This window comes from Mesorhizobium sp. M0152, from assembly GCF_040322415.1.
GTDB lineage: Bacteria > Pseudomonadota > Alphaproteobacteria > Rhizobiales > Rhizobiaceae > Mesorhizobium.
This window is the reverse complement of record NZ_JAMYTH010000029.1, coordinates 1-57,081: the sequence shown is the minus strand read 5'-3', so window position 1 is coordinate 57,081 and position 57,081 is coordinate 1. Positions and strand designations below refer to the sequence as shown.

49 protein-coding genes and 3 pseudogenes (1 of these 52 only partly in view) are annotated in these 57,081 nt (G+C 62.6%); 29 read left to right on the top strand and 23 right to left on the bottom strand.

Going from position 1 to position 57,081, the window contains the following annotated elements; all coding sequences use genetic code 11:
- Positions 1-563, top strand: partial view of a GntR family transcriptional regulator gene (locus NKJ26_RS24530; protein WP_352606256.1) — the 3' portion only. The gene continues 136 nt to the left of window position 1, outside the view; the window shows 563 of its 699 coding nt (coding positions 137-699); the start codon falls outside the window, past its left edge; the stop codon is at positions 561-563.
- Positions 564-731: 168 nt separating this feature from the next.
- Complete coding sequence (locus NKJ26_RS24525; RefSeq protein WP_352697712.1) at positions 732-1,325, top strand: DJ-1/PfpI family protein; 594 nt, start codon at positions 732-734, stop codon at positions 1,323-1,325.
- Positions 1,326-1,439: 114 nt separating this feature from the next.
- Here the strand turns inward: NKJ26_RS24525 and NKJ26_RS24520 are convergent, their stop codons facing one another.
- The 6 genes from NKJ26_RS24520 to NKJ26_RS24495 form a co-directional block, all read right to left on the bottom strand.
- Positions 1,440-2,180: a ribonuclease activity regulator RraA gene (locus NKJ26_RS24520; protein WP_352697710.1), complete on the bottom strand. Its 741-nt coding sequence runs from the start codon at positions 2,178-2,180 to the stop codon at positions 1,440-1,442.
- 23 nt (positions 2,181-2,203) lie between these two features.
- Complete coding sequence (locus tag NKJ26_RS24515; protein ID WP_352697708.1) at positions 2,204-3,367, bottom strand: mandelate racemase/muconate lactonizing enzyme family protein; 1,164 nt, start codon at positions 3,365-3,367, stop codon at positions 2,204-2,206.
- A gap of 32 nt (positions 3,368-3,399) precedes the next feature.
- A complete protein-coding gene (locus NKJ26_RS24510) occupies positions 3,400-4,497 on the bottom strand; it encodes an ABC transporter ATP-binding protein (protein ID WP_352697706.1) in 1,098 nt (365 codons plus the stop codon).
- A gap of 10 nt (positions 4,498-4,507) precedes the next feature.
- Complete coding sequence (locus NKJ26_RS24505; protein WP_352697704.1) at positions 4,508-5,398, bottom strand: carbohydrate ABC transporter permease; 891 nt, start codon at positions 5,396-5,398, stop codon at positions 4,508-4,510.
- The gene (locus NKJ26_RS24500) at positions 5,395-6,354 is read right to left on the bottom strand and encodes a carbohydrate ABC transporter permease (RefSeq protein WP_352697702.1); all 960 of its coding nucleotides are present in this window, start codon (positions 6,352-6,354) and stop codon (positions 5,395-5,397) included. The genes NKJ26_RS24505 and NKJ26_RS24500 overlap by 4 nt, the downstream gene beginning before the upstream one ends.
- Positions 6,355-6,431: 77 nt before the next feature.
- Positions 6,432-7,910 carry an ABC transporter substrate-binding protein gene (locus NKJ26_RS24495; protein ID WP_352697700.1) on the bottom strand — a complete coding sequence of 493 codons (1,479 nt, stop codon included), beginning with the start codon at positions 7,908-7,910 and terminating at the stop codon, positions 6,432-6,434.
- A gap of 184 nt (positions 7,911-8,094) precedes the next feature.
- Between NKJ26_RS24495 and NKJ26_RS24490 the strand changes: the two genes are divergently transcribed.
- From NKJ26_RS24490 to NKJ26_RS24475, 4 genes and pseudogenes are all read left to right on the top strand, one after another.
- Positions 8,095-8,805: a GntR family transcriptional regulator gene (locus NKJ26_RS24490; protein WP_352606272.1), complete on the top strand. Its 711-nt coding sequence runs from the start codon at positions 8,095-8,097 to the stop codon at positions 8,803-8,805.
- Between the two features lie 57 nt (positions 8,806-8,862).
- Positions 8,863-10,029: a mandelate racemase/muconate lactonizing enzyme family protein gene (locus tag NKJ26_RS24485; protein WP_352697698.1), complete on the top strand. Its 1,167-nt coding sequence runs from the start codon at positions 8,863-8,865 to the stop codon at positions 10,027-10,029.
- A gap of 56 nt (positions 10,030-10,085) precedes the next feature.
- Positions 10,086-11,443: pseudogene (locus NKJ26_RS24480) on the top strand (mandelate racemase/muconate lactonizing enzyme family protein).
- 16 nt (positions 11,444-11,459) lie between these two features.
- Positions 11,460-12,659 carry a mandelate racemase/muconate lactonizing enzyme family protein gene (locus NKJ26_RS24475; protein ID WP_352697696.1) on the top strand — a complete coding sequence of 400 codons (1,200 nt, stop codon included), beginning with the start codon at positions 11,460-11,462 and terminating at the stop codon, positions 12,657-12,659.
- A 1,022-nt stretch (positions 12,660-13,681) separates the two neighbouring features.
- Here the strand turns inward: NKJ26_RS24475 and NKJ26_RS24470 are convergent.
- On the bottom strand, positions 13,682-15,784 hold the full coding sequence (locus tag NKJ26_RS24470; protein WP_352697694.1) for a coiled-coil domain-containing protein: 2,103 nt from the start codon (positions 15,782-15,784) through the stop codon (positions 13,682-13,684).
- A 496-nt stretch (positions 15,785-16,280) separates the two neighbouring features.
- Between NKJ26_RS24470 and NKJ26_RS24465 the strand changes: the two genes are divergently transcribed.
- The 3 genes from NKJ26_RS24465 (at position 16,281) to NKJ26_RS24455 (ending at position 18,589) form a co-directional block, all read left to right on the top strand.
- Positions 16,281-16,490 (top strand): hypothetical protein, encoded by a 210-nt coding sequence (locus tag NKJ26_RS24465; RefSeq protein ID WP_352606282.1) that lies wholly within the window; start codon positions 16,281-16,283, stop codon positions 16,488-16,490.
- A gap of 128 nt (positions 16,491-16,618) precedes the next feature.
- Complete coding sequence (locus NKJ26_RS24460) at positions 16,619-18,115, top strand: aldehyde dehydrogenase family protein (RefSeq protein WP_352697692.1); 1,497 nt, start codon at positions 16,619-16,621, stop codon at positions 18,113-18,115.
- Positions 18,116-18,313: 198 nt separating this feature from the next.
- Positions 18,314-18,589 carry a hypothetical protein gene (locus NKJ26_RS24455; RefSeq protein WP_352697690.1) on the top strand — a complete coding sequence of 92 codons (276 nt, stop codon included), beginning with the start codon at positions 18,314-18,316 and terminating at the stop codon, positions 18,587-18,589.
- 99 nt (positions 18,590-18,688) lie between these two features.
- On the opposite strand, the gene NKJ26_RS24450 is transcribed toward NKJ26_RS24455, so the two are convergent.
- Positions 18,689-19,789: a CaiB/BaiF CoA transferase family protein gene (locus NKJ26_RS24450; protein ID WP_352697688.1), complete on the bottom strand. Its 1,101-nt coding sequence runs from the start codon at positions 19,787-19,789 to the stop codon at positions 18,689-18,691.
- 103 nt (positions 19,790-19,892) lie between these two features.
- On the opposite strand from NKJ26_RS24450, the gene NKJ26_RS24445 reads away from it, so the two are divergent.
- Positions 19,893-20,915, top strand: a complete 1,023-nt coding sequence (locus NKJ26_RS24445) for an LLM class flavin-dependent oxidoreductase (protein ID WP_352697686.1) — start codon at positions 19,893-19,895, stop codon at positions 20,913-20,915.
- A gap of 47 nt (positions 20,916-20,962) precedes the next feature.
- Positions 20,963-21,610: a ThuA domain-containing protein gene (locus tag NKJ26_RS24440; RefSeq protein ID WP_352606292.1), complete on the top strand. Its 648-nt coding sequence runs from the start codon at positions 20,963-20,965 to the stop codon at positions 21,608-21,610.
- A gap of 39 nt (positions 21,611-21,649) precedes the next feature.
- Here NKJ26_RS24440 and NKJ26_RS24435 read toward each other — a convergent pair whose 3' ends face one another.
- Positions 21,650-22,069 (bottom strand): VOC family protein, encoded by a 420-nt coding sequence (locus NKJ26_RS24435; RefSeq protein ID WP_352606296.1) that lies wholly within the window; start codon positions 22,067-22,069, stop codon positions 21,650-21,652.
- 52 nt (positions 22,070-22,121) lie between these two features.
- Positions 22,122-24,152, bottom strand: coding sequence for an amidase (locus NKJ26_RS24430; RefSeq protein ID WP_352697683.1), 2,031 nt, complete (start codon positions 24,150-24,152; stop codon positions 22,122-22,124).
- Between the two features lie 441 nt (positions 24,153-24,593).
- On the opposite strand from NKJ26_RS24430, the gene NKJ26_RS24425 reads away from it, so the two are divergent.
- The gene (locus NKJ26_RS24425; protein WP_352606300.1) at positions 24,594-24,800 is read left to right on the top strand and encodes a hypothetical protein; all 207 of its coding nucleotides are present in this window, start codon (positions 24,594-24,596) and stop codon (positions 24,798-24,800) included.
- A 256-nt stretch (positions 24,801-25,056) separates the two neighbouring features.
- On the opposite strand, the gene NKJ26_RS24420 is transcribed toward NKJ26_RS24425, so the two are convergent.
- On the bottom strand, positions 25,057-25,788 hold the full coding sequence (locus NKJ26_RS24420; protein ID WP_352697681.1) for a GntR family transcriptional regulator: 732 nt from the start codon (positions 25,786-25,788) through the stop codon (positions 25,057-25,059).
- A 182-nt stretch (positions 25,789-25,970) separates the two neighbouring features.
- On the opposite strand from NKJ26_RS24420, the gene NKJ26_RS24415 reads away from it, so the two are divergent.
- Both NKJ26_RS24415 and NKJ26_RS24410 read left to right on the top strand, forming a co-directional pair.
- On the top strand, positions 25,971-26,984 hold the full coding sequence (locus NKJ26_RS24415; RefSeq protein ID WP_352697679.1) for an SIS domain-containing protein: 1,014 nt from the start codon (positions 25,971-25,973) through the stop codon (positions 26,982-26,984).
- Between the two features lie 38 nt (positions 26,985-27,022).
- Positions 27,023-27,835, top strand: a complete 813-nt coding sequence (locus tag NKJ26_RS24410) for a PfkB family carbohydrate kinase (RefSeq protein WP_352697678.1) — start codon at positions 27,023-27,025, stop codon at positions 27,833-27,835.
- Positions 27,836-27,926: 91 nt separating this feature from the next.
- On the opposite strand, the gene NKJ26_RS24405 is transcribed toward NKJ26_RS24410, so the two are convergent.
- The 4 genes from NKJ26_RS24405 to NKJ26_RS24390 all read right to left on the bottom strand — a co-directional run bounded on the left by NKJ26_RS24405 (position 27,927) and on the right by NKJ26_RS24390 (position 31,924).
- Entirely contained in the window at positions 27,927-28,898 is a 972-nt protein-coding gene (locus NKJ26_RS24405; RefSeq protein ID WP_352606309.1) for an amino acid ABC transporter permease, read from the bottom strand.
- Positions 28,895-30,196: an NAD(P)/FAD-dependent oxidoreductase gene (locus NKJ26_RS24400; RefSeq protein WP_352697677.1), complete on the bottom strand. Its 1,302-nt coding sequence runs from the start codon at positions 30,194-30,196 to the stop codon at positions 28,895-28,897. The genes NKJ26_RS24405 and NKJ26_RS24400 overlap by 4 nt, the downstream gene beginning before the upstream one ends.
- 48 nt (positions 30,197-30,244) lie before the next feature.
- On the bottom strand, positions 30,245-31,072 hold the full coding sequence (locus tag NKJ26_RS24395; protein WP_352607576.1) for a transporter substrate-binding domain-containing protein: 828 nt from the start codon (positions 31,070-31,072) through the stop codon (positions 30,245-30,247).
- A gap of 267 nt (positions 31,073-31,339) precedes the next feature.
- Positions 31,340-31,924, bottom strand: a complete 585-nt coding sequence (locus NKJ26_RS24390) for a TetR/AcrR family transcriptional regulator (RefSeq protein ID WP_352697675.1) — start codon at positions 31,922-31,924, stop codon at positions 31,340-31,342.
- Positions 31,925-32,029: 105 nt separating this feature from the next.
- On the opposite strand from NKJ26_RS24390, the gene NKJ26_RS24385 reads away from it, so the two are divergent.
- The 7 genes from NKJ26_RS24385 (at position 32,030) to NKJ26_RS24355 (ending at position 39,770) form a co-directional block, all read left to right on the top strand.
- On the top strand, positions 32,030-32,845 hold the full coding sequence (locus NKJ26_RS24385) for an oxidoreductase (protein WP_352697673.1): 816 nt from the start codon (positions 32,030-32,032) through the stop codon (positions 32,843-32,845).
- A gap of 76 nt (positions 32,846-32,921) precedes the next feature.
- Positions 32,922-33,791, top strand: a complete 870-nt coding sequence (locus NKJ26_RS24380) for an alpha/beta fold hydrolase (RefSeq protein WP_502903190.1) — start codon at positions 32,922-32,924, stop codon at positions 33,789-33,791.
- 66 nt (positions 33,792-33,857) lie between these two features.
- Complete coding sequence (locus tag NKJ26_RS24375) at positions 33,858-34,859, top strand: NADP-dependent oxidoreductase (RefSeq protein WP_352697671.1); 1,002 nt, start codon at positions 33,858-33,860, stop codon at positions 34,857-34,859.
- Between the two features lie 502 nt (positions 34,860-35,361).
- Positions 35,362-36,435, top strand: a complete 1,074-nt coding sequence (locus NKJ26_RS24370) for an ABC transporter ATP-binding protein (RefSeq protein WP_352697669.1) — start codon at positions 35,362-35,364, stop codon at positions 36,433-36,435.
- Positions 36,436-36,473: 38 nt separating this feature from the next.
- A complete protein-coding gene (locus NKJ26_RS24365; protein WP_352697667.1) occupies positions 36,474-37,799 on the top strand; it encodes an ABC transporter substrate-binding protein in 1,326 nt (441 codons plus the stop codon).
- 224 nt (positions 37,800-38,023) lie between these two features.
- A complete protein-coding gene (locus tag NKJ26_RS24360; protein WP_502903192.1) occupies positions 38,024-38,875 on the top strand; it encodes a carbohydrate ABC transporter permease in 852 nt (283 codons plus the stop codon).
- Between the two features lies 1 nt (position 38,876).
- A complete protein-coding gene (locus NKJ26_RS24355) occupies positions 38,877-39,770 on the top strand; it encodes a carbohydrate ABC transporter permease (RefSeq protein ID WP_352697665.1) in 894 nt (297 codons plus the stop codon).
- Positions 39,771-39,896: 126 nt separating this feature from the next.
- Here the strand turns inward: NKJ26_RS24355 and NKJ26_RS24350 are convergent.
- A pseudogene (locus tag NKJ26_RS24350) lies at positions 39,897-40,202 on the bottom strand (Lrp/AsnC ligand binding domain-containing protein); the annotation flags it as partial.
- A gap of 45 nt (positions 40,203-40,247) precedes the next feature.
- Entirely contained in the window at positions 40,248-41,432 is a 1,185-nt protein-coding gene (locus NKJ26_RS24345; protein WP_352697663.1) for an NAD(P)/FAD-dependent oxidoreductase, read from the bottom strand.
- A gap of 211 nt (positions 41,433-41,643) precedes the next feature.
- Between NKJ26_RS24345 and NKJ26_RS24340 the strand changes: the two genes are divergently transcribed.
- Positions 41,644-42,558: an NAD(P)-dependent oxidoreductase gene (locus NKJ26_RS24340; protein ID WP_352697661.1), complete on the top strand. Its 915-nt coding sequence runs from the start codon at positions 41,644-41,646 to the stop codon at positions 42,556-42,558.
- A 100-nt stretch (positions 42,559-42,658) separates the two neighbouring features.
- On the top strand, positions 42,659-44,116 hold the full coding sequence (locus NKJ26_RS24335) for an NAD-dependent succinate-semialdehyde dehydrogenase (protein WP_352697659.1): 1,458 nt from the start codon (positions 42,659-42,661) through the stop codon (positions 44,114-44,116).
- Positions 44,117-44,184: 68 nt separating this feature from the next.
- Here the strand turns inward: NKJ26_RS24335 and NKJ26_RS24330 are convergent, their stop codons facing one another.
- The 3 genes from NKJ26_RS24330 to NKJ26_RS24320 are packed head-to-tail and all read right to left on the bottom strand — an operon-like array spanning position 44,185 to position 46,785.
- Positions 44,185-44,673: an Lrp/AsnC family transcriptional regulator gene (locus tag NKJ26_RS24330; RefSeq protein WP_352607598.1), complete on the bottom strand. Its 489-nt coding sequence runs from the start codon at positions 44,671-44,673 to the stop codon at positions 44,185-44,187.
- Between the two features lie 22 nt (positions 44,674-44,695).
- Complete coding sequence (locus NKJ26_RS24325) at positions 44,696-45,418, bottom strand: haloacid dehalogenase type II (protein ID WP_352607600.1); 723 nt, start codon at positions 45,416-45,418, stop codon at positions 44,696-44,698.
- The gene (locus NKJ26_RS24320) at positions 45,415-46,785 is read right to left on the bottom strand and encodes an aminotransferase class III-fold pyridoxal phosphate-dependent enzyme (RefSeq protein ID WP_352697657.1); all 1,371 of its coding nucleotides are present in this window, start codon (positions 46,783-46,785) and stop codon (positions 45,415-45,417) included. The genes NKJ26_RS24325 and NKJ26_RS24320 overlap by 4 nt, the downstream gene beginning before the upstream one ends.
- A gap of 247 nt (positions 46,786-47,032) precedes the next feature.
- Between NKJ26_RS24320 and NKJ26_RS24315 the strand changes: the two genes are divergently transcribed.
- Complete coding sequence (locus NKJ26_RS24315) at positions 47,033-48,109, top strand: tartrate dehydrogenase (protein WP_352697655.1); 1,077 nt, start codon at positions 47,033-47,035, stop codon at positions 48,107-48,109.
- A gap of 192 nt (positions 48,110-48,301) precedes the next feature.
- Here NKJ26_RS24315 and NKJ26_RS24310 read toward each other — a convergent pair whose 3' ends face one another.
- The 3 genes from NKJ26_RS24310 to NKJ26_RS24300 all read right to left on the bottom strand — a co-directional run bounded on the left by NKJ26_RS24310 (position 48,302) and on the right by NKJ26_RS24300 (position 51,696).
- Complete coding sequence (locus tag NKJ26_RS24310) at positions 48,302-49,450, bottom strand: amidohydrolase (protein ID WP_352697654.1); 1,149 nt, start codon at positions 49,448-49,450, stop codon at positions 48,302-48,304.
- Between the two features lie 40 nt (positions 49,451-49,490).
- Positions 49,491-49,646, bottom strand: coding sequence for a hypothetical protein (locus NKJ26_RS24305; protein ID WP_352697652.1), 156 nt, complete (start codon positions 49,644-49,646; stop codon positions 49,491-49,493).
- A 220-nt stretch (positions 49,647-49,866) separates the two neighbouring features.
- Entirely contained in the window at positions 49,867-51,696 is a 1,830-nt protein-coding gene (locus NKJ26_RS24300) for a dipeptide ABC transporter ATP-binding protein (RefSeq protein ID WP_352697650.1), read from the bottom strand.
- Between the two features lie 195 nt (positions 51,697-51,891).
- Between NKJ26_RS24300 and NKJ26_RS24295 the strand changes: the two genes are divergently transcribed.
- The 5 genes and pseudogenes from NKJ26_RS24295 to NKJ26_RS24275 all read left to right on the top strand — a co-directional run.
- A complete protein-coding gene (locus NKJ26_RS24295; RefSeq protein ID WP_352697648.1) occupies positions 51,892-53,244 on the top strand; it encodes an LLM class flavin-dependent oxidoreductase in 1,353 nt (450 codons plus the stop codon).
- Positions 53,245-53,253: 9 nt separating this feature from the next.
- A complete protein-coding gene (locus NKJ26_RS24290) occupies positions 53,254-54,027 on the top strand; it encodes a DUF427 domain-containing protein (RefSeq protein WP_352697646.1) in 774 nt (257 codons plus the stop codon).
- Between the two features lie 39 nt (positions 54,028-54,066).
- On the top strand, positions 54,067-55,719 hold the full coding sequence (locus tag NKJ26_RS24285; RefSeq protein ID WP_352697644.1) for an ABC transporter substrate-binding protein: 1,653 nt from the start codon (positions 54,067-54,069) through the stop codon (positions 55,717-55,719).
- Positions 55,716-56,687 carry an ABC transporter permease gene (locus tag NKJ26_RS24280; RefSeq protein ID WP_352697642.1) on the top strand — a complete coding sequence of 324 codons (972 nt, stop codon included), beginning with the start codon at positions 55,716-55,718 and terminating at the stop codon, positions 56,685-56,687. The genes NKJ26_RS24285 and NKJ26_RS24280 overlap by 4 nt, the downstream gene beginning before the upstream one ends.
- Positions 56,684-57,081 (top strand): annotated as a pseudogene (locus NKJ26_RS24275) (ABC transporter permease); the annotation flags it as partial. The gene NKJ26_RS24280 and the pseudogene NKJ26_RS24275, both read left to right, overlap by 4 nt.

Below are 57,081 nucleotides of genomic sequence, written 5' to 3'. Positions count from 1 at the left end.
GGATCACGGTCGACAACCTGGTGAAGGAATTCAACGTCTCGCACACGCCAATCCGCGAGGCGCTTGGGCGACTCGAGGGTGAGGGACTTGTGCTGAAGACACACCTGATCGGCTATCGCGCCGCGCCGCAGATCACCCGGCGCAGGTTCGACGAACTCTACGAATTGCGCCTGTTGCTCGAACCGGCCGCCGCGGCCAAGGCCACTGCCGGGCTGGACCAGGCAGGCCTCGCGATCCTGCAGGAGGCAGCAGGGGTGATGGCCCGGCGAGAAGGCAGGGACGAACGCCTGCGCTATTCGAATTTCGCGCGCCAGGATGCGATCTTCCATGACAAGATCATGCAGTTCGCCCAGAACGACCTGATCCGCGAGACGCTGAGTCACCAGCACACGCACTTCCACATTTTCCGCCTGATGTATCATTCGCGCGTCACCGAAGAGGCGCTCGATGAGCATGAGGCGATCCTTTCGGCTTTCGCTTCGCGCGACGCGAACGCAGCCGAGAAGGCGATGCGGGCGCATATCGAGAATTCGCGGGACAGGCTCCTGCCTGCGTTCGAGTAGACGTCGCGATGTCCTTTGTCCGGGGCACCGCCGAACTGAGCGCGCCGCTAACTACCCAAGCCAACGCCAAGGAATGTTTCCCGACTTCCCGTTCTGTCCCGATTTCGATCCCCTAGAGGGCGAGGCGCGCAGTGCGCCTAGCCCTGAAACAAGCCGAGAGGAAGAGACATGCCAGGCAAAAAAATCCTGATGCTGACCGGTGAGTTCACCGAAGAATACGAGATCTTCGTCTACCAGCAAGCGATGGAGGCCGTCGGTCACACCATTCACGTGGTCTGCCCGGACAAGAACGCCGGGGACTTGATCAAGACCTCGCTGCATGATTTCGAGGGCGATCAGACCTATACTGAAAAGCTCGGCCACTATGCCCTGATCAACAAGACGTTTTCCGACGCTGAGAAGCAGTTGGATCAATACGATGCTGTTTATTGCGCTGGCGGTCGTGGCCCCGAATACATCCGCATCGACAAGCGCGTGCAGGCGATGGTGCGCCATTTTCACGAGACCAAAAAGCCGATCTTCACGATCTGCCATGGCGTCCAGATTCTGATCGCGGTCGACGGCGTCGTCCGTGGCAAGAAGGTGGCGGCGCTCGCGGCTTGCGAGCCGGAGGTGACGCTTGCCGGCGGCACTTACATCGATCTATCGCCCACCGATGCCTATGTGGATGGGACGATGGTTTCAGCCAAAGGTTGGACGGCGCTTGCTGCGTTCATCCGCGAATGCCTCAAGGTACTGGGAACGGAAATCCGCCACGCCTAGTCCTGGCTCCGATGCATCCAACCGGATGCGTCGGAGCCATCGTTCTGGAGGGCTTGTCATCGCCAATCCGGCTGTGAATTAAATACCGCCTGCAATGGTGCCGATTCTGCTCCATCAAGATTTGGGGTTGGTTTTCCGCCAAGTCTCGTACTCCTCGTTCGCACTTGGATGCAGCGGATAGTAGCGTTGCAACGGCGCCCCTTCCATGAGCTTCACTCGTGAGAATTCTTCCCAATCGTGATGCTTCCGTGACTCTTCGATCACCTTCGCGGCCATTGCGACGGGGAGCACCACCACCCCGTCGTCGTCAGCGACGATGATGTCGCCGGGGATCACCGTGACACCGCCGCAGGCAATCGGAACGTTGACGGCGTTCGGATAGATGCTGGTTTGCACATGGTAATTGGGCGTCCAGCCGCGCAGCCATAGGGGCAGGTCGAGCTTTTCGACATTAGGCCGGTCGCGCATGCATCCATCGATGACGATGCCGGCGCCGCCTCGGCCCTTGAAATATGTCGACATCATATCGCCGAAGACACCCGAGCTCATGTCGCCGCGCGCATCGACCACCACCACATCGCCTTCCTGCGCGTGATAGAGCACGTGCCGGTGTAATTGCGTCTCCGGATCGGCATATTCTCCCTCGGTGAAGAGGTCCGGCCGCTGCGGCATGAACTGCAGCGTCAGCGCCGGCCCGACGATGGATTTTCCATGGTTTTGCGCCACCGGACCGACCATGTGCGGATTGCGGAAGCCCATATGGCCAAGCGTGCCAGCAACCGTCGCGGCGCCGATCTCCCTCAGCGCGTCGATCAGGTCTTTAGGCGGCCGGATGATGTCGGGAGTATGCGTCATGATGGACTCCGGTTGAGAGGGAATTACCAGTTCGTAACGGAACCGTCGCGGCGCTTCAGGTGAGGCGCCTCCCAGAAACGCAAACTCTGCGCCTGGATCGCCGCTTCGTTGACCTCGATGCCAAGCCCCGGCAGATCGCTGACCGGATAATCGGGGCCGTCGAGCCGCGGCTGCACGGGGAAGAACTCGGAATTGTCGAAGCCCAGTTTTATTTCGGGCGCCCTGGTCTCGAGCCACGCGAAATTGGGCACCGCAGCGGCGAGATGCACGGTCGCGGCCGTGCACACTGGACCGAGGGGATTGTGCGGCATCAGGTCCACATAATGCGCCTCGCTCCAGCCAGCGACTTTCATCGCTTCGGTAAGCCCGCCGACATTGCAAACATCGAGCCGATTAAACTGATGGATGCCACGCTCGATATAGGGCAGGAACTGCCACTTGCTGGCAAATTCCTCACCGATGGCAAAGGGGATTTCCGTCATCGTGCGCAGGGCTTCATAGGCCTCCGGCGTCTCGTCCCGGATCGGCTCCTCGAGGAAATCAAGCACGCCGCGGCCGAGCTTGTTGCAGAAGCTCGCGGCCTCGGCCACCGACAGCCGATGATGATAGTCGAGGCCGAGGACCACGTCGTCGCCAAGCGCCTCTCGCGCCTTGTTCAGCATCCTCGCGGTAGCGCCGATGGACTCGCGCGGCTCGAAGACGTCCTTGCTGTTTTGCCCAAAGGGGAAGAAGCGGATCGCCTGCCACCCCTGTGCGCGTAGTTCGCGGGCTCGTTCGATGGCAACATCGCCCTCGGCCTCGTCTCCGGTCGAAGCGAAGGTGGGAATGCGGTCGCGCTGCCTACCGCCTAGGAGCTCGTAGACCGGCACCCCCAGAGCCTTGCCCTTGATGTCGTGCAGGGCGATGTCGATGGCGGAAATCGCTGCCTGCAGAACCCGCCCGCCTTCAAAGTACTGGCTGCGATAAATCTCCTGCCAGATCCGGCCGATCTGCATGGGGTCGCGGCCGATCAGAAACTCGCGATAGTGCTCGACCGCGCCGGCCACGGCCTTCTCGCGGCCGCTCAAGCCGCTCTCGCCCCAGCCGAAGATGCCCTGGTCGGTCTCGACCTTGACGAGCATCTGGTTGCGCGTCCCTACCCACACCGGATAGGGCTTGATCGCTGTTATCCTAAGCTTCGTAGTCATCCACGCCCATTTTCCACACGCATCCGCCCGTTTCAGTCGGCCTTGAGGGCCATTTCAGTTTCGCCGTCGAACAGATGCATCCGCTCCTGGTCGAACTCGAGCCAGATCCGCTCGTCGGGTGCGACGGCGATATTTGGGGACACGCTGATGTTGACGACGGCGCCGGAGAGGAACGCCTGTACGAAGGTGACGTCTCCGGTTGGTTCCACCGTATAGGCCTTGGCCGGAATGGCGCCGGGAACCGGACTCTTGTGCAGTTTGATAGTCGAATGACGTGCGCCGAGCGCAAGTTTCCTGGTCGTCGCCCTCGCGACCTTCCGGGCGTTGCTTGGCGAGAGTTCAAGGCTCCAGCCCTCCGCGCTGGTCAACACCGTGTTGCCGTTTGCCGTCGCTGCCTCCAGCGGAATAAGGCTCATCGCCGGACTGCCGATGAAGCTGGCGACGAACATGTTTACTGGATGGGCAAAGACCTGCGCCGGGGAATCATATTGCTGCAGGTAGCCGCCGTTCATCACCGCCATCTTGTCGGCCATGGTCACCGCTTCGAGCTGGTCGTGCGTCACATAGATGATCGTCGCCTTGAGGTCCTGGTGGAAGCGCTTGATCTCCGAGCGCATCTGCACGCGCAGTTTGGCGTCGAGGTTGGAGAGTGGCTCGTCCATGAGGAACACAGCGGGGTCGCGGACGAGTGCGCGGCCCAAGGCAACGCGCTGCTGCTGCCCGCCCGAAAGTTCGCGCGGCTTGCGCTCAAGCAGGTGCGTCATGTCGAGCACTCGGGCCGCTTCCTTGACCCTCTTGTCGATCTCGTCCCTGGGCAGTTTGCGCATCTGCAGCGGAAAGGCCAGGTTCTTGTAGACCGATTTCTGCGGGTACAACGCGTAGTTCTGGAACACCATTGCGATGTCCCGGTCCTTGGGGTCGAGGTCGTTGACCACCCGGTCCCCGATGACGATGTCGCCCGACGTGATCGGGATCAGCCCCGCGACGAGATTGAGCGTGGTTGTCTTGCCGCAGCCTGAAGGGCCGACGAGCGCAACGAACTCGCCGTCATCGACCGTCAGCGAAACGTCGTTGACAGCTTTGAAGCCGCCATAGGTCTTGACGAGATCTTTGAGGACCACGTGGGCCATAGGTAACTCCCTAGTGCTTGACCGCGCCTTCTGTAAGGGCGCGCACGAAGTAGCGTTGCAGGACGAGGAACAGCACCACGACGGGCACGCTCATCATGAAGCTGGCCGCCATCAGGCCCGGAAAGTCAGTCGTATTTTCCGAGAAGAAGCGCTGGATGCCGACCGGCAGGGTCAACTGGTCGTTCTTGGAGAGGAACGTATAGGCATAGATGTACTCGTTCCACGCGCCGATGAAGGAATAGATCGCGGTGGCGATGATTCCCGGCATCGAGAGCGGCATCACGATCAGGATGAAGGCCTGGAACCGCGTTGCGCCATCGATGCGCGCCGCCTGCTCGAGTTGCACCGGGATGTTATCGTAGAAGCCCTTGAGCAGCCAGATCGCCAGTGGCAGGCCGAATGTGAGGTAGGTGAGAACCAGCGAGCCATGCGTATTCATCAGCCCGATCGCGCGCATCAGGATGAAGAGCGGCACCAGAAAGATCACTGCTGGGAACATGTTGCGCAGCAGCACGGCAAAGAACAGGAAGTTTCGGCCGGGGAAGCTGAAGCGCGAAAATGCGTAGGCCGCAGGGACCGCCACGATCACGGAAAGGATTGTCGTGGCGGTCGACACGAAAAGACTGTTCCAGAAGAAGCGCAGGAAGTCCTGACCGACGCTGTTCTGCGGATCGAGAAGCTTCTGATAGCTGGCGAGGGTAGGCTCGTCCGGCCACCATTGCGGCGGGAATTGCGTCGCCGCGAACCCGGATTTGATCGAGGTGATCAGCATCCAGATCATCGGCACCGCGGTGTAAAGCAACATGAAGACGAGGAAGATGCGCCCGCCCCACCGCCATCCGTCGACACGCATGCGGCGACGCGTCTGGCCTCGAGAGGAAGTCTCGGCGATCGTGCTCATGCGCTCCTGTCTTTCCGCTCGTCGCCGCTTAGTGCACGCACATAGAAGTAGCCCAGCGTCATCAGGATCAGGAACAGGAGCACCGAATAGGCCGACGCCACGCCCCAGCGCTGCCGGCCGAAGGCGAGCTCATAAATGTGGGTTATCCAGATATGCGATGCGTTCGACGGTCCGCCGCCGGTCATGATCCAGGGAATGATGAAGGAATTGAAGTTGGCCACCGCGAGCAGCAGGATCGTTACCACCGAGACGCTGCGCAAGTGCGGGAAGGTGACGTGCCAGAAGCGCTGCCATGCGTTGGCCCCGTCGACTTTTGCGGCGAGCAGCAATTGGTCGGGAACCGTCTGCAGGCCGGCCATCATCATGATCATGGCAAACGGAAACTCGCGCCAGATGTTAACGACGATCAGGGAGGGCAGCACCGTGCTGACATTGTCGATGAAATTTGGCGGCCGGTCGGCCAGTCCGAGGCCGACCAGCACGGCGCCGATGATCCCGAAGTCCGAATGGTAGATCCACTTCCAGATGTAGGAGGCGGCGACCGCGCTGATGACCCACGGAATGATCAAGATAGCGCGCAGGACACCACGGCCGATAAAGTCGCGGTGGAGCGCCAGCGCAGTGGCAAACCCCAGGACAAAGGAGATGAAAGTAGACCCCAGTGTCCAGACCACGGTGTTCCAGGTGATTTTCCAGAACACCTCACTGGTGAGGATGGCCGTGTAGTTGTCGAAGCCGATGAAGGTCTTGTCGCGCAGTTGCAGGCCAGGCGGCGTCTTAAAGAACGACAGCTCGATCGTGTAGTAGATCGGATAGGCGATGACGATGAGCATCACCGCGATCGCCGGAAGCACGTACGCGTAGTCGGCGCGATGCTCCCAGATATTCCTTAGCGCGCCGGACCTACCGGGTTGCAATGTGCGCCGAGGCTCGGCCTTGCCGGTCACGATCGTCACTGTGGCGTGCCCTTGTTCTTCGGAACGAACCGGCTGCACGATCGGCGCAGCCGGTCAGATCACCGGTCAGGCCTGGACTAGAGGCCGCCCATCAGGTCTTTTACCTTCTTGGCCGCGTCGTCCGCCGCCTCGTCGACCGTCATTGCTCCGGTCAGGGCGTTCTGCAGCATATCCGGGATGATGATGTTCATGATCTCGGGGGCCTGCGGCAGCGCTGGGAACGGGATGCCGTATGGCAACATCGAGGTCGTGACATCGAGGAACTTGATGTTGTCCAGGCGTTCCTTCATCCATTTGGTCTTGAAGCCGTTAAGATTGCCCGGGTTCGAGCCGGCATAAGCCATCTTCAGCGACCATTCGGGGCTCGTCCACATGCAGATGATAGCCTTTGCAGCCGGCTCGTCTACCTTGCCGCCCTCGACATATTCAGGCTTCAGGATGTGAATATTCGAGCCGCCGAACACGACGGCGCGCTTGCCGTCGGGGCCAGTCGGAATGAGGCCGTAGCGCATGTTGTCGATGACGGTTTGCGCCTTGTCCTTGTCCGTGCCCGTCGCCTTCTTCTGCAGGTCGAGCATCACGTTGTAGTCGGACGGGTGCGAGATCATCATGCCGAGCTGACCGGCGACGAACAGCGGCTGGTTATCGGCCTGCTGGTTGGTGAGTGCCGACACCGGAACCGACTTGTCGCGAACATACATGTCGTACGAGGCTTGCAGCGCCGCCTTGCTCTGCGGGCTGTTGAGTTCGACCTCGCTGTAGGTTGGGTTCGCGGTAGCCTCGTCGAAAACACCGCCGCCATAGGCCCACAACTGCGGCATGAAGCGGTACGGCGTGTTGCCGGCGTTTTTGCGAGCCACGAGGCCGTAGCCGGCAATGCCGAGTTTGTCGTGGATCTGCTTGGAATATTTGACGACGTCGTCCCAGGTTGCCGGAGCTTTGTCCGGATCGAGCCCCGCACGCTTGAAGATATCTGCGTTCCAGATGAACGCCATCGTCTCGTTGTTGGTCGGAATACCGTAGGTCACTCGCTCCCAGGTCACGGCCTTCATGGCGCCGGGCCAGAAATCCTCGGTCGAATAGCCCACGTCCTCGGGCTTGAGCGGCTGCAGATAGCCCTTTGAAGCGAACTCGGTACCACCCAGGATCTGCAGGCGGACCGCCATCGGCGCCGCATTGCCAAGGAGCGCGGTGCGGAACTTGTCCAGAAGATCGTTGTAGGTGAGGGCTTGGTCCTCAAGTTGGATGTTCGGATAGGTCTTGCGGAAGGTCTCGAAGAAATCCTTGTAGTACTGACGCAGGAGGTCGGGGTCGCCCTCGAACACGCCCTGATACCAGAAAGTCAGTCGGCCCTTGTAGTCGAGCGGGGTGACCTTCGCGCAATCGGCCGCCGTGTCGAAATCCTGTGTGCCCGCGATGGAGCGCACATATTCCGGCGACCACTTGCTCAGGTCGACCGGCGGCGCGCCGAGCGCCGATGTGGACATCAGAGATGCCGTCAAAACACCGACGACAGTGCCGCGCAGGACCGCACTGCCGAGCATGATCCTCGTCATAGGTATCCTCCCTGGTTCTCCCGCCCTGCGATCGCGAGAGTGCTTTTTTCAGCACGGTGTATCCCTGCGATCACTTAGTACGTTTTCAGATCGTGGATTGTCTGTCAACGCGCTGGATCGTACATTGTTTGTGAAAGGCGTGTGTGATATCGGGCAAGGTGTGTATTGATCTGAGGAGCCGGCCTTGGCCGAAATAGGTGATTTCAAAGCCATGCCACCTGTTGGGATCGATCCCATCGGGGCCTCCAGCGAGGGCGCCTCGCTTTACGAACGGATTAGGGAAGACATCATCGAGGGACGGCTCGCCGCCAACGAACGGCTTGTGGTCACCGATCTCGCCCGGCGTCACGGCACCTCGACCAACCCTGTGCGCGAGGCGCTGCAGCTGTTGCGTGGGGAGGGCTTCGTCACCTTTGTCGCCAATCGCGGGGCGCGTGTGCGACCCATAGATCAGGATTTTGTCCGCGATATCTACGAGATCGGTGTTCTGATCGAGCCGGCCCTGACGCGATGGTTTGTGAACATGGCCACCGGTGAGGACATCGCCGAGCTCGAACGTCTCCAGGGTCTAATCGAAGAGAACAACTTCGCCGACACGTTCAGGCACAGTGAACTGGATACCGCCTTCCACACCGTGATGTACCAGCGGCATTACAACCGCCACGCCGCCGAGCTCTGGTGGAAACATCGCGAGGTGCTGCGAGCCGTGAGCCGGCGTTTCAATTTCACGCTCGCACGGCGTGCCGCGATCATGCGCGAGCACCGCCAACTAATCGCGCATGTGAAGGCGGGGGAAGCCGACAAGGCGGCCGAACTCGTTTCCCGCCATGTCGAGGGTTCCGGCCGGCATATTCTCGAACAGATGCGTGCGCGCAACGCCGCTCGGGCCGGATAGGACAAGGGTCCAGCCTAGAACATCGTCAGCCTGACCATTTCAGATGAAGGAACTGAGATGAAAATCACAAGCATTCGGCCGTGGCTGATCAAGTCCGATGCTTCTTATTGGGGAGAGTTCCTGTTCGTCGAGGTAACGACCGACGAGGGGGTGAGTGGCTGGGGCGAGATCACCACCACGACAAGGCTCGCCAACCGCGCCCTCTGCACGATCCTGCGGCAGATCGGCGTCGCCGTGACAGGCGAGGACCCAGCGCGTATCGAGCATCTCTGGCATAAGATTTTCCGCAGCTTCACTTACATGGGCAGCCGCGGCGCCGCCGTCGAATGCGTGAGCGCCATCGACATAGCCCTCTGGGACATCCGGGGCAAAATCCTCGGCAAGCCGATTTACGAGCTGTTGGGCGGGCCGGTGCGCGAGGAGATCGCCCTCTACACCCATCCCAATCAGGCCAACTTCACCAGCAAGGAGGCTGTGGTCCGCGAAATCTTGGACATCGTCGAGTCCGGACACACCGCGCTCAAGTTCGATCCTTACCCTCACCAGGGCCGCAGCGCCGACGGCCTGCCCCGCGAACAGCGGGACGGCTATCTCGATGGCAGCATGAGCCGCAAGGACGAGCGCGAAGCCGCCGAACTCACGGCTCTGATCCGCGAAACGGCGGGCCCCGATGTCGACATTCTCATCGACGCGCATGGCCGCTTCGACGTTCCCACCGCCATTCGCCTCTGTCGCAGCCTCGAGGAAGCCGGCCAGATCGACTGGTTCGAGGAGCCCTGTCCTCCCGAGAGCCTCAATGCCCTCAAGCAGGTCCGTGAGAAGGTCAGTACAGCCATCTCGTGGGGCGAGCGCGGCCATACGAAATGGGATTTCGTGCCGGTGCTCGAGAACAAGCTCGCCGACTACATCATGCCCGACGTCACCTGGACCGGAGGCATTACCGAACTCAAGAAGATTTCCGCCCTGTGCGAAGCCTACTACATCCCGGTCTCGCCGCATGACGCCGCGGGGCCGATCAATGTGGTTGCCGGAGCGCAGGTGATGATGACCGTTCCCAACTTCTATAAACTCGAAACGTCGGAGTGGAACCTGAGCAAATACGATCACCTCATCGACAGACCACTCGACAATTCGAACGGCAGTCTCAAGCTGACGTCGAGGCCCGGTCTCGGTATTGAGATGGACCGCGACTACCTGCAGGCCCATGAGATTGAACTGGCCTAGCAACGCTCTATGCCGGGCCAGAGCGAGGGGCGACTCCACCAGAAAGAGGATAAGTCATGTCAAAGACAGGTGGTGCCGACGAGGCGCTCAATCGGGTGAACACGAACTCCAGGCCATCTGAGCTTCGCATCACAGACATGCGAGTAGCCGAAATCGTCGGTGCGCCGTTCACCTCGGCGCTGCTCAAGATTTACACCAACCAGGGCATCGTCGGGCTGGGCGAGGTGCGCGACGGCGCCAGCGCCACCTACGCGCTGATGCTGAAAAGCCGGCTGCTTGGCGAGAATCCTTGCGACATTGATCGCCTGTTTCGCCGGGTCAAGCAGTTCGGCGGGCACGGCCGGCAAGGCGGCGGCGTCTCGGCGGTCGAGATCCGCTGTGGGATATCGCCGGCAAGGCCTATGGCGTCCCCATCTACCAGATGCTTGGCGGCAAGTTTCGCGATCACGTGCGCGTCTACTGCGATACCGATGCCGAGAAACCCAGCGGCACCGAAACCGGAAAGCGCCTCAAGGAGCGCATGAACCGCGGTTTCACCTTCCTCAAGATGGACCTTGGCTTGATGCAAATCGCCCATGTCCCGGGCGCGGTGGCCGCTCCCGCCGGCGCGCTCGAAGGGTTTTACGCCAATCCGCGCGGCCGCGGGGGATCCCTCGAAGAGCGCAAGGCGCGCAATCTCGCCTACGATGCGCAGAACGTGCAGCACCCGTTCACGGGCCTGCATTTCACCGAAAAGGGGATCGACCTGCTCGAGCAGTATATCCACGAGGTTCGCGAGGTAATCGGATACGAGATCCCGCTTGCCATCGACCATGTCGGTCACATCTCGCTGCAGGACGGCATACGCCTGTCGCGCCGTATCGAGAAATACGTTCCTGCCTGGCTCGAGGACGTGATTCCGTGGCAACACACCGAGCAGTACCGTCAATTGCAGCAGGCCACCACGGTGCCGATCTGCACCGGCGAGGACATCTACCTCAAGGAGGCGTTCGAACCTCTGCTGAAGAACGGCGGTCTCTCCGTCATCCACCCGGACCTGCTCACCAGCGGGGGCATCCTCGAGACCAAGAAGATCGGCGACATGGCGCAGGACCACGGCGTCGCCATGGCCATCCATATGGCCGAAAGCCCGATCGCCGCAATGGCTGCCGCTCATGTTGCAACCGCGACGGAAAACTTCATGGCGCTAGAATATCATTCCGCCGATGTCGACTGGTGGGACGATATCGTCACCGGCCTGCCCACGCCGCTCGTCAAGGACGGCTTCATCACCGTGCCCGAGAAGCCGGGGCTGGGCATAGACGATGTGGTCGACGAGGTGATCAGCCAGCATCTGCAGCCCGGTGTCACGGGGATATGGCAATCCACGGATCGCTGGGACGACGAGTACTCCTGGGATCGCACCTGGAGCTGAAGCGGAAAGACCGAAGATGAAGATCACCGACCTCCGCTGTGCTCTTATCGGCAAGCACCCGATCGTCCGCATCGTGACCGACGAAGGCCTCCATGGCCTTGGCGAAGTGGAGTTCACCAAGACCTATCTCAAGCCTTTTGTGCTGCATTTTCGCGAGGCGCTGATCGGCGAGGATCCGACCGACGTCGAGCGGGTGATGCTGAAGATCCGCCAGCGCGGCTCGTTCAAGCCCTACGGCGCCGCCGTGTCCGCTATCGAGCATGCGCTGTGGGACATCGCCGGCAAAGCGGCGGGTGTTCCAGTCTACAAACTGCTCGGCGGCAAGGTGCGCGACAAGGTGCGCGTCTATAACGGCTCGATCCGCCGGAAACGCGCGGGCGACCGGCCGGAAGATTACGCCGCCGACGTCAAATGGATGATGGAGCAGCCGCAGAACTTCTTCATGGTCAAGCAAGGAATCTCGTTCCACTCCAACATGAAGGACAGCATCGAGGGCTTCCATTACGGCGTGACGCAGAAGAAGGCCGGATATCACGGTGCCATGGATCAGGGCGTGATCAGCGAGCGCGGTTTCAACCATATGCTCGACTGCGTGATCGCGATGAAGGAAGTGCTGGGCGACAAGGTCAGCCTGGCGCTCGACTGCGGCCCGGGCTGGATGCTGCCCGATGCGATCAAATTCGCTCGCGCGGTCGAGAAGTACAATTTGATGTGGCTCGAGGACATGCTGACCGGCGACTATGTGCCGTGGGTCAATCCGCAGGCCTATCGGGAGCTGACCACCTCCACTTCGACGCCGATCCATACCGGCGAGCAGATCTACCTCAGGCACAATTTCAAGGAGCTGATCGAGACGCAGGCGGTACGCGTCATCGGCCCCGATCCTGCCGATATCGGCGGCATTGCCGAGCTCAAATGGGTCGCCGAGCACGCCTATATGCACTCGATCCTGATGGCTCCGCACGGCACCGCGAACGGCCTGCTCGGCCTCGGCGCGCTGATCAATGTGTGCGCCACCTTGCCCGCCAATTACGTCGCATTCGAATACCCGAGCGCCTCCGACCCGTGGTGGAACGACATCGTCATCGGCCTGCCCAAGCAGGTGGTGAAGGATTCGATGATCGATCTGCTCGAAGCCCCCGGGCTCGGCCTGGACATCGACGCCGGGGGCGCCAAGAAGTATCTGCTGGAAGAGGACGCCGGGTTCTTCGATTGATCGGGCATCAACCCGCCTGGCGGCCGGCAGGAGCGCCTCGCCTTTGATGGAAATCGGTTCACGCAAGAAGAGACTATAGACAACTCTCAGGGTGGAACGGCGGCCACGCGGAATGTGCGTTATTGCTGCTGATAGCGGCTTCTCTCACGTACCAAGATCCTTGCTACGCCGGATTCATCCCCTAATTGCTTCCGTGGGCGCCTTAGTCGCGAGTTTTGCCTGGGGGCAGTGGTGGCTGCGCCGTTCTGACCGCATGCCGCGGAAAGACGGTCCGGCCGACACATTTATGGAGCTTGTCGTGCGCCAATCCCGTGCATCCTGCTTGGCATTTTTCGCAGTCGCTTGCTCGATCGCGGTAGCTTACGCAGGCGTTGCGGCCGGCGGCCAGAACGGCGGAGGGCAAGGCGCTGGCGGCCATCATGGGGACAACAGTGGAGGCAATGACGGCGGAGGCCATGGCGCTGGCAGCCATCGCAGCGAAGGCCGCAGCATCGGCGCGCACAAAGGGCCTGGCGGCGATCCCAACGACCCTAGCAGTAGTTCACCGGGGGCGGTATCTACGGCCAGTGTCGTCCCGTCCGTAGACGGGGGACAGTCGCTCGACCTCCCGCCCACACTCCAGCCTTCCAGCGACAGCAGCAATTCATCAACGGCCGGTCCAATCAAAGCGCCGCCGGGCGTCCCGAACAAAGTCGTTCGCGCCTGCCATGATGCAGTCGAGTCGGCCGCCGCCCCGTTCGGCGCGACCCGTGTGCGCGTCAGCAGCGCAGGTTTCATACATCGGTTGAGCCAAAATACGATCTCGGCCCCCATTGAGGTCAGCATCGACTATGTACGGCAAGGCCGCGTAGAGACCCGGCAGGCGCCGATCAAATGCGAATTGAATGCGACAGGCAGCGTGATCGGACTGACATAGCGCTTCGCACGGAACTCGCCGGCGAGAGCAGGATAAATTCGAGTGGGAATTCACCCTGGCTAACTCTTCTGTTTCCGGAAGTGAGGGGATCGCGCGGTTTTGGAGATCACTCCATTGTCGCGTGTCTCGGCCAGAGCGAATAGGGAAGTGTGATAGAACGCACGCGGGTCATCCGTGGCGGATTGCGAACCTTGCTGCGTGCAGTTTTCTGGCTGACAGCCTTCACTTGGCCGGTAGCGGCTGCTGCGCGGCCAGAACGCGGCTTCAGCGGCGGCTCGACCTGCGCGCTTGGACGCTCAGTCCTGAGCCTGTCGTTTTCCGCGCGCGCGGCGGCAAGATCGCGGGCAAGGGAAGCAGCGGCCCCACGTTGCTTGTCCAGAGCCTCCTTCAGGTTGGCTACCTCTACCACGCGTGCTCGAGCGGCGTCGCGTTCGAGGCGAGCTCTGTCGAGATCCTCATGGATCAAGACTGCTGCTGCGCGTTCTCGTGCCAGAGCCTGCGCCGTCTCGGCTGCAGTCTGCTCGGCGCGCTCTCTCGCCGACACAGCTCTGGCTCGTTCCTGTTCAGCCGCGTCGCGCTCGAGACGAGCTTTTTTCAGCTCCTCCCGAATCGACGCTGTTGCGGTGCGTTCTCGCGTTAGCGCCCGCTCGGTTTCGGCCGCGGTCTGCTCCACCCGTTCTCTCGCTGTGACTGCGCCGGTCCGTTCCTGCTCAGCCACGTTCGCGCGCTGCACGAGCGCGGCATTGGACAGTTTGACTTCGGCGAGATCGCCGCGAAGATCCTCAGACTTCCGGCGTTCGTTGTCGAGCAGTTCGCTCGCTTGCGCCTGCGAAGCCTCGGCCTTGGCGCGATCCTTAGCGGTCTCGGCCTCAAGCTGTTCGATTTGCGCCCGCGCTCGCGATAGATCGCGCGCCAGCCACTCCGCTCGCTGACGCTCCAGATGAGCAGCGGGTATTTCCGCAAAAACATAGTTGGCGGTCTCGCGCAGCAGCGTGCGGGCACGTCCCGCAAAGCGCCGCAATGCGTCAACGGTGCGGGCTGCCGCGAGTTCGTTGCGCAATCGCTCCTCGCGTGCGTTGTCGGCAACTGCCATGGCTGCCCTCAGCGCATCGATCCGCTTGCTCGACTTGAGGAGCGCTTCCTGCAGAGCGGCGCTCCTGGCGCGCTCGCCTTCCGCCGCCCGATGCTCCCGTCCGGCCAATTCCCTCGCAGCGGTGGTCTGAGCACGAGCTGCCCCGACTTGCGCCCGAGCAGCCCTGAGGTCCGAGTTGAGCAATTCGACGCTGGTGCGCCCGTTTGCCTGGGCTGGTCTATGCATGTCCAGTGCAGCACGCGCCGGAAGCTGGAAGGATCGCGAAAGTTCCGGATCGGCGTGGCCTTGCGCCTGCGAAATGGCGGGGGCTCCTTCGATCCAGTTTTGTCTCGTCATCGCATAGCCAAGCGGCACGGCCAGACAGATTGCGGCGATGACGCCCAAGCGGAGTGCGAGACCGATCGGCCTGCGAACGCGAGGGGGTGAGGCCGTCGGGTTGGTCGGGTTGGAATCCAGGCTGGATCGTCCCGTTTGAGCTGTGGCCTTCAAACCGCGCTGCGCCGGATTGGCCAACTGGGCAACTTTGCGCGCCTTATGATGCGATTGGCCCCACGCTGCCCCGTAAATTCGCTTCCCACGTTCCGCGAGGACGATTTGTGTCGGCACACGGCTCAGAGTCCACAGCACTGGACCACTTAGAGCGGCAAAACTACCCGCCACCTGCCTATGGACGTCGTCAGCGATTTCTCTGATGGATGTCGCAAGTCGGCCGGGTTGCGGTATGTCCGTCGCGGAAGCATTGGTCTGGGCCACTGACGGGCGCCCGTAATCTTTTGAGTTTACTTCAAAATGTTCGATCCGCACCCCGAACTGACGGCAATTGGCATCTTGAGGCCGAACATTCAGGTCCGCCGTGCCTGAGAGAACTGCAACCTGCGGAAAAGAAGCACGCCCGGTTGCAGGGTCGACCGGGCGTTGCCAGTCCCAAGAAGCTTCCCCGGGAAGGCCAGATACGCCTTCGTTCAGGTCGGCGTCTGATTTCAGGGGATGCTTTCGCACGGTGATAACGATACGTCGGAGCACAAGATAGATGCCCACCAATACAAGCGGTGCTATCCCACCCAGTATGGCAATATCTGCGTCGCTTGCGTAAATATCAGCAAGATGATTTGGCATTGGCGTGCCCGTGCGGCTTTAGGTGTATTCGTAAGCTCGTGAAGCGGTGTTTGGCCCTCATCTTGGCGTTGGCTAAAGCCTAGGATCGCTCTCGAAGCGTCGCATACGGGGCCACCGATCGTCGGCTGCCGAGGGCGTCCCTGGGCTCTGAAAAACCGACTTGCACCTCTGCATCCCAACGTCCCGAGATATCCAACGCGGTGCGTACCGTTCCACCATACCGGCTGAACGGTCCATGCTGAGCTTTAAGCTAGGTCACAGAGCTCTGCGGTCAACCGTCATCTGATATTCATGACTGCGGCAGCCATAAACGACGCCGCTGATCCTGCTGCCGGTGATCTTATGTACACCGGCTGATCCCATTGGGTGTTTCGTGGCAAGGTCGGCGCCGATATCGGCTACCAATGGTTGGGCTGGGCTGGGGACTATGGGGGCTGTCACAAATCCCTTTTGCGATACGACGCGCTATCGCCTATTATCGCCAGAAGAGGTGGGCATGCTGATCGATCGTGGCATACAGCAAGCGGGGATTTTCGACTCCACTGAGATTAGGCTTCTTCGCCGCGTATTCGAACAGGCCAAAGGTGAAGCCGATTCTGAAGCTCGTCTAGAAGCGTTGGCGTCACGGGTCATCGCCAATTACATGGCTGGTATCACCGATGAGGCAGAGCTCCTGGCATTGTCTCGGCAGCCGCTTGGTCGTTAGCGCCATTTGTTTCGGCGCTGATAGGCTTATGGCAATCGCATGATCGTTCCTTATTCGCGCGACCATGGCACGACGCGCTTTCGACCGCGTCGGGGTAGTAATTGCGACGGAATCGCGAGGAGGAAGGGATGACGCTGAACTTCGACCCCAGGGCAACGGCCCAGACGCTTTACCATGGCGAATTCCGGCCGATGTTGATCGGCGGCAAGTGGGTCGCCGCGCAGTCCGGCGAGGAGATGCAGGCGCTGAACCCGGCGACAGGGGAGGTGCTGGCGACGGTGCCGCGCGGCGCGGCCGCCGATATCGATGCGGCGGTGGCGGCCGCGCGTACCGCATTCGAAGGCCCGTGGTCCAGATTCTCCCCCTATGAGCGGCAATGCGTGCTCTTACGCGTCGCCGATCTGTTTGAGAACGATTGGGAGGAGCTCTGCGTCTCCGACACGCTCGATATGGGCCTGCCGATCACGCGCACGCTCGCCAACAGGCGCCGCGTCATCGGCATGCTGCGCTTCTACGCCGGCATGGCGACCGCGCTGCATGGCGAGGCCATCGACAATTCGATCCCCGGCGAGATCGTCACCTTCACCCGGCGCGAGCCTGTGGGCGTCGTCGGCGCGATCATTCCCTGGAACGCTCCGACCGCCGCGTCGATCTGGAAGATCGCCCCGGCGCTCGCCACGGGCTGCACCATCGTGCTGAAGCCCTCCGAGGATGCGTCGCTGACGCCGCTGCTGATCGCGCGGCTGATGCAGGAAGCTGGTGTGCCCGACGGCGTGGTCAACATCGTCACCGGCACCGGGGCGGAAGCGGGCGCGCGGTTGGCGGAACATCCCGACGTGAACAAGATCGTCTTCACCGGCTCGACGCTGACCGGCCAAGCCGTCGCCCGGGCGAGCGTGGCCAATCTCAAGCGCGTTTCGCTGGAGCTCGGCGGCAAGTCGCCGCTCATCGTCTGCCGCGACGCCGACATCGACAAGACTGTTCCGATCGCTGCGATGGCGGTTTTCGTGCATTCGGGCCAGATCTGCATCGCCGGTTCGCGACTGTTCGTGGCGCGCGAAATCCATGACGAGTTCGTGCGCCGGCTGGCCGATTTCGCCGGCAGGCTGCGTATCGGCCACGGCATCGAGGCGGAGACGGAAATCGGGCCGCTCATCAATGCCCGCCAGACCGGCAAGGTGGAGGATTACATCAGGGCGGGCAGCGACGAGGGTGCGAAGCTGGTCGCCGGCGGATCGCGGCTGACGGGCGATCTCTATGACGGCGGCAATTTCATCGCGCCCACCGTGTTCGGTGCCGTGTCGGACCAGATGACCATCGCGCGCGAAGAGATCTTCGGCCCGGTGATTTCCGCCATGCCGTTCGACACGCTCGACGAAGCCGTCACCCGCGCCAACGCGACGCCCTACGGCCTGGCGGCCGGCATATTCACGAGCCATCTCGGCACGGCGCACAAGCTCGCCCGCCGCGTCAAGGCCGGCTCCATCTGGGTCAACATGTATCATGCCATCGACCCCGCTGTGCCGTTCGGCGGCATGAAGATGTCCGGCTATGGCCGGGAAGGCGGCATCGAGCATCTGCACGAATATCTGGAAACCAAGTCGGTCTGGATCCAGACAGACTAAGTGGTTTGCCGATGTTCAGGTGAGGCCGGCCTGCTGATGGCGCGCCGCACCGCGAGGAATCGGTCGAAGCGCAAACCGCTTCCTCCCACGGCGGAGCAGCAGCGAGGCCCTGCCAACGAGCGGTCCCTTAGGAACTTTTGTTCAGCTGGCGATTTTGCATGTATGATGAAATTTCAACGGCCAGGAGGGTATTTCTCGATGGCAACGAGACGGTTTGCGATCTGTGCTCTGGCTTTTGCGATCGGCTGCGGCGCGTCCACTTCGGCATTCGCCGGCGCCAAGCATCGCCACTACGAAGCCGGGCAGGAACGCTACGTTCCCGCCCATGGCGATATCATCGACATCCTGTTCGGCGGCCCGCGTTATTATGACCGGCAGCTGGTCACCACCGCCGTCGGCGCCTGTTCCTATCATCGGGTCGGGCCGGACGCGAATGCGCTGAACAAGATCAACGATCACCATTGCGGGAAATAGCCGGCGATTGATTCCCCGGCAGACGCTATCCGGCATCGGCGGGTCCTCGTCAGCCCGGAGATCAATGGCGAATTCCACGACTGCAGACTGCCATAGGCTTCAGCGATTTGTCGCCTGGGGATCCGCCAGTTCGGCGCATATCTCGGCGTCGTGCTCGCCGCGCGCGGGACTTTTCGCCGGTATCCAGTCAGGTCGTCCGGCAAAGCGCGGGGCAGCGGCCGCCTGCAGCACGCCGTCGACCGCCTGCCACGAGCCGCGCGCGGCCATGTGCGGATGGCGAGCCGCTTCCTGCGGGCTGAGCACTGGCCCGACGCAGGCGTCCGAGCCCTCGAACAGGCTGATCCATTCGTCGCGGGGTTTCGCGGCAAATATCGCCGCCAGCCTGCGGCCGAGCCCCAGCCAGAGATCGCGGTCGAACTGCCGGACGAACTGGGCATCGCCGGTCAAGCCAAGCCTGTCGAGGAAGAGCGCATAGAATTTCGGCTCGACACACTGGACGCTTATGAAGCCACCGTCGGCGGCGCGGTAGACACGACACCAGTGCGGCCCGTCCAGAAGGCTACGGCCGCGCTCGGTGACGAGAGAGCCGGATTGGCCGAGCGACATCAGCAGGTTCATCATGTGGGCCGAGCCGTCAACGACGGCCGCGTCGACGACGGTGCCTCGGCCGCCGGCGCGTGCGCTGATGATACCGGCAAGCATGCCGATCACCAGATAAAGCGCACCGCCACCTATGTCGCCGACCAGCGTCGGCGGCGCCATCGGAGGTTCTCCCGGCAAGGAGGCGTACCAGAGCGCACCCGATACGCCGATGTAGTTCATGTCGTGTCCGGCGGTGCGGGCGAGCGGCCCGTCCTGCCCCCAGCCCGTCATGCGGCCGTATATCAGCCCGGGGTTGACCGCCAGACAGGCATCCGGCCCAAGCCCGAGACGCTCCATCACGCCGGGCCGGAACCCCTCGATCAGGCCGTCCGCGGTGGCGATCAGGCGCATCAGCACGGCGACATCTTCCGCGTCTTTCAGATCGAGCATGATCGAGCGTTTGCCGCGGTCGAGCAGCGAGCGCTCGGGCAGGCCGGGCGCGGAGGCGTGCTTGCGGTGGACGACGACGACTTCGGCGCCGAGGTCGGCGAGCAGCATGCCGGCGAAGGGTGCCGGCCCCAGCGCCTCGATTTCCACGATGCGGATTCCCTTCAGCATCGGCTCCTCCCTTGGCGAGCATCGGTCCGTCGCGGCTTACCCTCCGCGGCGGCCCGCGCGAACGGCTTTGCATTCCACCCGTGCTTTCCATATATCGCAAGGCATGAAGAAAATCGGTTTTCTGTCATTCGGGCACTGGACGCCCTCGTCGCAATCGCAGACGCGGTCGGCGTCGGACGCGCTCTTGCAGTCCATCGATTTGGCCGTTGCCGCCGAGCAGCTGGGCGCGGACGGGGCCTATTTCCGCGTGCATCACTTTGCGCGCCAGCTGGCCTCGCCATTTCCGCTGCTGGCGGCCGTCGGCGCCAAGACCAGCCGCATCGAGATCGGCACGGCGGTCATCGACATGCGTTACGAGAATCCGCTCTACATGGCCGAGGACGCGGGTGCCGCCGACATCATCGCCGGCGGGCGCCTGCAGCTCGGCATCAGCCGCGGCTCGCCCGAACAGGTCATCGATGGCTGGCGCTATTTCGGCTACGTGCCGCAGGAAGGCAAAAGCGACGCCGACATGGCTCGGCATCACGCGGAAGTCTTCCTCGACACGCTGCGGGGCGAAGGGTTTGCCCAGCCCAATCCGCGGCCGATGTTTCCCAATCCGCCCGGTCTCTTGCGGCTGGAGCCGCATTCCGAAGGCCTGCGCGAGCGCATCTGGTGGGGTGCTGCCACCAACGCCACCTCGGAATGGGCGGCGAAACTAGGGATGAACCTGCAAAGCTCGACGCTCAAATTCGATGAGACCGGCAAGCCTTTCCACATCCAGCAGGCCGAGCAGATCCGGGTTTACCGCGAGGCCTGGAAGGCGGCCGGCCATCAGCGCGAGCCGCGCGTCTCGGTCAGCCGCAGCATCTTCGCGTTGATCGACGATCGCGACAGGGCCTATTTCGGACGCGGCAATGAGAGCCGCGACCCGATCGGCTTCATCGAGGAAAACACAAGGGCGATTTTCGGGCGCAGCTACGCCGCCGAACCGGACGTGCTGATCAAGGAACTGGCGGCGGACGAGGCAATCGCCGAGGCCGACACCCTGCTGCTCACCGTGCCCAACCAACTCGGTGTCGATTACAACGCCCATGTCATCGAGGCAATCCTGACCCATGTCGCGCCGGCCCTGGGCTGGCGCTAGAGCCGGCAACCATCGATCACGACCGATAATCCAGGGAGGTGCACCGCATGCCGAAGAAGGCCTTGATTGCCTGGGGAGGCTGGGAAGGCCATACGCCCGAGCGCAGCGCCAGCGTCATCCGCGCAATGCTTGAGCGCAACGGGTTCGCCGTCACGTTCGGCCAGGGAACGGCGATGTTCGCCGATCCGGAGCTGGCCTCGTTCGATCTCATCGTTCCTGTCATCACGATGTCGACGATCGAAAAGACCGAGCTTCAGAACCTGACGCGCGCGGTCCGCCAGGGAACTGGGCTCGGCGGTTTCCACGGCACGATGGGCGACAGCTTCCGTAACGAACCCGACTACCAGTTCATGACCGGTGGCCAGTGGGTCGCACATCCCGGCGACATCATCGACTACCAGGTTGCCATCTCCAGGCCGGACGACCCGATCACCAGCGGCGTCAGTGATTTCGCCTACCGGTCGGAGCAGTATTACATGCATGTCGATCCGAGCAACGAAGTGCTGGCGACGACCACCTTCACCGAGGCGCATTTCCCTGGCATCGGCGGCGTCGTCATGCCGGTAGTCTGGAAGCGCAGATATGGCATGGGAAAGGTTTTCTACAGTTCGCTTGGTCACACCGCGGACGAGTTCGCGGTGCCGGAAATGGCACTTATCGTCGAGCGAGGCCTGCTCTGGGCCACGCGGGGATAGCGGCAAAATTGCCGCAGATCATTGAATTTCCGTCAGGCTCTACCAATCGGCGATGCGGTCGCCTCCGGTGAACTGCGCGCTTTTGCCGGTGTATTCGAACAATTCGATCTTCACGCCGTTGGGGTCGCTGAGCCAGGCCTGATAGGTGTCATCGCAGGCGAGTTTCTTGGCGGTGACCGCCACGCCCATGGACGCGATGTGTGCGATCGCGGCGTCGATGTCTTCGACCTCCAGACAGAAATGGTTGATCTGGTCGGTCTCGCTGAACCGCGCTGCGTCCTTCCGGAAAACCTCGACATGGCTGCGTCCGCCGCAATTGAGATAAAAACCGAAAACCTGGCCGTCGCGCAGGAAATTGAACTGGATGTTTATGCCCAGGACGTCCTCGTAAAATTGCCGTGTCTCATCCAGATCGTTGGCGAAGATACAGACATGGGCGAGTTGCTTCACTTTGATCATGGCTGAGCCTCTTTTTGTATCGTGAGTGTGGCATTGAGGCGGCAGCCTATCATCAGCCGATCCCCCCAGTGACCACATAGGCGCCAGCGGTGCGCCCGTCCTCCAGCCGCACCACCGCTGTCACGATCGAGCCGTAGGAGCCGCGCCAGACACTGTGCAAGCGCGCATGCTCGACGGCTGGCACGAGCGCGCGCCCGCTGAAACCCGTGCCGCTCCGCTGCAGCGCCAAGGGCTCTCCATTGACGTGCACCTTGACGCCGGCAGTGTCGGCCCCTGTTGCCTCGGCGGGCAGGTCGAGTGCGATGAAGATTTCATGCTGATCGCCAGAAGTGTTTGTCTCTGCGGCAAGTGTTATGGCGAGCGAACGCGCCTTGCCAGTGCCAGCCTGTGCGGCGCGGCGCGAAAAGATATCGTCGGCCAGTTCGGGCGTGCGCGGCGGGCGCGTGCGGCGTTGCGTCGAGTGCTCGAAATCGCCGGCCATGCGCAGCAATCTTTCATCATCATAGGCCTTGCCGGCGAAGGTCAGGCCGACCGGCATGCCAATATCGGCCATGGTGCCCATCGGCACGGTGACGGTCGGGATGCCGAAATGCCGCCACACCAGATTGCCGTTGGCGACCCAGGTGCCGTTGCGCCAGGCAAGCGCTGCGGACGCTTGGTCGATGTCGGCGTCGGCCGGTCCGACATCGGCTGCGGCGGGCAGCACCACGGCGTCGAGCCTGTTCGCGTCCAGCCAGTCCTCGAAATCGAGCCGCCGTGTCGCCTCCAGCCCCTTCAGCCCGTCCTCGAGCGTTGGAATATCGGCGAAAGGCGTGACGCCGGATTTCGCGCGTTCGACATAGTCCGCCAGGTCGAAGCCGCCATCGTAGCGGTCGGGCAGCGTGCCCGGTGGCTGCGGGAAGATCTTCGGACCGTCGACCGAGGCGAGATCGGGCAGCGCAGGATCGGCATTGGCGCGCAGAAAATCGTCCCAGCCCCAGATGCAGAGATCCCAGATTTCCCGGTCGGCGAAGTCCCGTGGCACGAGCCCGCGCTCGACCATGGTGCGCGCGCCGGGGCGGTCGCGCTCATAGTTGGAAACAATGGGAAAGTCGACTTCTACCACCTCGGCGCCAAGCCGCCTCAGATCCGTCGCCGCCCGATCCCAGAGGGCAAGCACCGAGGCGCGGGTTTCGATCGGCCGGTCGGCCCCGCTGTCGCGGCCGACATACATTCTGGGCACGCCGAGCCGCATGCCTTTCAGCGACCCCGCAAGCGTCAGATCGGTATAGCGTTGCGGCGGCCGCACGTCGGCGCTTTTCGGCAGCTTGACCCAGGGCTGCGCGCGCCAGAAATCGCCTCTCGTGTCCGCATCGTCGGAGACGATGACGTCGAGCAGTTCGAGCATGTCGGGCATGCTGCGTGTATGCGGCACCACGACGTCCATGCTCGGCACCAAGGGCCAGTTGCCGCGCACCGAAATGACGCCGCGCGAGGGCGTGTAGGCGACCAGCGCGTTGTTGCTGGCCGGCGCGCGGCCGGACGACCAGGTTTCCTCTCCGAGCCCGAAGGCGCAGAAGCTGGCTGATGTCGCCGTGCCGGAGCCGTTGGACGAACCAGACGCGAAGGCGGCGGTCAGGTAGTCGGCATTGTAGGGGCTCTCGGCTCGGCCATAGACGCCGCGCTGCATGCCGCCATTGGCCATTGGCGGCATGTTGGTCAGGCCGATCAGCACGGCACCGCCGGCGCGCAGCCGCGCAATGGTAAAGGCATCTTCGTTGGCGACGAGATGTTCGAAGGCCGGCGATCCGGCGGCCACCGTCAACCCGGCGACCTTGTAGCTGTCCTTGGCGGTGTAGGGAATGCCGTCGAGCGGCCCGAGTACGGCGCCGTTGCTGCGCCTTTGGTCGGAAGCGGCAGCCTCCTCGAACATGCGGGGGTTGAGCACCGGCACAGCGTTGAGGCTGATGCCGTGCCGGTCGAAATGCGCGATGCGCCTCAGATATGCCCCGACCAGTTCGACGCTGGTGACGAGGCCGTCATCGAGTGCGCGGCGCAATTGCTCGATCGTCGCTTCGACTAGATGAAGGTTGGCATCGGTCATCACTGTTCCAGGCTGTTGTTTGCACGCCATGGATGAGCGAGGCCGCCGGCTTCGGCAAGAGCCAATCGCGATCGTCGGTTGCCGTATCGTCGACTACCGCATCATAGCATTAAGCGAAATGGCCATAGTCGAAGGTGACACTGGTGCTGGCACCGCCATTGGCGCGATGTCCGCCACGACACGCGCCGGCTCGCGGACGAGCCCGCGCATCGCCGAAACGTGGTGCGATGACAATGCGGTGCGGTCAACCCACGATAGGCGCGCCAGCCCGGCCACTTTGGCTTGGCCGCACAATTGCGGCGCGAAAAAACCATCCGATCAAAGGGAATTTGGCTGACGCGGGTGTTTTACGGCCACTTTGTGGGGACGAGATTTGCAACTTAGCATTGCTGCCGTCATTATCGGTCTTAGAGGGGGCTGAAGGTTGTGGAGCATTGAGAGATGACGATGTCCGATCAGGATGACCTGATCCGAGCAGCCATCGGACGGCTGCTCGCAGAGAAAACCGGCGCCGCCAGCATATCGATGAAGGAGAGCATTGCCGAGCTTTTGACGCTCACCGGCGCTGCGGCCACGCATGAGAAGCTGCAGGACCTGCTGCTGGAGATGGCCGAAATGCGTGGCATGATGGTTAGCCTCGACGTCTAGATCGTTCATCGTCCCACACGGAGACAATGAACCTGTCGCTTTGTCTTGGCGCAATTCCGGACCGAGAACCTTCCTGTACTTTTCCTGGATCTCGGATCGACCGGGACGCTGCCGGCCGTGCAGCCTGCCAGTCAGCCGGTCGGTGCGCAAATGGAATCGGCGCTGCGGTCGGCGATCATGATCACCGAGCGCCGGCTGACGCGGGGATATTGCGGCCGATCTTCTGCGGCGAGCAGGCGCCTGGCGCGGGCCGAAATCACCTGCGGGCGAAGCTGAAGGAGAACCGGCTGCCGCGATGGTAGACGGCGGCATGGACGACCGGCGTCCCGGTCGCGTCGAAGCAGGTCTCGGTAATCAGCAGCGCCGGCCCGAAGTCGCGCAGATCGTTACGCTGCACGACTTCGTCGGGCAACATCACCGCCGAAACCGAGGCAGCCGACATGCGCGGCCTGTGCCGGTGCTGTTCGAGGAGCGAAAGCAGCGAACCGCTCCAGTCGATGTCGAAAATGCGCGCCGGGATCAAGCTGCGCGGGATGTAGTCGAGCGAATACATCAGCGGTTCATCATGGTGGAGCCGCAGCCGCTCCAGCCGGATGACGCGTTCCCCCTCGGCCAATCGCAGCTGCTGCCGCACCATTGGATCCGGCGTATCCTCGGCGATGGACAGCACTTTGTTGGTGGTCTCGTAGCCATAGTGGCGCGACATGTCTGTCACGCTCTCGAACACGGTGATCGGCCGGTCGACCTCGACGGAGGCACTAGCGGTGACGAAGCGGCCGAGCCCGTGGGTGACAGAAATGAGACCGTCCTGTTCGAGCAGCTTCAGCGCCTCGCGCAACGCCGGGCGCGAGATGCGGAAGCGCTGTGTCAATTGGGCCTCGGTGGGCAGCTTGTCGCCGGGCTTGAGTCCCTCGGCTCTGATGAGGTTGGCGAGGCGTTCGCGGAGCTGGACCGCCAAAGTGCGCGCGTCGCGAAGCGGTTCGTCCAAGATGCTCATCCCCATTATGCCAACATTCCCTTTGTTGTCTGACAAAGGCGACGAGGTCAAGCAGAGCCATTTCGTTCCAGGACGTTGCCTGCCTCGAAAACCGTCCTGTGTTCGGCGCGCGAAAATCACTTGAAATGCGGACGCCGAGATGTCAGTTGTCTTACAACTTATGTGAGGGTGCGATGCTCAATTTCGACGAAGCCAGATTTTTACGCATTCAATCGGGGGCGGTGGCCCTGCGCGAGGGTATCGACGCCGCCGTGGCGCAATGCCTGACCGCCGGAGCGGAAAACATTTTCTTTCTTGGCACCGGTGGCGCGGCGATACTCATGCAGCCGGCCGCGCAGCTGTTGCAGCGCAGGTCGCGCTTCCCGGCCTCTATCGACGTGACGGCAGAGCTGGAACTCGCTCAATCGGTCAACTTGACGGAAAAGTCGATTGTCGTGCTGCCCTCGCTCTCCGGCACCACCAAGGAGAGCGTCGCGCTGCTGGCCAAGCTCAAGCAGATCGGCGCTACGGTGATCACGTTGGTCGGGCACGCGGACACGCCGCTCGGCAAGGGCGGCGACCATGTCTTCGTCAACTTCGCCGAGGACGACACGTCCTGCGAGTCCTTCTATCTGCAGTCGCTGTTCATCGCGCTGTCGGTGCTGAAGCATCGCGGCGAGCTTGCCGAAGCGGACCGGATTTTTGCCGAACTGGAGCGCCTTCCGGATTTGCTGCTGGCCGTAAAGCAGGGCTATGAACAGAAAGCCGTCGAATTCGCCCGCAAGCTCGCGGCCAGCGACTACCACATCATGACCGGCGCCGGTAATGTCTGGCCGCAGGCTTGGTATTACGGCATGTGCATCCTGGAAGAGATGCAGTGGATACGCACACGTCCGGTGCACGCCTCGGATTTCTTCCATGGCACGCTGGAGCTGGTGGAAAAAGGCGTCAGCGTCGTCCTCTTCAAAGGCGAGGACAGTGCCCGGCCGCTCGCCGACCGGGTCGAGAAATTCGTTCCCGGCTATACGAATGGGATGACCGTGCTCGATACAGCCGATTTCGCGCTGCCCGGCATTTCGCCCGATGTGCGGGCGCTGGTCTCGCCGATCGTGCTCGCCACCGTGCTTGAACGTATCAGCGCCCATCTCGAAATGATACGCAACCATCCCTTGACGACGCGCCGTTATTACAAGCGCGTTGCCTATTGAGTGCACCCTATCGGGGCGCTCAGCCGGGGCACCAGAATATGGCATGCTTTCGTTTCGCCACCGTCGGCGACAACTGCATCGACCGTCTCGGCCCGCCGGTGAACCGGCGGCTGGTCGGCGGCAACGCGGTCAATGTTGCCGTCCAGCTCGCCCGGCTCGGCCATAAGAGCTTCTATTTCGGCGCGGTGGGCCGCGATGCCGAAGGCCGGCACACAAAAGCGGCGCTGACGGCAAACGGGGTGTCGACCGAACACCTGCGCCTCTGCGACGAGAACACCGCCTGGACCGACATTGCGGTCCTGCCTTCCGGCGAGCGCGTGATTGCCGCCGAGGATTTCGGCGCCTGCGCGCATTATGTGCCCGACGACGCGGAGCTGGCGATTCTAGAAGCGATGGACCACGTCCATATCGGCTGGCTGAACGATGGCGGCGTCTTGCGCCGGCGCCTTGCGCGGGCAGGGGGTAGCGTCTCGCAGGACATTTCGGTCAACGCCGATCCGGCCAATCTCGGCGTGACGGGGCTGAGCGTCGCCTTCGGCTCGGCCACGGAAGACCGCGGCGCGGCGGAAGCGATGGCGGCCGATCTTCTGTCGCGCGGCGCTCAATGCGCAGTCGTCATGCGCGGTGCGGCCGGATCGATGGCGCTGACCGCGAACGCGCGCGCCGAAACCGGCATTCACGCTGTCGAGGTCGTCGACACGACCGGCGCTGGCGACAGTTTCATTGCCGGGTTTCTGACCGCTTGGCTCGCCAAGCGGCCGCTGCTGCAATGCCTGGATAGCGGGCGCGACCGCGCCGCGCTGACCTGCGGCCATCTCGGCGGTTTTCCGCAGGAGGCGTGGCCGCTCTAAGAGCGTTCACCGTTTCACGGACGACGAACCTCATATCTTTACGCAATTCCGGACGGAAAACCGTTTCACACTTTCCTGGAATTGCTCCTGTTCAGCGCTTGAGCGAGCGCCCGAACCGTTCCTCGATGCGCGACTGCAGGAATTCGAGACCCATCGAGAGCAGCCAGTAGATCATCGAGGCGGTGATGAGCATCTCGATGTGGCGGAACTCGGTCTGGCCCTGCGTGCGCGCGAGATACATGATCTCCCAGACCCCGACCACCGAGACCAGCGAGGAATCTTTCAGCATCGCGATGAACTGGTTGCCGGTCGGCGGCACGATGACACGCATGGCCTGCGGCAGGATGACCAGGAACATCGTCTGGTTGGCGCTGAGGCCGAGTGCGGTGGCGCCCTCAGTCTGGCCGCGCGAAATGCTTTCGATGCCGGCGCGGAAAATCTCGGTCATGTACGCGCCGTAGCAGAGCGACAGCGCCATGATGCCAGCCGGCACCGCGCCGATGACATAGCCGACCTGCGGCAGGCCGAGATAGATGATGTAGATCTGCATCAGCAGCGGCAGGCCACGAAACAGCGAGGTGTAGAAGGTCGCCAACCCGTAGACCACGCCGTTCCTGGAAAGCTTGGCAATGGCGCCGAGGAAGGCGATGATTGTGGCGATGGCGATCGAAATGGCGGAGATGTAGAGCGTCGTCACCACGCCCTTCGAGATGAGAAAGCCGATCTTCTTGGCGATGAAGGTGAAGGACAGGTCGAAGGAATAGAAGAACAGCATCAACAGCACGAACAGCTCGATCCACACCGCCACGATCTGCTGCTTGCGGCTGAGATACTGCAAAGCCTTCCAGTTCGCCGCCACGATCAGCGCGATCAGCACCGCCGAGACCACGCGGCCGGCCGCGGGATTGGCACCAAGCCAGTCGATCGAGCCCGGGACGAGCTTGCCGATCCAGTCCGGCTTGATGCCGAGGCCGTACAGGCCGGCGGCGAAGGCGGCGAGCACGAAGAGCAAGCCGATGCGGCGCGCCGCGTCCGGGTAGTTGAGCAACAGTCGGCCGATCACGCTTTAAGCTCCTGTGGTCGGCGGGGCCGTTCGCGCCACCAGTCCTGTGCCTGCAGCTTCCAGTAGGTGAGCTGCGCGACGGCAAGCCCGGCCGGGCCGCCCGCCCAGGCGAGCCCGAACGGCGCGAACAGCCGGTAACGGTCCGACTCGCCCAGTATGGCTTCGGCAACCAGCTTGCCGGCGACCGCCGTGCTGTTGAGGCCATGACCGCCAAAAGCCGTGAGATACCAGACGCCCGGCTGCAATTCGCCGATCTGGGGCATCAGGTGGCGGGCGTAGGACATCAGTCCCGACCAGGCGAGTTCGGTCTTGAGCTGTTCGAGTTGGGGGTAGGTCGTCACCATCTCGCGGCGCAATTCCCCGGCCAACGCCGCCGGCGAGGCTGTTCTTGTGGTGATGCGCCCGCCCCAGAGCAGCCGTTTGCCGCCGTCCACGACACGGTAATAGTCGCCGGCGCGGCGGTTGTCGCCGATAGCGTCGGTCGTCGTGATCGCCCTGGCGATGAGTTCGGGCGCTTCTTCGCTCACCATCACGTAAGTCGCTATCGGCAGGAAAGCACGCTTCAGTCGCGCGACCAGCGGCCCCGTATAGCCGCCGGTCGCGAATACCGCCTGGCGGGCGCGCACTTCACCGCGATCTGTGCGCACGATCTTTTCCGCGCTGCGAAGCTCAGCGTGGACGGCGCCCGACCCTTCGTGAATCCTGCCGCCCAGCCGTTCGATTTCAACCGCAACGGCGCGCAGGTAGTTGAGCGGATGCATGTGAAAGGCGTTGGGATCGCGCAGGGCCTGGTAGTAGCGGTCGGAATGCAGCACCGCGCGCACCTGGTCGCGCTCGAGATAGTCGAGCCGGTAGTCGAAGTCGCGCGCCAGTTGCCCGGCATAGGCCTTCAGCGCATGGCCGTCATCGTGGCGTAGCACGCTCATGATGCCGGAGCGCGGCTGTGCCGCCTCGATGTCGAGATCGCGGATCGTCTGGCGCACGAAATCGACGCCTTCGATCGACAAGCGGTGCAGCTTTTGCGCCGCCTCGGCGCCAGCCATCGCGGCGATGCGGTCGCCATCGGTGGCGAATCCGGGGCTGACGAAGCCGCCATTGCGACCCGAGGCGCCGAAGCCGACGCGCTGGGCCTCGAGCACGACGACCTGCCTGCCGGCACGAGCCAGCTGCAGCGCTGTCGTCAGCCCGGCCAGTCCGCCGCCGACAATGACGGTGTCGCATTCGCAGACGCCTCGCAACGGCGGTCGGACCGTGTCGTCGGCAAGTGTGCGTCGGTAGTAGGTATCGGGATATGCCATGATCAAAATGATGCGGGCGGGCGGCTGAAAGGCCGCCCGCGGCGCGCCTCAGTCGGCGCTATAATCCTTGCCGTACCATTTGGTGGTCAGCTTGGCGAGCGTGCCATCCTTCTTCATCTCGTCAATGATGCCGCCGACCTTGGCGTTCCAGTCCGCGTCGCCTTTCTCGGCGATCACAACCAACGGCTCGCGGAAGGCATATCCGCCCTCGAGGATACGCAAGGGATAGCCGTTCTTGATCGCGTTCTGGGCGGTCTGCTCCGGGGCGATGACCGCGTTGAGGCGCACGCCGTCGCCGAGCCTCAGATCATCGAACGGCAGCATGGAATCGGCGAAAGTCCTGATCTCGCCGGGCTGGAGCTTGTATTCGATCGGCGGCAGGCCTGGTGCGTCGATCTCGAGCTGGCGGCGGATGAAATCTTCGGACGTGGTGGCGGTCTCGACGCCGATGATCTTGCCGCTCAGGTCGTCGACGGATTTGGCCTTGCTGTCCTTGTGGACCACATAAACGTACGGGCTGTAATAATAGACGCCTAGGAAATCGATCACCCTGGCCCTGGCCTTGGTAGGCGTCACCGAGCCTACGCCGATGTCGTAGCGGCCTTGCCAGTGGCCGCCGGTCATCGTCGCCCAGTCCGGCGTCTCGAAGCTGACCTCGACGCCGAGGCGTTTGGCGATCTCCTTCGAGACGTCTATGTCGAAGCCGACAAGTTGATTGCTGTCGTCGAGGAAACTCTGCGGCGGCCAGCCGCTGTTGGTGGCGACCACCATCGCCTTCTTCGAGATGACGCGGTCCACGGTCCCTCCCGCCGACGCCGCCGACGCGAATGCAAATGTCGTGGCTGCCAACGCCAGGCACGCGATCAATTTCTTCACCGAAACCTCCCCAGGCTTTTTCTGTCGAACCGTATGTAAGATGTCTGACAACGTCAATTGAGTGTAAGCCGGGATACGAGTCAAGGGCCTTGGGGGGGCCGCAACCGTTTTCTGCCGAATATCATATCCGGTCCGCCCCGACGTCACGCCCCGGTATTGACCATGTGGGCCTGACGGTCGTCGCGGCGATATTTTGAAGGGACGTGGGTTGCTGGATGGAGCAGGACGCGGCCTTGGCAGGGATAGCGCTCGATCATCCAATACACCTCATGCGGCCGCTTCGTCCTGCGGCGGCCGCATCAGTGTCCTCGCAGCATCTTTTCCCGCCGCGAGGATACGGTCCGACAAATCCGTGCCTTCGACGGCTCGAGCCAATTGCAATGTTCCGAAAAGCGTCGCGAAGACGCCGAGGGCAACGCCTTCCGGATCCTTGCTAGACGGAAGCGCCGAAGACAACTGACGCACCAGGGACAGCAAGTGCTCTGTATAGATTTCACGCGTCTCCGGCGGCTGGCGCGCGAGTTCGGGCAGCAGTGCGGCAGACGCGCAGCCCTTTCCCGGATTGTCGCGGTGCTCGGCGGAAAGATAAGCCTCCAGAGCCAACTCCGGGCCGCCGGTAGCCAAGGCTTCCTGCACTTGCTGCGCCTGGATCTCCATGGCTGCCGCCACGCTTTCACGCACAAGCTCCGCCTTGGATTGAAAGTGGGGATAGAAGGCTCCGTTGGTCATCCCGGCGTCCCCCATTATCGCTGCCAGCCCGGATGCGGCAATGCCGTCACTCCGAAATCGTTCGACTGCTGCCTCCATGATCCGGTCGCGTGAGGCGTCCTTTCGGCCCTTGTCATAGCGCATGGCTGCTATTCCTTTCTGCTATTGCATTATGATCATAATCTGATATTACGACTGTAATTCAATCGCCACGAAAAAGCTAGTCCTCATGACTTTGGAGAGCACGAAATGAATGCGAATTCCGGCAAAACCGCTGTTGTGACCGGCGCCTCTTCGGGCATCGGCCGCGCCAGCGCCGAGGCCCTGGTACGGGCCGGGTTCACTGTCTTCGGAACCAGCCGCCGCAAGGCCGGCAACGGCCCGGTCGGCGTGACCATGCTGGTTTGCGACGTAACCGACGGTGAGGCCGTTGCCGCACTCGTTTCGACGGTGCTTTCGCAGACCGGCCGGATCGACCTGTTGGTCAACAATGCCGGCGTCGGCCTGCTTGGAGGCGCCGAGGAATTTTCGATCGCACAGGTCCAGGCTCTGTTCGACGTCAATCTGTTCGGTGTCATCCGCATGACCAACGCGGTGTTGCCGTCGATGCGGCGGCGCGGCGAAGGGCGCATCATCAATATCGGCTCGGTGCTGGGCCTCGTGCCCGCGCCGTATTCAGCGCACTATTCGGCGGTCAAACACGCGCTGGAGGGTTATTCGGAATCGCTCGATCACGAGGTTCGTGCGTTCAATATCCGCGTCTCCGTCATCGAGCCGGCATTCGTCCGCACTGTCTTCGACCAGAACGGAATCGAGCCGGATTCGCGGTTGAAGGAATACGATCAGGCTCGAGCCGGCCTCGAAGCGCTTCTTCGCGATGTGATGCCTGTAGCCGACCGGCCGGAAGTGGTGGCGCAGGTGGTCGTCAAGGCGGCGACCGATGCCCGTCCGCGACGCCGCTACACCGCCGGCAAGGCCGCGCGGCAGGTCAGCCTGCTGCGCCGCTTTGCCCCTGCGGGACTATTCGACAAGAGCCTGCGCAAACAGTTCCGCCTGCCGGTTTGAACAACAGCGAGCAGAAGGTTTCACGCACATGCGACCAGCAACGACAACACAATTGCCCAGGCCCCACAAGACTCAGGTGCCGACTCCCGCGTTCAATCGGTCGGCCCACTCACCGGCATTGTTCCAGGACACGCCGACGCGCTCCGTCGATGTCGGCGGCACAGCTTTTGTTTACCGCGAACTCGGACCCAGGACGGGCGTGCCGGTGATCCTGCTCAACCATCTCGGCGCTCAACTGGACAATTTCGATCCACGCATCGTCGATGGCCTCGCTGCGACCCGGTGGGTGATTGCCTTCGACAACAGGGGCATCGGTGCTTCGGGCGGCAAAACGCCGTCGACCATTGCCGAGATGGCACGGGATGCGATCGCCTTTGTCCGAGCACTGGGGTTCGAGGAAGTCGATCTCTTCGGATTTTCGCTCGGCGGCTTCGTGGCGCAGGAGATCGTGCTGACCGAACCCACGCTTGTGCGCAAGCTGATCCTGGCCGGCACCGGGCCGGCCGGTGGCGAAGGCATCGACAAGGTGACGCCGTTGACGATCGTCGACATGATCAAGGGGGCGCTTACTCTTCGGGATCCGAAATACTATCTCTTCTTCACGAGGACGGCGAATGGGCGCCGCGCCGCCAAAGCCTTCCTGCAGCGGCTAACGGAGCGCCAGGCCGACCGCGACAAATCGATATCGTTGAGCGCGTTCGGCGCCCAGCTCAAGGCGATCAAGGCTTACGGACTGCAGGCGCCGCAAGACCTGAGCGTCATCCGCATTCCCGCCTTGGTTGCGAACGGCGATCACGACAGGATGGTGCCAAGCGGCAACACCCACGATCTCGCCCGGCGTATCCCTGGAGCGCAACTGGTGATCTATCCGGATGCCGGGCATGGCGGGGTCTTTCAGAACCATGCCGATTTCGTCTCGAAAGCCTTGGCCTTTCTCGATGCCTGACGCCTCTCTGCCGGGGCGCTGTCTGGCCCTGGGGACATCAAGAAACACTTTCAGAAAGTCACTGCCATGAAGGCATTCGTCGTCGATAAATATAGCAAGAAGGGCATTCTGCGGCTAGCCGAAATGCCGGAGCCGGTGCTCCGGGACAGCGATGTCCTGGTCGAAATCCATGCCGCGGGGGTGAACCTCCTCGATTCCAAAGTCAAAACCGGAGAGTTCAAGCTCATCCTGCCCTATCGCCGGCCCTTCATCCTGGGCCACGACGTGGCCGGGACGGTTGTCCGCGTCGGATCGAAGGTGCGCAAATTCAAAGCCGGCGACGATGTCTATGCGCGGCCGCGAGACGGCCGGATCGGGACGTTCGCCGAGTTCATCGCCATGAATGAAGCCGACGTGGCCTTGAAGCCAGAGAACCTCGGCATGGAAGAGGCGGCCTCGATCCCGCTGGTCGGCCTGACAGCCTGGCAGGCGCTTATCGAAAGGGCAAATTTGAGGAAGGGACAGAAAGTCTTCATTCAGGCCGGTTCCGGCGGCGTGGGGACGTTCGCCATCCAGCTGGCAAAGCACCTCGGCGCCACGGTTGCGACCACGGCGAGCGCGGCGAGTGCCGATCTGGTCAAGGGCCTCGGCGCCGATATCGTCGTCGACTACAGGAAGAACGACTTCGAGAAAACCCTATCGGATTACGATGTCGTCCTGAACAGCCAGGACGCCAAAACGCTTGAAAAATCACTGAGCGTGCTGAAGCCGGGTGGCAAGCTTATCTCCATCTCCGGTCCACCGGATCCCGAATTTGCCAGGGAAAAGGGACTAAATTTGGTGCTGAGGCTGGTGTTGCGCCTGTTGAGCCGCGCTATTCGGGCCAAGGCCAAGCGCCTTGGCGTGCAGTTTTCTTTCCTGTTCATGCGGGCGCAGGGTGATCAGCTGGGCAAAATCACGTCCCTCATCGAATCCGGAGCGATCCGCCCAGTTGTCGATCGGGTCTTTCCCTTCGAAGCGACCAATGAGGCGCTGGCCTATGTCGAAAGCGGACGTGCCAAGGGCAAGGTCGTGATCAAGGTCAGATAGCTCCGACGCCCGCGGGGATGCAACATCTGCCAGTTCGCCGGCGATGACGGTGATCGTCGAAGCGCTCCGCCATCGGAGCTGAGGCGATAACATCTACCGCGAACATCAGTGACGCCGATGACAACGTCGCCATCGCTGCTTCGCCAACGACGTGATCTCCAGAGGAACAGTGAAGTATATATCTTAGAAATTTCTAATGTGTATTCGACGGGATTTGACAGAGGGTCGGCAATCAACCGGACTGGCTGGGGTGAGCTTGCCTTCGTGCCCAGGTGTCGAGCATCTTCCTCTGTGTGATGAAAGAAGAGGCGTGTACGCCACTGCTTTACAGGCCGGCTTGGTAGCGCTACCGTTTCACAGTCGCGTGACCGAGGGGGGACTTCGGGAGCGGTCACCGACCGCAGTGGTGGATTGAAGTTCCTGCCGTTTGCCGGCATTCATTTCAAACGCCAAAGAGAAGCGGTTTCCTGCCAAGACGCGGGAACCATCCGGGAGGAGATCGATGGCGTCTGTCGCGATTGGCGATGTCTACAAGTCGTTCGGCGCCGTCGAGATTCTTCACGGCGTCAGCGTCGACATAGAAGACGGCGAGTTCGTCACGCTGGTCGGGCCCTCGGGCTGCGGAAAATCGACCCTTCTCAGGATGATCGCCGGTCTTGAAAAGATTTCGCACGGTCAGATCTCGATCGGCGACCGGATCGTCAACAACGTTGCGCCGAAGGAGCGCGACGTCGCGATGGTTTTCCAGAACTATGCGCTCTACCCGCACATGACCGTTGCCGAGAACATGGCGTTCTCGCTCATGCTCAAAGGCGTATCCAAGGCCGAAAGCGATGCCGGTGTGAAGCGGGCGGCCGAAATCCTCGGGCTGGTGCCCTTGCTGTCGCGCTACCCTCGCCAGCTTTCCGGCGGGCAGCGCCAGCGCGTCGCCATGGGCCGAGCCATCGTGCGCGATCCGGCGGTTTTCCTGTTCGACGAGCCGCTCAGCAACCTTGATGCCAAGCTCCGGGTTCAGATGCGCGCCGAGATCAAGGAACTGCACCAGCGGCTGAAGACCACGACGGTGTATGTCACGCACGACCAGATCGAGGCCATGACCATGGCCGACAAGATCGTGGTCATGCATGACGGCATCGTCGAGCAGATCGGACCACCGCTGGAACTCTACGACCGGCCGAACAACCTGTTCGTCGCGAGCTTCATCGGCTCGCCCGCCATGAACCTGCTCAAGGGAACGATCCTGACCGACGGAGCGCCGTCCTTCCGTGGTGCGGGAGACATTTCCGTGCCTCTGGCCGCGCCATCCTCGATCGGCAACGGCGAGCCAGTCGTGCTGGGGATACGGCCGGAGCATTTGCGGCTGGCCGACAATGGCATCCCGGTCACGGTGGTGGTGATCGAGCCGACCGGTTCGGAAGTGCAGATCATCGGCCGAACGGCGGGCGGCGAGGATATCGTCGTGAATTTTCGGGAGCGCCATTCCTTCACACCAGGGGAAACCATTCGGCTGTCGGTCGAACCTGGCCTGATCCATCTCTTTCACGGCGAAACCGGCAAACGCATCGAGACGCGATAAAGGCCACGCAACGAGGAAACACAGAGGAGGAAACGAGCATGAAATTCACCAGACGCGACGTGATCCGCACCACCGCCGGCGTGGCGGCGGGAGCCTTGGGCAGCCGCTTCGTCGGCTCCCCGGCCTTCGCCCAGGAAGGCCTGAAGTACAAGCCGGAGGAGGGGGCGAAGCTCAGGTTGCTGCGCTGGTCACCATTCGTGCAGGGCGACGAGGACCAATGGCTGAAAAACACCAAACGGTTTACCGAAGCGACGGGTGTGGAGGTGCGCGTCGACAAGGAAAGCTGGGAGGACATTCGTCCCAAGGCGGCGGTCGCCGCCAATGTCGGCTCCGGTCCGGACCTTATGTTCGTCTGGTTCGACGACCCGCACCAGTATCCCGACAAGCTGCATGACGTTACTGAACTGGGCGAATATCTGGCCTCGAAATATGGCGGCTGGTACGATGGACCGCGGCAGTACGCGACGCGCGAGGGCAAGTTCCTCGGCCTGCCTCTGGCCACCATCGGCAACGCCATCGTCTATCGCGAAAGCTGGGTGAAGGAGGCCGGTTTCTCGGAATTCCCGAAGGACACGACCGGCTTCCTGGAGCTTTGCAAGGCTTTGCAGGCGAAAGGGCACCCGGCGGGCTTCACGCATGGCCACGGCGTGGGCGACGGCAACAATTATGCGCATTGGCTGCTTTGGAGCCATGGCGGCCAAATGGTCGACGAAAGCGGGAAGGTGACGATCAACAGCCCCGAGACCCTGAAGGCCATCCAGTATGCGCAGGAACTCTACAAGACCTTCATTCCCGGGACCGAAAGCTGGCTCGACGTCAACAACAACCGCGCCTTCCTGGCCGGGGAAGTGAGCGTCATCGCCAACGGCATCTCGGCCTACAACACGGCCAAGATCAACAAGGACAATGACCCGAAGCTGACGGAGATCGCCAAGGACATCCGCACCACCAACCTGCCGATCGGCCCGGTCGGCAAATCGGTCGAGCTGTTCCAGGTGACCACGGCCGTCATCTTCGACTACACGCCCTATCCCAACGCCGCCAAAGCATATCTACAATTCATGTTCGAGGACCCGCAGATGTCGGACTGGGTCACGTCATCGGCCGGCTATTGCTGCCAGACGCTGAAGGCCTTCGACAACAATCCGGTGTGGAAGGCCGACCCGAACAACGCGGCCTATGCGAAAGCCTCGGCGACATTGCGTCCCAACGGCTATGCAGGGCCGCTCGGCTATGCCTCGGCCGCGACCATGGCCGACTATGTCCTAGTGGACATGTTCGCCAAGGCCGTGACGGGCCAGGCCACGCCGCAGGAGGCCATGGAAGAGGCGGAAAAGCGCGCCAACCGCTATTACCGCGTCTGATCCTGTTCGACGGAGACTGGAACGGGATGCATTTGAATTGAACCCGGCATCCCGTTCCATCTCTTGGTTCTAGCCGCATTTCTGCGACGCCTGGCGATTGCGCCTGGCTGCAGAACGCATCAACAGGAGCCCGCGCCATGGCCGTGCCATCCGTTGCCGTTCAGCCGCGTTCGTCGATCCTGTCGCGCCTGGCCGAGAGCCGGAACGCTCTCGGTTTCGGCTTCATGCTTCCGGCGGCGGCGCTGCTGCTGGTTTTTCTCACCTATCCGCTCGGGCTCGGCATTTGGCTCGGCTTCACGGACACGCGCATCGGCCGGCCCGGCATTTTCATAGGCGTCGAGAACTACCAATATCTGTGGAGCGACAACGTATTCTGGCTCTCCGTCTTCAATACCTTGCTCTACACGGTCAGCGCTTCCATCCTGAAGTTCGCGCTCGGCCTCTGGCTGGCTCTCATTCTGAACGAAAATCTTCCTTTCAAATCGTTCTTCCGTGCGGTGGTGCTGCTGCCGTGGGTGGTGCCGACCGTGCTTTCGGCCATCGCCTTCTGGTGGATCTACGATTCGCAGTTCTCGATCCTGTCCTGGGCGCTGCAGCAGCTGGGCCTCATCGATCATCGCATCAACTTCCTCGGCGATCCGACCAATGCGCGCGCCTCGGTCATCGCCGCCAATGTCTGGCGCGGCATTCCTTTCGTGGCCATCACGCTGCTTGCCGGTCTGCAGACGATCCCCCAGTCGCTCTACGAGGCCGCCACGCTCGACGGCGCCAGCCGATGGCAGCTGTTCCGCCACGTGACGCTGCCGCTGCTGACGCCGATCATCGCCATCACCATGACCTTTTCGGTGTTGTTCACCTTCACCGACTTCCAGCTGATCTATGTGCTGACGCGGGGCGGGCCGGTGAATGCCACGCACCTGATGGCGACCCTGTCCTTTCAACGCGGCATTTCCGGAGGCCAGCTGGGCGAGGGGGCCGCAATCGCGGTCGCCATGATCCCCTTCCTGCTGGCGGCCATCCTGTTCAGCTATTTCGGCCTGCAACGACGCAGGTGGCAGCAAGGCGGCGGAGACTGACATGGCCGCGATCAATGAAGGCAAGCGCGCCGACACCGACGAAGGCGGCATGGGCTACCTGCAAAGCGTGCCGCGCAAGGTGGTGACGGTCTACCTGCCGTTGCTTGTGTTCGTCATCGTGCTGCTGTTCCCGTTCTACTGGATGACGATCACGGCGATCAAACCCAATGTCGAGATGACCGACTATGCGAATTTCAATCCGCTGTGGGTCGTGCATCCGACATTCCAGCACATACGCTACCTGCTTTTCGAGACGTCCTATCCGGGCTGGCTGCTCAATACGGTCATCATTTCGACCGCCGCGACATTCCTGTCGCTGGTGGCCGCGGTTCTCGCCGCCTATGCGATCGAGAGGCTCAGGTTTTCGGGGGCGCGGCAGGTCGGCCTCGGCATCTTCCTCGCCTATCTCGTGCCGCCCTCGATCCTGTTCATTCCGCTGTCGGTGATGGTGTTCAAACTCGGCCTCTACGACACGCCGTTCGCGCTGATCCTCACCTACCCGACCTTCCTGATCCCGTTCTGCACATGGCTGCTGATGGGCTACTTCCGCTCGATCCCGTTCGAGCTGGAGGAATGCGCGCTCATCGACGGGGCGAGCCGGTGGCAGATCCTCACCAAGATCGTGCTGCCGCTGTCGGTGCCGGGGCTGATTTCGGCCGGCATATTCGCCTTCACCCTGTCATGGAACGAGTTCATCTACGCGCTGACCTTCATCCAATCGTCCGAGAACAAGACCGTGCCGGTCGGCGTGCTGACCGAGCTGGTCCGCTCCGACGTCTACGAATGGGGAGCGCTGATGGGAGGCGCGCTGATCGGCTCGCTGCCGGTGGTCGTGCTGTATTCGTTTTTCGTCGAGCACTACGTGTCCTCGATGACGGGCGCCGTGAAGGAATAGGGTTGCCTAGTCCTGCCGACCGCGCTGTCGGCCGGTCGCCGGGTATTCTTGAGCGGTTCACTGCTTCATTGAAGCATCGAACCGCTCTATCTCTTTGTCTCTACGCAATCCGGACGGAAAATCGTTTCACACCTTTCCTGGAATTGCTCCAGGCGCTGCGAGCTGATCCTGGTTCGCCATCGGCATTTGCCCAGGCCGCAGAACTATGGTTCTCATCACGAAGCTTGAACGTATGTGCAGAACGCCGGGCAGTCTCGACAGTATGCTTTGGTGTATCCGCTCGAAGTCGGTCAAATCGACCGCTTCTACCCGAAGCAGGTAGTCCGAACAGCCGCTCATGAGGTGGCACTCCGATATTTCGGGATATGCCTTGACCGCTGCCTCGAACCGACCGAGATGCTGCGCGGCCTGCCGTTCGAGCGTGATCGTGACGCTTACCGAGCTCATGCTTTGCTCAGGGCGCATGGCTCATTGGGATCAGGCGATGTCTTCCAGCCTGCCCACCGTTGGTCGCACTGCATCCGGTTCCGACACGCAGGAACGGCCGGGGGAGACGTTCGCGGCTGTAATGCCGAGTGCCGCGATATCGGCGGGGATGCTCTCGCCGGCAGCCAAACTCGCGGCCAGCCGCGCCGCGGCCGCGCCACCCATCACGCCGTTTCCGCCCTGTCCGGCCACCCAGATGAAGGTTGGTTGATCCTGGTCCGGTCCGATTACCGGCTCGTGATCCGGCGCAAAGGTGCGCAACCCTCCCCATTTGTGGGAGATCGTCGGCACTCGCATGGTGGTGAAGCGTTCGATGCGATCGATGGCGATCGCGACCTCCAGTTCGTCGGCTTGGGCGTCGCAAGGCGCGGATGGTTCCATATCGACAGGAGAGACCATGATACGGCCCGCCTCAGGTTTGAAATAGAAGGTCTCGGCGACGTCGAAAGTCATTGGCCAGGTGCGGATATCGGCGCCGGCCGGTGGATCAAAGGTCACCGCGGTGCGACGGAACGGCACGACGTTGCGAGCGGGAAGCCCGGCCAGTTGCGCGACCTCCTGGACCCAGCCGCCAGCCGCATTGACGACGACTGCAGCCTCGAATTCGCCTTGCCGTGTCGAGGCCTTCCAGACGCCGCCGCGGCGCGCGAGTTCGAGGACCCGGGCATTGGTTTGCAATTGCCCGCCACGCGCCCGAAGACCCTTGCCATAGCCCGTCATCAGGGCGTCCGTGTCGATGTCCAGGCAGTCGGGCTCGTAGAGCGCCAAGGCAAACTTGTCGGCCTGGATCGCAGGGCAATACCGCAAAGCGTCGGCCGGTGTCGTGATGTCGATGGAGGCACCGCGCCGGATCAGTTCCTCACCTTGTGCCCGAAGCTTGTCCTGCTCGTGCTCAAGCGCAAGGAATAGCGCGCCGCGCGGCGAAACCAGCGATACATCGGTGAAGCCGGGTGGGGGAGCCTCGAGGAACGAGCGCGACGCCGTAACCAGCCTGCTCCAGAGGGCCGGGCCGTAATTTTCCGACATCACGGCGGCGGACCTTCCCGTCGAGTGATAGCCCGGCGAATTCTCGCTCTCCAGCACGATCACGGTGCCCCTGGTGCTGAGTTCATAGGCGACCGAAAGTCCGGCGATGCCACCGCCAATCACAAGAAAATCTGCCGTCTGGACCGTCATGACGGAACTCCTTGAAGTTAGGTTTCGCATCGGAAGCGACCGAATCGATCTACATTCGAGGGGCAGATTATGCCGGAGTGCCCGGCGTGCCATGCTGTAAATCATGCAGGTTGACCGGTCTCCGGCTGAAGTATCCGGGGACGACGGCACATTCTGCCGCCGCTTCGGACTATCGTGATTGCGAATTGCCCGAGGCCGGAGGAATTTCCCCATGCGCGCTGTTTTTGTCGACTGCACTGAAGAGCTGCGCCGGGTCATGGAGCAGCAGGGTCTGCCTAGGCCTGATCACGTCAGGGTAAACATCGGAGATCCTTCCGTCGACGATCTGGTTCGCCTGGGGAACGAGGCGGATGTCCTGCTGGTCGAGCACACAGTCATTCCATCGCAAGTGCTCGACGCCTGCCCAACGGTTCGCGGCATAGTATTCATGGGAACCGGTGCTGGAACCTACGTGGACACCGACGACGCGCTCCGACGCGGCGTGACCGTGCTGACGACGCCGGGCTATGGAGACCGCGCCGTCGCGGAACATGCACTGGCCCTGATGATGGCGGCCGCCAGGAACGTTGCGCGGATGGATCGGGCTATCAGGTCTGGCGCATGGCGGCCGATGGGCGGCCTGCAATTGGAACGGCGCAAGCTCGCGGTGGTCGGCCTCGGCGGCATCGGAAGCAAGCTCGCCGAGATCGGTCTCGCCCTGGGGATGAACGTCGCAGGCTGGAACCGAAGCCCGCGCGAGGTTCAGCACTTTGAAGCCGATCTCGACGAGGCGCTGCGCGATGCCGATATCGTGTCATTGCACGTTGCACTCACCGCGCAAACCGCTGGCCTGCTGGATGCCAGGCGCCTCGCTCTGCCAAAACGAGGCTTCATTCTCGTCAACACCGCGCGTGCGCAGCTCATCGATGAAGCCGGGCTTCTTTCAGGATTGCGCAGCGGGCAGATCGGCCATGCGGCTCTCGACGTTTTTCCCGCTGAGCCGCTGGCCCGCGACAATCCCTATGCCGGTCTGGACAATGTCACGCTGACCGCGCACGCGGCCTACATGACCGATGACGCCTACGCCGAACTCTGGCGGCGAACCCGGTTGGCGCTGGAGACGCTGGAACGCGGTTGGAACACCTGATTCCGGGCCAACATCACATCTTGCTTTCAACATTGCGGCTATGAACGGCATATTGTGCCGTGAGCGTATGGCAGGCTCCAAGCAGCCAATGGAGACTGTCATGAGCGTCGCGACACAGCTGAAAGACCCCTCCCTTTTTGTCGAGCGATGCTTCATCGACGGCGGATGGCGCGTCGCCGAGACAGGGGAGACCATCGAAGTCGACAACCCCTCCACGGGCGAGATAATCGGTCGCGTTCCTCGCTGTGGGGCGTCGGAAACGGAGGTCGCGATCCTGGCGGCGGAGCGGGCGCTTGCCGGTTGGCGCAAGAAGACAGCCGGGGAGCGTGCAGCGCTGCTTGAAAAGTGGCACGATCTGATGATCGAGCATTGCGACGATCTCGGCCGCATCATGACCATCGAGCAGGGCAAGCCGCTGGCTGAAGCGCGTGGCGAGGTCGCTTATGGCGCTTCCTTCGTCAAGTGGTTCGCCGAAGAGGCGCGGCGCGTCTACGGCGAAACCATTCCGTCGGCCGCAATGGACGGTCGCATCATCGTCCAGAAACAGCCGATCGGCGTCGTCGCCGCGATAACGCCGTGGAATTTTCCGAACGCAATGATCACCCGCAAGGCCGCGCCGGCACTTGCCGCCGGCTGCACCATCGTCATCAAACCGGCCGAGCTGACGCCATTCTCGGCGCTGGCTCTCGGCGTCCTGGCCGAGCGCGCCGGGATACCGCCCGGCGTCATCAACATCGTCACCGGGCAATCGTCGGCCATCGGCGGTGCCCTGACCAGCAGTCCTGTCGTGCGCAAGCTGACCTTCACGGGATCGACCCGAGTGGGGAAGATCCTGATGCAGCAATGCGCTGCCACCGTGAAGCGCGTGGGTCTCGAACTCGGCGGCAACGCGCCGTTCATCATCTTCGCCGATGCCGACATCGATGCCGCGGTCACGGGTGTCATCGCCAGCAAGTTCCGCAATGGCGGCCAGACCTGCGTCTGCGCCAACCGCATCCTGGTGCAGGAGGGCATCTATGACGCCTTCGCCGGCAGGCTCTCCAGCGCAGCAGCCAAGCTGAAGGTGGGGGATGGGCTGCAAGAGGGTACGGAGATCGGGCCGATGATCAACAGGGCGGCGATCGACAAGATCGAGGAACACGTCAACGATGCGATCTCGAAAGGCGCCGCGATTGCGACGGGAGGAAAGCTGAAGTCGGGCCTGTTCTACGAGCCGACCGTCCTGACCGGAGCCACACCCCGGATGCTCATTGCGAGCGAGGAGACGTTCGGTCCTGTTGCGCCTCTGTTCGCCTTCAAGACAGAGGAGGAGGCGATCTCGATGTCGAACGATACGCCATATGGGCTCGCCGCCTATCTCTATACGCGTGACCTTTCACGGTCCTTCAGGGTGGCCGAAGCCCTTGAGTTCGGAATGGTAGGCATCAATGCCAGTTCGGTTTCGACCGCATCCGCGCCCTTTGGCGGCATCAAGGAATCCGGCCTCGGACGGGAAGGGTCTCACCACGGCATCGAGGAATTTCTGGAGGTGAAGACGCTCCATATCGGCGGCATCTGAAGGGAGAGGTGCAATGCCATCCCCAGCCGGCGCCGGCTTCGGTGCGACCTCCGAAACAGGCGGGTGCCTTAATCCGACAGAAGGGATTTCAGTGGAACGCTGTCTCGCTGAATGACGCTTTTGATGACGATGTAGCTGAAATATTTCTCGATACCGATGTTCCGCTCCAGGATGAGTTCCATCAGCTCCTGGTAGGCCGCCACGCTGCGGCAGACGAACTTCAGCAGATAATCGTATCCGCCGCTGACGAGATGGCACTCCTGCACGGCCTCGTAGCGGCGGATCTCGGTTTCGAACTTGATGAAGTCTTCGCGCTTGTGATCGTTGAGCGTAACCTCGGTGAATACCAGTATGTGATCGACCAGCTTTGAAAGGTTCAGCCGGGCGCTGTAGCTGGCGATGTAGCCGGCCTTTTCCAGGCGCTTCACGCGCGCAAGGCAGGGGCTTGGCGACAAGCCCACAGCCTCGGCGAGGTCGACATTGGTCAGCCGGCTGTTCTGTTGAAGCTGCGCCAGGATGTTGACGTCGATTCTGTCGAGTTTGGGCAGCCCCACCATAAACGCCTCCCCGCGGAATATCCTACCCTCTTAGCTCTTCCTGATGTGCCTTGACGAGATCGGCCATGCTGTTGAAGCGGAAATCGTATTTGGGCATGTCGCCGGGATTCATCGTGGCTCCGAAACCTTCCTGATCATAGCGGCGGTAAACCCAGCAGGACGCAAGACCATGCCTGTTTGCCGGACCGTGGTCGTGGAACATGCTCTCGGCGGTGTGCAGGATCTCGCTCTTCCGGATCCCCAGCGTTTCCAGCTTGGCGAGCATGTAGTCGAAGTTTCGGTCCGCCGGCTTGTAGGAACCGACATCCTCGGCAGTGTAGACCGCATCGAACTCGACTTGCAGCTTTTCATTGCTGGCCGCGAAGCTCTCATTGTCGACATTCGACAAGATCACCAATTTGTAGTGTCGCTTGAGATACTGGAGAGCGCCGGCGGAGTCGGTGAATGCCGGCCAGTCCTTGACCGATCGGCCATAAGCGATGCACTCGCCCCAGCTCACCGCGACGCCCCATTCTTCCGCCAGCCGGCGATAGACGATCGGCAGCAGGTCCCGATAGTTCTTGGCTGGCGTCTGAAGCTGCTGCGAGGATTCGTGCCGGGCATGCGCCTCAAGGATCTCGTTGCGGCTGAGTTCGCGGCCGACCTTCGCGATCAGCGGCTTCAGTCCCTCGATCATCCCGGACTCCCAGTCGATGAGCGTGCCGTAGCAGTCGAAGGTCAGGGCTTTGAAATCGGTCAGCTTCATGCTCGTAACTCCTTGATGTCCAATATTGTGTCGAGGGTTTTTTCCAGGCGTTCCATCAGCAGGTCGATTTCGTCCTGTGTAATGCATAAGGGGGGCGCAAATCCGATCGTGTCGTCGGCGAAGGCGCGGAAGATGAGGCCGTTGCGGTAGCCCTCGTCGAACAATCTTCCGCTGAGCTTGAGCTCCTTGGCGGGCTTCTGCCTTGTCGCCTTGTTGGTCACGATCTCGACGGCTCCCAGAAGGCCCTGCGAGCGGACATCGCCGACCAGGGGATGATCGCGCAATTCGCTCAGCCGGTTGCCAAAATAGGCTCCCATCCTCTTGCCATTTTCGAGAAGACCGCCCTCCTGATAGAGGCGCAACACTTCGAGGCCGACGGCGGCGCTGACGGGGTGACCGGAATAGGTCAAGCCATGCCCGAACGGCGTGCCATCGGGTGCCGCGTCGGCGATCACCTGGTAGATACGATTCGAGACAACCGCCGCACCCATCGGCGCATAGCCGGCGGTCAGTCCCTTTGCGATGGTCATGAAATCCGGCAGGAGCCCTTCGTGTTCACACGCGAACATCGGGCCCGTCCGGCCGAATCCGGTAATGACCTCGTCGACGATGAACAATATGCCCAGCTCGCGGCACGTGTCTTGCATCGCCGTCAGGAACCCGTCGGGCGGCACAATGACGCTGCCCGAGCCCTGGACCGGCTCACAGATGAACGCCGCGACATTTTCCTCGCCGATCTCGGCAACCTTGTCACGCAGAGACTTGACGGATGCCGCGATGATTGCTTCGCCATTCGGGCCGGCCGGATGACGGTAAGGATATGGCGAGGGAATATGATGCTGCCATGCATGGGGCAGGTCGAAGCCCTGATGAAAGACCGGCAGCGCGGTCAAGCCAGCGCCGTTGGAACTGGAGCCATGATAGCCTCGCTCCAGGCCGATGAAATGCTTCTTGTGCGGCCGGCCGAGTGTGTTGTTGTAATAGCGCACCATCCGGATGACGGTATCGACCGCGTCAGACCCGCCAAGGGTGAAAAAGACATGATCGAGGTCGCCGGGTGCCAACTGGGCAATCTTCGTCGCCAGCTTGATGGCGGGCTCGCTGCCGAAATGAAAGTAGCCGGTCGCGTAGGGAAGCCGCCGCATTTGCTCCATGGCAGCTTCGACTATGCTTTCATGGCCATAGCCCGTGTTCACGCACCAAAGGCCGGCGAAACCGTCGAGCACCGTATGACCCGAGGCATCCGTCAGATAACAGCCGTTGGCCGACCGCAGAACCGTCACGCCACGGCGTTCGTGCGCGCGTAACGGCGCGACCGGGTGAATGAGATGAGCGCGATCATCATCTATGAGGCTGTTCGAGAGCATGCGCGACTATTCCATTCGGGTTTCTCACGCTTCCATTTTGCTTTTCCTGCGCGATCTTGTCCGAAGGGAATCGTCGTTCTGGCGGCTATTTATGCCAAGTGTAGCGAAAGCGCGGCACATTATGCCGCCGGGATATGCCGCCCAACCAGACCAAAACGTTGGAAGTTACGGCTCGAGCGTGCGGCGACGGCAGAATATGCTCCAGCCAATCCGTATCCTGCCGTGAGCAGTTCAAAGGAGCTGAGAAATGACGCAGACGGGAAGAGCCCACCGCATCGCAGTGATACCGGGGGATGGAATCGGTCGTGAAGTCGTTCCCGAGGGCGTCCGCGTTCTCGAAGCGGTCGCGCGCCGGTTCGATCTCGACATCAGGCTCGACTGGTTCGACTTTGCCTCCTGCGACTACTATCTGAAGCATGGCACGATGCTGCCCGGCGACTGGTTCGAAACGCTAGGCCGCTACGACGCTATCTTCTTCGGCGCCGTCGGCTGGCCAGAGAAAGTTCCCGATCATGTCTCGCTCTGGGGTTCGCTTCTGCAATTCCGGCGCGCGTTCGACCAGTATGTCAATCTTCGACCCGTGCGGCTGATGCCAGGCGTGACCTCGCCCCTGGCGGGGCGAAAACCCGGAGACATCGACTTCTATGTCGTGCGGGAAAATACCGAAGGGGAGTATTCGTCGCTAGGCGGCAGGGCATTCGAAGGGACGGAGCGGGAAGTCGTGATCCAGGAAACGATCATGACCCGCACGGGCGTCGATCGCATCCTGCGTTATGCCTTCGATCTGGCGCTGAGCCGCCCGAAGAAGCACCTGACTTCGGCCACGAAGTCGAATGGCATCTCGATCACCATGCCTTACTGGGACGAGCGCGTCGAGGCGATTGGATCTCAATATCCGGACGTTCGTCGCGACAAGTACCATATCGACGCCTTGACCGCCCATTTCGTCCTCAACCCCGATCGGTTCGACGTTGTCGTCGCGTCAAATCTGTTTGGCGACATCCTGTCCGACTTGGGCCCCGCCTGTACCGGCACGATCGGCATCGCGCCCTCGGCAAACATCAACCCGTCTGGCACGCATCCTTCTCTTTTCGAGCCGGTGCACGGATCGGCGCCCGACATCGCCGGAAAGGGGATTGCCAATCCCCTCGGCCAGATCTGGACGGCGGCGATGATGCTCGAGCATCTCGGCGAAATCGGCGCGGCCAATCACGTCCTTGCCGCCATGGAGCGCGTGCTGCTTTCCCCGGCAGGCAGAACCCCCGATCTCGGAGGGCCTGCTACCACCGAATCCTGCGGTGTTGCGGTCGCCGCGGAGATTTGACGGGGCATATCGGCAAGGGATGATGCGAACGTCGGCATCGAGCCGAAAACCGGCAGATATTCCTTGCTGCGTTCGGCGGTCCCAGACGAAGCGTTCGAGCGTCGCGCCTTCGTCCTCGAAGGCGCAGTGGAGATAGCGACGGGAGTAGCAGCCCATGTGGCGGATTGGCGTCGACATGGGCGACAGGCGAACTCACCCCAGGAGATTGCGTGCCGCGCGCATGAAGATTTTCGACCCGATCGGGATCAGGTCGTCGGGAAAATCATAGTCCGGATTGTGCAGCGCAGGGTGCCGCTCGCCTGCACCGAGGAAAAACATCGCCGACGCCGCGCTGTGGCCAAACAGGCCGAAATCTTCCGAAGCGCGCATCGGCAGGGCTTCTTCGCCGTGCACGATCCCCTCTTCGTCGAGTGCTCGTTGCAGATGCTCCACCGCATCCGCGGCGTTGACGCTGGCGACGAATATCTCGTGATAGTGCCAGTGGGCGGAAAGGCCATTCTCGCCGGCGATCCTCGTGACCAGAGTTTCCACGGCGGCGCACAGGTTTGCCATACGGTCGTCGCGCCGGGTGCGCAGCGTCGCCCAGACTTGCGCCTGGCCTGGTGCGATGCCGAACACGGCTTCGCCCATCGCGGCATGGGTGACGGTGATCATGCTGAAGTCGTCGTCGCTGAAGGTTCCGCGCCCCAGCGCGGGCAGTGCCGGCATCAACTGGCTGATCGCCATCATGGGCGAGACTCCGGTCTCGGGCATCGACGAATGCGCGGTCTTGCCCTCCAGCACGATCTGGATGCCGCGTGACGCACAATTGACCACGCCGGTTTTGAGCCGCACCTCGCCGAACGGCACACCGGGCAGATTGTGCAACGAGAAAGCGAAATCCGGCGCGATCTCGCCGAAGCGGGGATTGGCGACGACGCCAGCCGCGCCATTGCCGGTTTCCTCCGCCGGCTGGAACATCAGCACGACGCGACCGCTTGCGGGCCTCTCGCGCCCGAACTGGCGGCCAAGGGCGGCCAGGATCGTGGTGTGTCCGTCATGGCCGCACATATGCGACTTGCCCGGCACGAGCGATGAATGCGGCACGCCTGAAAGTTCTTCAATCGGCAAGGCATCGAGTTCCGAACGGAACATCACCGTCGGTCCGGCTTTGCCGCTTTCATATATTGCCGCCACGCCGTGCCCTCCCAGCCGGGTCAGCACTTTGTCCGGACCCGTATCGGCGAGAAAGTCGACGACCTCTCCGGCGGTCTTCTCCTCCTCATTGGAGATCTCCGGTTGCTGGTGCAGCTTGCGCCGCCATGCCGTAAGCTCGACGATGTCTCGATTGGTAAGGGTCACGCTTGCCGCCTCCGTTGGCGCCACATTTCTCGCGAGCGTCTTACTTCACGCGATTGGGGCATAGGGCTTCGAACTGCTCCAGGGTGTAATCGTATCCCGAAGCATTCGAGCCATCCAGCACCACATTATCGTTCGTGTCGGTGATCAGGAACTCCGTCGTCGCGCCCGCGTCATGATTGCGACCCTCAAAAAGCATGTTCGCGCGTCGGGAGTGGCGCCGGCCGTTCGTCCTCTGGACGTAAGTGCAAGAACGACACCTGATCCGTCAGAAAGATCATGCACCTAACTCTCTCGACGCGCAGCCGGCCTTCAAGCGCGCTTTCGATGCTCGGTTGGCGGTTTTCACCGCCGCATCGACCAGCTCCATTGGCTCGGATGTGCGGTGCAGGCGGATGCGAAGGTCCGCGACGGCCGGGTCAGCCGACGCGTTTCCAGCAGGCGATGAAATGGCCGGCCTCCGTTTCCCTGGCAACGGGTTCGGCGGCGTGGCAGCCGGCGTCGGCCAGCGGGCAGCGGCCGGCGAAGGCGCAGCCGCCAAGGCCGGCCTCGGCGACCAGCTCCGGCAATGTCGAGACCGCAGGTCCCTCGTTGGAGGACGCCGCCAGCAGCATCTCGGTATAGGGATGGTTGGGGCCGCTAAAAATCTGGTCGGAGGAACCGGTTTCGACCAGGCGGCCGCGATAAAGCACGCCGATCCGGTCGGCCATGTAGCGCACGACCCGCAAGTCATGGCTGATGAAGAGATAGGCGGTATCCTGCCTGCGCTGAAGATCGTTGAGCAGGTTGAGCACGGTCGCCTGCACCGACACGTCGAGGGCCGATGTCGGCTCATCCAGCACGACGAGCCTCGGCAGGCCGGCGAAGGCGCGCGCGATCGCCGTGCGCTGGCGCTGGCCGCCGGAGAGGGTTCCGGGTTTCTGCTCGGCCGTGGTGCGGGCAAGGCGCACCGAGGCCAGGAGGTCGCCGACGCGCTCTGCCACCGCGCGGCGGGGCAGGCCGGCCAGCCGCCGCAACGGGCGGCCGAGAATGCGGCCGATGCGCTGGCGCGGATTGAGCGTGCGGTCCGGCGACTGGAACACCATCTGCACGTCGCGACGCTCGCCCGGCTGGCGCTTCTCGACGCGCGGCGCCACCGTCTTGCCGAACAGCTCGACGCTGCCCGCCGTCGGCGGCAGCAGGCCGGTGACGATCCTGGCCAGCGTCGACTTGCCGGAACCGGACTCGCCGATCAGGCCGAAAGTCTCGCCGCTGGCGATATCGAGGTCGATGCCGTGCAGCACGGGCTGGCCGCCAAAGGATTGTCTTATGCCCCGGCAAGCGACGGCGATTTCGCGATGCGGCGCGGGCAGGGGGTTGTCTTGTTGCTCCTTGGCCGGCATGCCCGAGGTCGGCTCTACGGGGCTCGCATCCTCGGCCAGCCTGCCGTCGCGCTTGGTGCGGTGCAGTGTCGGAATGGCCGATACCAGCGCCCTTGTGTAGGCGTGGCGCGGGTTGTCGAACACCTGATCGGCCGCGCCTGTTTCGACCACCACGCCTGCCTGCATAACCGAGACCCGGTCGCAGGAGCGCCGGATCAAGTTGATGTCGTGGCTGATCAAGAGGATGCTGGTCCTGTGCTCGCGGCGCAAATCGTCGAGGATTGCGATGATCTCGGACTGGACGCTGGCATCGAGCGCCGTCGTCGGCTCGTCCAACACCAGCAGCGACGGGTCGAGCGCTATGGCGATGGCGATGTTGGCGCGCTGCTGCATGCCGCCCGACAGTTCGTGCGGATAGAGCCGCAGCACGCGCTCGGGGTTGGCGACGCGGACGCGGCCGAGCAGTTGCGTGGCGCGGCCAAGCGCATCCTCGCGGTGCATCGGCCGATGACGCAGGATCGTCTCGGTGATCTGGCCGCCGATGGTCATGCTCGGGTTCAGCGCCGAACCCGGATGCTGGTATACGGCGGCGATGCGGTCGCCGCGCAGCCGGCGCAGTTGGTCGGCTGAGAGGTCGCGGATCTCGCTGTCCTGGAACGCCAGTCGCGCGGCTTCGACCCGGGCGTGTCTGGGCAGATAGCGCAGCACCGCCAGCGCCACCGAACTCTTGCCCGAGCCGGACTCGCCAACCAAGCCAAGCGCTTCGCCCTGGCCTATGCGGAGCGATATGTCGTCGACCGCGCGGTGGATGCGTCTGGCTCCCGTGTAGGAAACGGAGAGGTGCTCGACGTTTAGAACCGAAGGCATGGGTGGCAGAACAGCAGACATTGACGACCCGAAACCACTTTCTGCGCGCGCCGCCATCGGGGGCAATCGCTTCCGCTTTCACAGGATATAATCTCTATAAAATTACTCGAATAAAGCCGAAGCGCAATCTAACTTTCGTGGACTGGAGGATTTTCGGGGCACGGCCATACGCCGTCGCGACGGCGGTCTTCCGCATCGAAAGCGAAGGAAACCGGCATGTCGCACATGATCCTAAGCGCGTTCTTCTTCAACCCGCAGGGCGACCACCGCATGGCATGGAGGCACCCGCGCGCGCCGGACCGCGAGGTGCTCGACTTCGACTATTATCGCGAGCTGGTGCAGGCGGCCGAGCGGGCCAGGATCGACACCATTTTCGTCGCCGACCACGTGTCGATCTGGGATTCGGTCAAGAGCGGCGTCGCGCACTACGCCAACGCCCGCCTCGAGCCGCTGACGCTGCTGTCGGCGCTGGCCGGTGTGACCAGACACATCGGCCTGATCACCACGGCGTCGAGTTCCTACAGCGAGCCCTACAATGTGGCGCGCATGTTCGCCTCGCTCGACCATATCAGCAAGGGCAGGGCGTCGTGGAACGTCGTCACCTCGGCGATGGACGAGGAGGCGCGCAATTTCGGTCGCGACGGCAACATCGAGCACGCCTTCCGCTACGAACGTGCCGGCGAATTCCTCGATATCGTCAAGGCGCTATGGGACAGCTGGGAAGACGAGGCGCTGCTGATCGACAAGGCGTCGGGTTATTTCGCCGATCCAGACAAGGTTCATCCGATCGATCACAAGGGCAAGCACTTCAAGGTGCGCGGCCCGCTCAACGTGTCGCGGCCGCCGCAGGGCCATCCGCTGATCGTGCAGGCCGGATCGTCCGAGGACGGCAAGAATTTCGCCACCGCGCAAGCCGATGTGCATTTCGCCATCTTCAGCACCAGGGAAGACGGCATCAAGTACCGGCAGGACATCAACGAGCGGCTGGCGCGCCATGGCAGGCGGCCGGAAAGCTTCAAGATCCTGCCCGGCATCCTGCCGATCGTGGCGGCTTCCGAAGCCGAGGGTCGCGAAAAGCAGGAGTATTTGCAAACCTTGCTTCCCGACCAGGTCGGCATCGACCTGTTGTCGAGCTGGAGCGGCATCGATCTCTCCGCCTATCCTCCGGACGGGCCGCTGCCGCCGCTGCCGGACGAAAGCACCTTCAATGGCGGGCGCACGTCGCTCAACCGTGTCAGGCAATGGTCGAAGCAGAACCTCAGCCTGCGCGACATCGCCCGCAAGCTTGCCAACAGCGGCTCGGTGCCGACGGTTGCCGGCACGCCGAAGCAGATCGCCGACCAGCTCGAAGACTGGTTCGTCTCGGGCGCCGCCGACGGCTTCAACCTGATGTTCCCGCTGCTGCCCGAAGACTGGGTGAATTTCGCCGAACAGGTGGTGCCGGAATTGCAGCGGCGCGGCGTGTTCCCGACCGAATATGGCCCGGGCACGTTGCGCGACCGGCTTGGGCTCGCCCGTCCCGCCAACCGTTTCGCCGAGCAGCGCGATAATGCGCGCGCCGTGTCCTGAGGAAAAGCCATGACAGCCGCGCCAAGACTTCAGCCACGCGAAGCGACCGCTCCGCATCTCGTCAATGTCCTGCACAGCCCCAAGCGCATCCGCGTCCGCTTCGGTGGCCGCACCATCGCCGACAGCCGCAACGTGCTGGTGCTGCGCTCCAACCACTTCCTGCCGATCTATTTCTTTCCGCCGGCATCGGTCGACCCGTCGGTGCTGAAGCCCTCGCTGCATCGCGAGCCGCACCCGGTCGGCGGCGAGACCGCCTATTGGGACATCGACAGTGGCGACCGGCGCGCCGCCAACGCGGCGTGGTCGCTCATTGCGCCGCCCGACGAGATCCTGTCGCCGCTCGCAGGCCGCATCGCCTTCACCTGGAAGCAGGTCGACCAGTGGTTGGAGGAGGAGGAAGAGGTCTTCGTCCACGCCCGCGACCCTTATGCGCGGATCGACGTGCTGCAAAGCTCCAGCCACGTGCAGGTCTGGTTCGATGGGGACGTGATCGCCGACAGCCAGCGCCCGGTGCTCCTGTTCGAGACCCATCTGCCGACGCGCTTCTACCTGCATCCGGAGGATGTCAGGCTGGAGCGGCTGACGGCGTCCAATTCGACGACGCGATGTCCCTACAAGGGTATCGCCTCCTACTGGTCGGGCCTGCTGCGCGACGGATCGGTACGCCCCGATATTGCCTGGAGTTACCGCGAGCCGATCGACGAAGTGCCGAAGATCAAAGGCTTGATCGCTTTCTATCCGCAGGCGGTCGACCGCATCCATCTCGACGGCCAGCCGGTCTGATGGCGGCCTCACCCAATCCCTTTTTATGAGAGACAGACAATGACAAAACGTCCCGACATCGATTTCCTGCGCAACCAGTCTGGACGCAGCCCATCCGGCGACATCTGGAATGTAGCGGTCGACGAATACGTGCAAGGCTTCCTCAAGCGCCGTGACCTGCTGAAATACGCCGTGCTCATCGGCCTCACCGGCCTTGCCTCCTCGCAAGGGCTCGGCGCTCCCGGCGTGGCGCGCGCGGCGGGAACCGGCGGCACCGTCCGCGTCGGGCTCGGCCAGCCGACCAAGGCGATCGATCCGGTCACCGTCACCGATCCAGCCAGCATCGGCGTGCTCAGCCAGGTGGGCGAATACCTTATCCTCGACGACCCGAAGGACGGGCTCCAGCCGAAACTCGCTCTGTCGTGGGAAGCCGACGAGACGGCCAGGCGGTGGACCTTCAAGCTGCGGCCGGGAGTGAAATTCCATGATGGCCGCATCGTCACCGCCAAGGACGTGGTGGCGAGCTTCGAGCGGCTGGTCGATCCGGCCAACGGCTCGTCGGCGCTGTCGGCCTACAAGGGCATTCTCTCCAAGGGCGGCGCCAAGGTCGTCGACGACGAAACCGTTGCCTTCGATCTCGACCAGTCGAACAGCAATTTCCCGTTCTACGTCTCGTCCGACGTGTTCAACGCCGTCATCCTGCCGGCCGACTATGCCGGCGAGTTCGAAAAGACGTTCATCGGCACCGGTCCGTTCAAGCTCGAATCCTTCCGCCCCAAGCAGGGCGCCAGCTTCGTGCGCAATGAGGACTATTGGGGCGACAAGGCGCTGCCCGACCGGGTCGAGATCAAGTTCTTCGACGACGAGCAGGCGCAGGTCCTGGCGTTGCAGGCCGGCCAGCTCGACGTTATCCCGAGCACGACCCGCCTCGAACTCGCGATCGATGGCAATCCCAATTTCAAGATACTCAGCGTGCAGGCGAGCTCGCACGACCAGGTGCATCTGCGGACCGACCAGGCGCCGTTCACCGATAAGCGCATCCGCCGCGCGCTCGCGCTCACCATCGACCGCGAGGCGGTGGTCAAGGGCCTGCTGAAGGGCCGTGCCATCGTGGGCAACGACACCCCGTTCGCGCCGATCTTCCCGTCCAGCGATCCGGGGGTGCCGCAGCGCAAGCAAGACATAGACGAGGCCAAGCGGCTGCTTGGGGAGGCTGGCGTTCCCAACGGGTTCCAGGTGACGCTGACCACCGAGCGCGCTTACGACATTCCCGATTACGCCGTGCTGATCCAGAACTTCGCCAAGAAGGCCGGCATCGATATCAAGCTCAATGTGCTGCCGCAGGATGCCTATTACGGCTCGGCGACCTTCGGCAGTTCGCCATGGCTCGATTCCAGCGTCGGCATCACCGATTTCGGTCATCGCGGCACGCCCGACATCTTCCTCAACGCGACGCTGAAAAGCACGGGAAGCTGGAACGCCGCGCATTTCAAGGATCCGGCCTATGACGCGCTGCTGCTCGACTACGGCAAGGCGCGCGATCTCCAGGCGCAGCGCCTAGCCGCCGGCAAGATCCAGACCTTGCTGCTCGACGAGACGCCGCTGATCATCGGCTACTTCTCGCAGTATAGCCGCATCGTCAGCGCGAAGGTCGAGGGCGTTCGTTTCACCGCCATTTCGCACCTGCTGCTCGACAAGGTGTCGTTCGTGTGAGCGGTTCGGCAGCGGTGGGCCGCGCCCTGGCCGCCCGCGTCGGCTCGCTTTTGCTGACGCTGTGGCTGGTCAGCGCGCTGGTCTTCCTTGCCGGGCAGGTGCTGCCTGGCGATGTCGGCCGCGTCATGCTCGGGCCGTTCGCCGATGCGCAGGCGGTGGCCGAGCTGAACAGAAAGCTTGGCACCGACCAGCCTGTCTTGCTGCAATACTGGCACTGGTTCAGCAGAGCGATTACCGGAGATTTCGGCGAGTCGCTGTCGATGCGCGCGCCGGTTGCGCCGTTCGTGCTGGAAAGCATCCGCAATTCCGCGACGCTCGCCGGTGTCGTGCTGGTGCTGCTGGTTCCGATCGGCATCGGCGCCGGCGTCGCCGCGGGCTTGAGAGCCGGCAGCCTCGTCGACCGGCTGATCGTGCTGACTGGCGTCTCGTTCAGCATCGTGCCCGACTTCGTCTCCGGCCTGCTGCTGCTGATCGTCTTCGGCCTGTGGCTGAATTGGTTCCCGATCACCGGGGCCGCGCCAGACGGGGCGAGCTTCTGGACCCATGGCTATTATCTCATCCTGCCAGCGCTGCCGCTGGTGCTGAATCTCATAGGCTATGTCGCGCGCATGACCAGGGCAGGGGTGATCGACGCGCGAGCCGCAGACTACACCCGCACCGCGATCCTGAAGGGCCTCAGCCCATCGCAGGTGCTGTTCAAGCATGTGCTGCGCAACGCGCTGGTGCCGACGGTGGCTGTTATCGCCACGCAGAGCGGCTTCCTGCTTGGCGGGCTGGTGGTGATCGAGGCGCTGTTCGGCATCCAGGGCCTCGGCAATCTGGTGCTGGGTGCGGCCAAGGCGCGCGACTTTCCGCTGCTCGAGGCCGGCGTGCTGGTGATGGCGACGATCTTCGTGTCGACGGCGGCGATCGGCGACCTGCTGCAGGCGCTGCTCGATCCCCGCCAGCGCCGCCGGAGCGCGCCATGACCGATCTCGCCCAGTCTCCCATGCGCGGCGAAATCAGGCTCTCTTGGGCCGGCAGGCTGCGCCGCCTCGTCCCCGAGGTGGCGCCGTCTGCCGCCGCCGGTTCGGCGGTGCTCTTGTTCTGGGTCGTCTGTGCGCTGTTCGGGTCGCGGTTCGTGCCGTTCGATCCCTATGCCGAGGATTTCCTCGCCATGATGACACCGCCCGACGCGGTGCACTGGTTCGGCACCGATCAACTGGGGCGCGACGTGCTTTCCCGCATTGTCGTCGGATCGCGCGACATTCTTCTAGTGGCGCCTCTGGCGACGCTGGCGGGCGTTTTCGTCGGCTGCGTCATCGGCCTGGTGCTCGGCTCGTCAGGCGGCATGGTCGACGGTGTCGGGGCGCGGCTGCTCGA

Bases quoted from the DNA above. Each gene is read 5' to 3' on its own strand.
- NKJ26_RS24340 (WP_352697661.1), top strand. From the start codon at position 41,644: ATGCGCGCTGTTTTTGTCGACTGCACTGAAGAGCTGCGCCGGGTCATG.
- NKJ26_RS24355 (WP_352697665.1), top strand. From the start codon at position 38,877: ATGGCCGCGATCAATGAAGGCAAGCGCGCCGACACCGACGAAGGCGGC.
- NKJ26_RS24320 (WP_352697657.1), bottom strand. From the start codon at position 46,785: ATGCTCTCGAACAGCCTCATAGATGATGATCGCGCTCATCTCATTCAC.
- NKJ26_RS24495 (WP_352697700.1), bottom strand. From the start codon at position 7,910: ATGACGAGGATCATGCTCGGCAGTGCGGTCCTGCGCGGCACTGTCGTC.
- NKJ26_RS24315 (WP_352697655.1), top strand. From the start codon at position 47,033: ATGACGCAGACGGGAAGAGCCCACCGCATCGCAGTGATACCGGGGGAT.
- NKJ26_RS24440 (WP_352606292.1), top strand. From the start codon at position 20,963: ATGCCGAAGAAGGCCTTGATTGCCTGGGGAGGCTGGGAAGGCCATACG.
- NKJ26_RS24390 (WP_352697675.1), bottom strand. From the start codon at position 31,924: ATGCGCTATGACAAGGGCCGAAAGGACGCCTCACGCGACCGGATCATG.
- NKJ26_RS24295 (WP_352697648.1), top strand. From the start codon at position 51,892: ATGTCGCACATGATCCTAAGCGCGTTCTTCTTCAACCCGCAGGGCGAC.
- NKJ26_RS24450 (WP_352697688.1), bottom strand. From the start codon at position 19,789: ATGCTGAAGGGAATCCGCATCGTGGAAATCGAGGCGCTGGGGCCGGCA.
- NKJ26_RS24520 (WP_352697710.1), bottom strand. From the start codon at position 2,180: ATGACGCATACTCCCGACATCATCCGGCCGCCTAAAGACCTGATCGAC.
- NKJ26_RS24485 (WP_352697698.1), top strand. From the start codon at position 8,863: ATGAAAATCACAAGCATTCGGCCGTGGCTGATCAAGTCCGATGCTTCT.
- NKJ26_RS24335 (WP_352697659.1), top strand. From the start codon at position 42,659: ATGAGCGTCGCGACACAGCTGAAAGACCCCTCCCTTTTTGTCGAGCGA.
- NKJ26_RS24430 (WP_352697683.1), bottom strand. From the start codon at position 24,152: ATGACCGATGCCAACCTTCATCTAGTCGAAGCGACGATCGAGCAATTG.
- NKJ26_RS24460 (WP_352697692.1), top strand. From the start codon at position 16,619: ATGACGCTGAACTTCGACCCCAGGGCAACGGCCCAGACGCTTTACCAT.
- NKJ26_RS24505 (WP_352697704.1), bottom strand. From the start codon at position 5,398: ATGAGCACGATCGCCGAGACTTCCTCTCGAGGCCAGACGCGTCGCCGC.
- NKJ26_RS24400 (WP_352697677.1), bottom strand. From the start codon at position 30,196: ATGGCATATCCCGATACCTACTACCGACGCACACTTGCCGACGACACG.
- NKJ26_RS24425 (WP_352606300.1), top strand. From the start codon at position 24,594: ATGACGATGTCCGATCAGGATGACCTGATCCGAGCAGCCATCGGACGG.
- NKJ26_RS24290 (WP_352697646.1), top strand. From the start codon at position 53,254: ATGACAGCCGCGCCAAGACTTCAGCCACGCGAAGCGACCGCTCCGCAT.
- NKJ26_RS24525 (WP_352697712.1), top strand. From the start codon at position 732: ATGCCAGGCAAAAAAATCCTGATGCTGACCGGTGAGTTCACCGAAGAA.
- NKJ26_RS24510 (WP_352697706.1), bottom strand. From the start codon at position 4,497: ATGGCCCACGTGGTCCTCAAAGATCTCGTCAAGACCTATGGCGGCTTC.
- NKJ26_RS24365 (WP_352697667.1), top strand. From the start codon at position 36,474: ATGAAATTCACCAGACGCGACGTGATCCGCACCACCGCCGGCGTGGCG.
- NKJ26_RS24475 (WP_352697696.1), top strand. From the start codon at position 11,460: ATGAAGATCACCGACCTCCGCTGTGCTCTTATCGGCAAGCACCCGATC.
- NKJ26_RS24385 (WP_352697673.1), top strand. From the start codon at position 32,030: ATGAATGCGAATTCCGGCAAAACCGCTGTTGTGACCGGCGCCTCTTCG.
- NKJ26_RS24300 (WP_352697650.1), bottom strand. From the start codon at position 51,696: ATGTCTGCTGTTCTGCCACCCATGCCTTCGGTTCTAAACGTCGAGCAC.
- NKJ26_RS24445 (WP_352697686.1), top strand. From the start codon at position 19,893: ATGAAGAAAATCGGTTTTCTGTCATTCGGGCACTGGACGCCCTCGTCG.
- NKJ26_RS24435 (WP_352606296.1), bottom strand. From the start codon at position 22,069: ATGATCAAAGTGAAGCAACTCGCCCATGTCTGTATCTTCGCCAACGAT.
- NKJ26_RS24455 (WP_352697690.1), top strand. From the start codon at position 18,314: ATGGCAACGAGACGGTTTGCGATCTGTGCTCTGGCTTTTGCGATCGGC.
- NKJ26_RS24345 (WP_352697663.1), bottom strand. From the start codon at position 41,432: ATGACGGTCCAGACGGCAGATTTTCTTGTGATTGGCGGTGGCATCGCC.
- NKJ26_RS24330 (WP_352607598.1), bottom strand. From the start codon at position 44,673: ATGGTGGGGCTGCCCAAACTCGACAGAATCGACGTCAACATCCTGGCG.
- NKJ26_RS24285 (WP_352697644.1), top strand. From the start codon at position 54,067: ATGACAAAACGTCCCGACATCGATTTCCTGCGCAACCAGTCTGGACGC.
- NKJ26_RS24305 (WP_352697652.1), bottom strand. From the start codon at position 49,646: ATGCTTTTTGAGGGTCGCAATCATGACGCGGGCGCGACGACGGAGTTC.
- NKJ26_RS24360 (WP_502903192.1), top strand. From the start codon at position 38,024: ATGCTTCCGGCGGCGGCGCTGCTGCTGGTTTTTCTCACCTATCCGCTC.
- NKJ26_RS24410 (WP_352697678.1), top strand. From the start codon at position 27,023: ATGGCATGCTTTCGTTTCGCCACCGTCGGCGACAACTGCATCGACCGT.
- NKJ26_RS24515 (WP_352697708.1), bottom strand. From the start codon at position 3,367: ATGACTACGAAGCTTAGGATAACAGCGATCAAGCCCTATCCGGTGTGG.
- NKJ26_RS24375 (WP_352697671.1), top strand. From the start codon at position 33,858: ATGAAGGCATTCGTCGTCGATAAATATAGCAAGAAGGGCATTCTGCGG.
- NKJ26_RS24465 (WP_352606282.1), top strand. From the start codon at position 16,281: ATGCTGATCGATCGTGGCATACAGCAAGCGGGGATTTTCGACTCCACT.
- NKJ26_RS24415 (WP_352697679.1), top strand. From the start codon at position 25,971: ATGCTCAATTTCGACGAAGCCAGATTTTTACGCATTCAATCGGGGGCG.
- NKJ26_RS24325 (WP_352607600.1), bottom strand. From the start codon at position 45,418: ATGAAGCTGACCGATTTCAAAGCCCTGACCTTCGACTGCTACGGCACG.
- NKJ26_RS24470 (WP_352697694.1), bottom strand. From the start codon at position 15,784: ATGCCAAATCATCTTGCTGATATTTACGCAAGCGACGCAGATATTGCC.
- NKJ26_RS24370 (WP_352697669.1), top strand. From the start codon at position 35,362: ATGGCGTCTGTCGCGATTGGCGATGTCTACAAGTCGTTCGGCGCCGTC.